General features: G+C 71.9%; 53 protein-coding genes (1 of these 53 running past the window's edge). 33 read left to right on the forward strand and 20 right to left on the reverse strand.

What is annotated here, in order from left to right:
* Positions 1 to 196 precede the first annotated feature (196 nt).
* The 8 genes from ACFY0I_RS19180 (at position 197) to ACFY0I_RS19215 (ending at position 6,923) form a co-directional block, all read left to right on the forward strand.
* Complete coding sequence (locus ACFY0I_RS19180) at positions 197 to 850, forward strand: HAD family hydrolase (protein ID WP_388896914.1); 654 nt, start codon at positions 197 to 199, stop codon at positions 848 to 850.
* A gap of 43 nt (positions 851 to 893) precedes the next feature.
* Positions 894 to 2,117: an MFS transporter gene (locus ACFY0I_RS19185; RefSeq protein ID WP_388896917.1), complete on the forward strand. Its 1,224-nt coding sequence runs from the start codon at positions 894 to 896 to the stop codon at positions 2,115 to 2,117.
* The gene (locus ACFY0I_RS19190; RefSeq protein WP_388897590.1) at positions 2,089 to 3,237 is read left to right on the forward strand and encodes an acetoin utilization protein AcuC; all 1,149 of its coding nucleotides are present in this window, start codon (positions 2,089 to 2,091) and stop codon (positions 3,235 to 3,237) included. Before ACFY0I_RS19185 ends, ACFY0I_RS19190 begins: the two co-directional genes overlap by 29 nt.
* A gap of 79 nt (positions 3,238 to 3,316) precedes the next feature.
* The gene (locus tag ACFY0I_RS19195; protein WP_388896920.1) at positions 3,317 to 4,147 is read left to right on the forward strand and encodes a phosphatase; all 831 of its coding nucleotides are present in this window, start codon (positions 3,317 to 3,319) and stop codon (positions 4,145 to 4,147) included.
* 114 nt (positions 4,148 to 4,261) lie between these two features.
* The gene (locus ACFY0I_RS19200) at positions 4,262 to 4,471 is read left to right on the forward strand and encodes a helix-turn-helix domain-containing protein (RefSeq protein WP_162688852.1); all 210 of its coding nucleotides are present in this window, start codon (positions 4,262 to 4,264) and stop codon (positions 4,469 to 4,471) included.
* A gap of 150 nt (positions 4,472 to 4,621) precedes the next feature.
* Positions 4,622 to 4,720: a 30S ribosomal protein bS22 gene (locus ACFY0I_RS19205; protein WP_003948845.1), complete on the forward strand. Its 99-nt coding sequence runs from the start codon at positions 4,622 to 4,624 to the stop codon at positions 4,718 to 4,720.
* Between the two features lie 95 nt (positions 4,721 to 4,815).
* On the forward strand, positions 4,816 to 5,895 hold the full coding sequence (locus ACFY0I_RS19210) for an NAD-dependent epimerase/dehydratase family protein (protein WP_388896923.1): 1,080 nt from the start codon (positions 4,816 to 4,818) through the stop codon (positions 5,893 to 5,895).
* Positions 5,895 to 6,923 (forward strand): 1-acyl-sn-glycerol-3-phosphate acyltransferase, encoded by a 1,029-nt coding sequence (locus ACFY0I_RS19215; RefSeq protein WP_388896927.1) that lies wholly within the window; start codon positions 5,895 to 5,897, stop codon positions 6,921 to 6,923. The genes ACFY0I_RS19210 and ACFY0I_RS19215 overlap by 1 nt, the downstream gene beginning before the upstream one ends.
* A 77-nt stretch (positions 6,924 to 7,000) precedes the next feature.
* On the opposite strand, the gene ACFY0I_RS19220 is transcribed toward ACFY0I_RS19215, so the two are convergent.
* From ACFY0I_RS19220 to ACFY0I_RS19230, 3 genes are all read right to left on the reverse strand, one after another.
* Entirely contained in the window at positions 7,001 to 8,233 is a 1,233-nt protein-coding gene (locus ACFY0I_RS19220) for a DUF5667 domain-containing protein (RefSeq protein WP_388896930.1), read from the reverse strand.
* A 340-nt stretch (positions 8,234 to 8,573) separates the two neighbouring features.
* Entirely contained in the window at positions 8,574 to 9,383 is an 810-nt protein-coding gene (locus ACFY0I_RS19225; protein WP_388896933.1) for an ECF subfamily RNA polymerase sigma factor, BldN family, read from the reverse strand.
* 340 nt (positions 9,384 to 9,723) lie between these two features.
* Complete coding sequence (locus tag ACFY0I_RS19230; protein ID WP_388896936.1) at positions 9,724 to 10,677, reverse strand: HAD family hydrolase; 954 nt, start codon at positions 10,675 to 10,677, stop codon at positions 9,724 to 9,726.
* Between the two features lie 98 nt (positions 10,678 to 10,775).
* On the opposite strand from ACFY0I_RS19230, the gene ACFY0I_RS19235 reads away from it, so the two are divergent.
* The 8 genes from ACFY0I_RS19235 (at position 10,776) to proP (ending at position 20,831) form a co-directional block, all read left to right on the forward strand.
* Positions 10,776 to 11,054: a glutaredoxin family protein gene (locus tag ACFY0I_RS19235; RefSeq protein WP_388896938.1), complete on the forward strand. Its 279-nt coding sequence runs from the start codon at positions 10,776 to 10,778 to the stop codon at positions 11,052 to 11,054.
* A 273-nt stretch (positions 11,055 to 11,327) separates the two neighbouring features.
* Entirely contained in the window at positions 11,328 to 12,146 is an 819-nt protein-coding gene (locus ACFY0I_RS19240) for a redox-sensing transcriptional repressor Rex (protein ID WP_384002084.1), read from the forward strand.
* On the forward strand, positions 12,143 to 13,858 hold the full coding sequence (locus ACFY0I_RS19245) for a glutamyl-tRNA reductase (protein WP_388896941.1): 1,716 nt from the start codon (positions 12,143 to 12,145) through the stop codon (positions 13,856 to 13,858). Before ACFY0I_RS19240 ends, ACFY0I_RS19245 begins: the two co-directional genes overlap by 4 nt.
* Positions 13,855 to 14,823 carry a hydroxymethylbilane synthase gene (gene hemC, locus ACFY0I_RS19250; protein ID WP_388896944.1) on the forward strand — a complete coding sequence of 323 codons (969 nt, stop codon included), beginning with the start codon at positions 13,855 to 13,857 and terminating at the stop codon, positions 14,821 to 14,823. Before ACFY0I_RS19245 ends, hemC begins: the two co-directional genes overlap by 4 nt.
* Complete coding sequence (locus tag ACFY0I_RS19255; RefSeq protein WP_319197562.1) at positions 14,820 to 16,487, forward strand: uroporphyrinogen-III synthase; 1,668 nt, start codon at positions 14,820 to 14,822, stop codon at positions 16,485 to 16,487. Before hemC ends, ACFY0I_RS19255 begins: the two co-directional genes overlap by 4 nt.
* 188 nt (positions 16,488 to 16,675) lie before the next feature.
* Positions 16,676 to 17,761 (forward strand): hypothetical protein, encoded by a 1,086-nt coding sequence (locus ACFY0I_RS19260; protein ID WP_388896947.1) that lies wholly within the window; start codon positions 16,676 to 16,678, stop codon positions 17,759 to 17,761.
* Between the two features lie 113 nt (positions 17,762 to 17,874).
* The gene (locus ACFY0I_RS19265; RefSeq protein WP_388896949.1) at positions 17,875 to 19,209 is read left to right on the forward strand and encodes an ankyrin repeat domain-containing protein; all 1,335 of its coding nucleotides are present in this window, start codon (positions 17,875 to 17,877) and stop codon (positions 19,207 to 19,209) included.
* Positions 19,210 to 19,331: 122 nt separating this feature from the next.
* Positions 19,332 to 20,831: a glycine betaine/L-proline transporter ProP gene (proP, locus tag ACFY0I_RS19270; RefSeq protein ID WP_281206113.1), complete on the forward strand. Its 1,500-nt coding sequence runs from the start codon at positions 19,332 to 19,334 to the stop codon at positions 20,829 to 20,831.
* Positions 20,832 to 20,858: 27 nt separating this feature from the next.
* On the opposite strand, the gene ACFY0I_RS19275 is transcribed toward proP, so the two are convergent.
* Positions 20,859 to 21,164: a DUF397 domain-containing protein gene (locus ACFY0I_RS19275; protein ID WP_388896952.1), complete on the reverse strand. Its 306-nt coding sequence runs from the start codon at positions 21,162 to 21,164 to the stop codon at positions 20,859 to 20,861.
* Entirely contained in the window at positions 21,161 to 21,985 is an 825-nt protein-coding gene (locus ACFY0I_RS19280; RefSeq protein ID WP_388896955.1) for a helix-turn-helix transcriptional regulator, read from the reverse strand. The genes ACFY0I_RS19275 and ACFY0I_RS19280 overlap by 4 nt, the downstream gene beginning before the upstream one ends.
* A 52-nt stretch (positions 21,986 to 22,037) precedes the next feature.
* Here ACFY0I_RS19280 and ACFY0I_RS19285 point away from each other — a divergent pair, with 52 nt between their 5' ends.
* The 3 genes from ACFY0I_RS19285 to ACFY0I_RS19295 all read left to right on the forward strand — a co-directional run bounded on the left by ACFY0I_RS19285 (position 22,038) and on the right by ACFY0I_RS19295 (position 23,960).
* Positions 22,038 to 22,532, forward strand: coding sequence for an ATP-binding protein (locus ACFY0I_RS19285; protein ID WP_388896957.1), 495 nt, complete (start codon positions 22,038 to 22,040; stop codon positions 22,530 to 22,532).
* Between the two features lie 43 nt (positions 22,533 to 22,575).
* Positions 22,576 to 23,577 (forward strand): porphobilinogen synthase, encoded by a 1,002-nt coding sequence (gene hemB / locus ACFY0I_RS19290; RefSeq protein WP_388896960.1) that lies wholly within the window; start codon positions 22,576 to 22,578, stop codon positions 23,575 to 23,577.
* Positions 23,578 to 23,693: 116 nt separating this feature from the next.
* A complete protein-coding gene (locus tag ACFY0I_RS19295; RefSeq protein ID WP_362884015.1) occupies positions 23,694 to 23,960 on the forward strand; it encodes a DUF1876 domain-containing protein in 267 nt (88 codons plus the stop codon).
* A gap of 62 nt (positions 23,961 to 24,022) precedes the next feature.
* Here ACFY0I_RS19295 and ACFY0I_RS19300 read toward each other — a convergent pair whose 3' ends face one another.
* Entirely contained in the window at positions 24,023 to 24,787 is a 765-nt protein-coding gene (locus ACFY0I_RS19300) for an ABC transporter permease (protein WP_388896963.1), read from the reverse strand.
* Entirely contained in the window at positions 24,784 to 25,710 is a 927-nt protein-coding gene (locus tag ACFY0I_RS19305) for an ATP-binding cassette domain-containing protein (protein WP_388896966.1), read from the reverse strand. The genes ACFY0I_RS19300 and ACFY0I_RS19305 overlap by 4 nt, the downstream gene beginning before the upstream one ends.
* Positions 25,711 to 25,822: 112 nt before the next feature.
* Here ACFY0I_RS19305 and ACFY0I_RS19310 point away from each other — a divergent pair, with 112 nt between their 5' ends.
* A complete protein-coding gene (locus ACFY0I_RS19310; RefSeq protein WP_388896969.1) occupies positions 25,823 to 26,599 on the forward strand; it encodes a TetR/AcrR family transcriptional regulator in 777 nt (258 codons plus the stop codon).
* Between the two features lie 153 nt (positions 26,600 to 26,752).
* Here ACFY0I_RS19310 and ACFY0I_RS19315 read toward each other — a convergent pair whose 3' ends face one another.
* The 3 genes from ACFY0I_RS19315 to argS all read right to left on the reverse strand — a co-directional run bounded on the left by ACFY0I_RS19315 (position 26,753) and on the right by argS (position 31,952).
* On the reverse strand, positions 26,753 to 27,550 hold the full coding sequence (locus ACFY0I_RS19315; RefSeq protein WP_388897593.1) for a VOC family protein: 798 nt from the start codon (positions 27,548 to 27,550) through the stop codon (positions 26,753 to 26,755).
* Positions 27,551 to 28,016: 466 nt separating this feature from the next.
* Complete coding sequence (locus tag ACFY0I_RS19320; RefSeq protein ID WP_388896972.1) at positions 28,017 to 29,999, reverse strand: hypothetical protein; 1,983 nt, start codon at positions 29,997 to 29,999, stop codon at positions 28,017 to 28,019.
* Between the two features lie 180 nt (positions 30,000 to 30,179).
* Positions 30,180 to 31,952, reverse strand: a complete 1,773-nt coding sequence (gene argS / locus ACFY0I_RS19325) for an arginine--tRNA ligase (protein WP_388896975.1) — start codon at positions 31,950 to 31,952, stop codon at positions 30,180 to 30,182.
* 142 nt (positions 31,953 to 32,094) lie between these two features.
* Here argS and lysS point away from each other — a divergent pair, with 142 nt between their 5' ends.
* On the forward strand, positions 32,095 to 33,861 hold the full coding sequence (gene lysS / locus ACFY0I_RS19330) for a lysine--tRNA ligase (protein WP_388896978.1): 1,767 nt from the start codon (positions 32,095 to 32,097) through the stop codon (positions 33,859 to 33,861).
* 108 nt (positions 33,862 to 33,969) lie between these two features.
* On the opposite strand, the gene ACFY0I_RS19335 is transcribed toward lysS, so the two are convergent.
* The 3 genes from ACFY0I_RS19335 to ACFY0I_RS19345 form a co-directional block, all read right to left on the reverse strand.
* Positions 33,970 to 35,400 carry a DUF2637 domain-containing protein gene (locus tag ACFY0I_RS19335; protein WP_388897596.1) on the reverse strand — a complete coding sequence of 477 codons (1,431 nt, stop codon included), beginning with the start codon at positions 35,398 to 35,400 and terminating at the stop codon, positions 33,970 to 33,972.
* Between the two features lie 98 nt (positions 35,401 to 35,498).
* On the reverse strand, positions 35,499 to 36,314 hold the full coding sequence (locus ACFY0I_RS19340; RefSeq protein WP_388896981.1) for a DUF3558 family protein: 816 nt from the start codon (positions 36,312 to 36,314) through the stop codon (positions 35,499 to 35,501).
* A 136-nt stretch (positions 36,315 to 36,450) separates the two neighbouring features.
* Positions 36,451 to 37,392 carry a DUF3558 domain-containing protein gene (locus ACFY0I_RS19345; protein WP_388896984.1) on the reverse strand — a complete coding sequence of 314 codons (942 nt, stop codon included), beginning with the start codon at positions 37,390 to 37,392 and terminating at the stop codon, positions 36,451 to 36,453.
* A gap of 176 nt (positions 37,393 to 37,568) precedes the next feature.
* On the opposite strand from ACFY0I_RS19345, the gene ACFY0I_RS19350 reads away from it, so the two are divergent.
* The 3 genes from ACFY0I_RS19350 (at position 37,569) to ACFY0I_RS19360 (ending at position 40,757) form a co-directional block, all read left to right on the forward strand.
* Entirely contained in the window at positions 37,569 to 38,762 is a 1,194-nt protein-coding gene (locus tag ACFY0I_RS19350; protein WP_388896987.1) for an RtcB family protein, read from the forward strand.
* 160 nt (positions 38,763 to 38,922) lie between these two features.
* Complete coding sequence (locus ACFY0I_RS19355; RefSeq protein ID WP_388896990.1) at positions 38,923 to 40,035, forward strand: hypothetical protein; 1,113 nt, start codon at positions 38,923 to 38,925, stop codon at positions 40,033 to 40,035.
* 41 nt (positions 40,036 to 40,076) lie between these two features.
* Positions 40,077 to 40,757 carry a polysaccharide deacetylase family protein gene (locus ACFY0I_RS19360; RefSeq protein WP_388896992.1) on the forward strand — a complete coding sequence of 227 codons (681 nt, stop codon included), beginning with the start codon at positions 40,077 to 40,079 and terminating at the stop codon, positions 40,755 to 40,757.
* A gap of 20 nt (positions 40,758 to 40,777) precedes the next feature.
* On the opposite strand, the gene ACFY0I_RS19365 is transcribed toward ACFY0I_RS19360, so the two are convergent.
* Positions 40,778 to 41,548, reverse strand: coding sequence for an SDR family NAD(P)-dependent oxidoreductase (locus tag ACFY0I_RS19365; protein WP_388896995.1), 771 nt, complete (start codon positions 41,546 to 41,548; stop codon positions 40,778 to 40,780).
* Between the two features lie 110 nt (positions 41,549 to 41,658).
* A complete protein-coding gene (locus ACFY0I_RS19370) occupies positions 41,659 to 41,994 on the reverse strand; it encodes a YnfA family protein (protein ID WP_388896998.1) in 336 nt (111 codons plus the stop codon).
* Between the two features lie 174 nt (positions 41,995 to 42,168).
* Between ACFY0I_RS19370 and ACFY0I_RS19375 the strand changes: the two genes are divergently transcribed.
* The gene (locus ACFY0I_RS19375) at positions 42,169 to 42,636 is read left to right on the forward strand and encodes a hypothetical protein (RefSeq protein ID WP_388897000.1); all 468 of its coding nucleotides are present in this window, start codon (positions 42,169 to 42,171) and stop codon (positions 42,634 to 42,636) included.
* 63 nt (positions 42,637 to 42,699) lie between these two features.
* Here ACFY0I_RS19375 and ACFY0I_RS19380 read toward each other — a convergent pair whose 3' ends face one another.
* The 3 genes from ACFY0I_RS19380 to ACFY0I_RS19390 all read right to left on the reverse strand — a co-directional run bounded on the left by ACFY0I_RS19380 (position 42,700) and on the right by ACFY0I_RS19390 (position 44,840).
* Complete coding sequence (locus ACFY0I_RS19380; protein WP_388897003.1) at positions 42,700 to 43,434, reverse strand: Mut7-C RNAse domain-containing protein; 735 nt, start codon at positions 43,432 to 43,434, stop codon at positions 42,700 to 42,702.
* Positions 43,435 to 43,623: 189 nt separating this feature from the next.
* Entirely contained in the window at positions 43,624 to 44,145 is a 522-nt protein-coding gene (locus ACFY0I_RS19385) for a GNAT family N-acetyltransferase (RefSeq protein WP_388897006.1), read from the reverse strand.
* 77 nt (positions 44,146 to 44,222) lie between these two features.
* Positions 44,223 to 44,840, reverse strand: coding sequence for a hypothetical protein (locus ACFY0I_RS19390; protein ID WP_388897009.1), 618 nt, complete (start codon positions 44,838 to 44,840; stop codon positions 44,223 to 44,225).
* 133 nt (positions 44,841 to 44,973) lie between these two features.
* Here ACFY0I_RS19390 and hemL point away from each other — a divergent pair, with 133 nt between their 5' ends.
* The 7 genes from hemL (at position 44,974) to ccsB (ending at position 52,822) form a co-directional block, all read left to right on the forward strand.
* Complete coding sequence (gene hemL / locus ACFY0I_RS19395; RefSeq protein WP_388897012.1) at positions 44,974 to 46,308, forward strand: glutamate-1-semialdehyde 2,1-aminomutase; 1,335 nt, start codon at positions 44,974 to 44,976, stop codon at positions 46,306 to 46,308.
* Complete coding sequence (locus ACFY0I_RS19400) at positions 46,305 to 46,979, forward strand: histidine phosphatase family protein (protein WP_388897015.1); 675 nt, start codon at positions 46,305 to 46,307, stop codon at positions 46,977 to 46,979. The genes hemL and ACFY0I_RS19400 overlap by 4 nt, the downstream gene beginning before the upstream one ends.
* Before the next feature lie 295 nt (positions 46,980 to 47,274).
* Positions 47,275 to 48,507 (forward strand): hypothetical protein, encoded by a 1,233-nt coding sequence (locus ACFY0I_RS19405; RefSeq protein WP_388897017.1) that lies wholly within the window; start codon positions 47,275 to 47,277, stop codon positions 48,505 to 48,507.
* Between the two features lie 66 nt (positions 48,508 to 48,573).
* Positions 48,574 to 49,218, forward strand: coding sequence for a TlpA family protein disulfide reductase (locus ACFY0I_RS19410; protein WP_388897020.1), 645 nt, complete (start codon positions 48,574 to 48,576; stop codon positions 49,216 to 49,218).
* Positions 49,219 to 49,222: 4 nt separating this feature from the next.
* A complete protein-coding gene (locus tag ACFY0I_RS19415) occupies positions 49,223 to 49,996 on the forward strand; it encodes a cytochrome c biogenesis CcdA family protein (protein WP_388897022.1) in 774 nt (257 codons plus the stop codon).
* A gap of 13 nt (positions 49,997 to 50,009) precedes the next feature.
* Complete coding sequence (locus tag ACFY0I_RS19420; protein WP_388897025.1) at positions 50,010 to 51,746, forward strand: cytochrome c biogenesis protein ResB; 1,737 nt, start codon at positions 50,010 to 50,012, stop codon at positions 51,744 to 51,746.
* A complete protein-coding gene (gene ccsB, locus ACFY0I_RS19425; RefSeq protein ID WP_388897028.1) occupies positions 51,743 to 52,822 on the forward strand; it encodes a c-type cytochrome biogenesis protein CcsB in 1,080 nt (359 codons plus the stop codon). The genes ACFY0I_RS19420 and ccsB overlap by 4 nt, the downstream gene beginning before the upstream one ends.
* A 90-nt stretch (positions 52,823 to 52,912) precedes the next feature.
* On the opposite strand, the gene ACFY0I_RS19430 is transcribed toward ccsB, so the two are convergent.
* Both ACFY0I_RS19430 and ACFY0I_RS19435 read right to left on the reverse strand, forming a co-directional pair.
* Positions 52,913 to 53,449 (reverse strand): hypothetical protein, encoded by a 537-nt coding sequence (locus ACFY0I_RS19430; protein ID WP_388897031.1) that lies wholly within the window; start codon positions 53,447 to 53,449, stop codon positions 52,913 to 52,915.
* A gap of 139 nt (positions 53,450 to 53,588) precedes the next feature.
* Positions 53,589 to 54,014 (reverse strand): PLD nuclease N-terminal domain-containing protein, encoded by a 426-nt coding sequence (locus ACFY0I_RS19435; RefSeq protein WP_388897034.1) that lies wholly within the window; start codon positions 54,012 to 54,014, stop codon positions 53,589 to 53,591.
* Positions 54,015 to 54,104: 90 nt separating this feature from the next.
* On the opposite strand from ACFY0I_RS19435, the gene ACFY0I_RS19440 reads away from it, so the two are divergent.
* Positions 54,105 to 55,001, forward strand: the 5' portion of a protein-coding gene (locus ACFY0I_RS19440) for a menaquinone biosynthesis decarboxylase (protein WP_388897037.1). The gene runs 561 nt beyond the window's last position; only the first 897 of its 1,458 coding nucleotides appear in the window; its start codon is at positions 54,105 to 54,107; its stop codon lies beyond the right edge, outside the window.

Consider the following 55,001-nt stretch of genomic DNA (forward strand, 5'->3'; position numbering starts at 1 on the left):
ACCCTGTGGGAGAGTAGGACGCCGCCGAACAATCATTGTGGGAAAGCCCCGCACCAGGTAACTGGTGCGGGGCTTTTCTGCGTTTACGGCCAGGTTGTTTACGACCGGGCCGCCGGCCCGGCCGCGGGGCAGAGTTCCTCCGTTTACCAGCACCGGCCTGCCGGGAACCCGGACCGAACGCTCGTACTGTGGGTGGATGGGCTATGAGCTGGTCATCTTCGACAACGACGGCGTCCTCGTGGACAGCGAGCCGCTCTCGAACACCATCCTCTCCGCGTACCTGACGGAGGTCGGGCACCCGACGACCTACGAGGAGTCCCTGCGCGACTACATGGGCGGCGCGGTGCACCGGGTGCACGACCTGGTCCTGGAACGGACCGGGCAGCGGCTGCCCGAGGACTTCGACCGGGTCCTCCACGACCGGATCTTCGCCGCGTTCGAACAGGACCTGCGGCCCGTTCCCGGCGTGACCGAGGTACTGGCGGAGCTTTCCGCGCAGGGAGTGCCGTACTGCGTCGCCTCCTCCGGGAGCCACGAACGGATCCGGGTCGGGCACCGCAGTGCCGCGCTCGGCGAGTGGTTCGAAGAGGAGTGGATCTTCAGCGTGGAGGACGTCGGTCGGGGCAAGCCGGCGCCCGACCTGTTCCTGCACGCCGCCGACATGATGGGGGTCGCGCCGGCGCGGTGCGTCGTCGTCGAGGACAGTCGGCTCGGGATCGAGGCCGCCCGCGCCGCGGGGATGGACGTACTCGGGTTCACGTCGATGACTCCCGCCGAGGGGCTCCCCGGTGCCAACGCCTACTTCGGGGAGATGAAGGAGCTGTACGGGCTGCTCGGATTGGGTGTGTGATCGCTCTACCCACCGGTAGCCCCTGGGCCTACGCTCAGCCGCCATGACAGTTGATGTGCGGCTGCGGCGTGGGCGCCGGGCCCTGGGGTTCAGCTTCTTCGCGCAGGGGGTGGCCTTCGCCCTCCTGGTGACCCGCATCCCGGCGATCCAGGACCGGTACGGGATATCCGACGGGCTGTTGCCGGCCTTCCTCGCCGCCGTACCCGTCCTGGCGGGGGTGTCGAGCGTCGCCACCGAGCACCTGGTGAAGCGGATCGCGCCCAGCGCCGTACTGCGGTGGGCCCAACCGGTCGTGCTGCTGTCGCTCCTGGGGGTGGGGGCCGGCAGTGCGATGTGGCAGGTGGCCGTGGCCCTCGGGGTGTTCGGGCTGGCGGTGGGCGCGTTGGACGCCTCGATGAACATGCTCGGGGTCAGCCTGCAGCGGGCGTACGGGCGCAGCATCATGCTGGGGTTCCACGCCTCGTACAGCCTGGGCGGGATCCTCGGCGCGTCCGCCGCGTGGGCGGGGGCGCACTGGCACCTGGAGCTGTTCACCGGGTACCTGCCGGCCGTGATCGTGGTGCTTCCGTTGGCGTTGTCGGCGAGCCGGTACTACGTCGACGCGGCGGCCGGGTCGAAGGACGGGACGCAGGGCTGGCCGGCCGGGGGTGGGAAGCTGCTGCTGCCGCTGTGCCTGGTGATGGCGTGCGCGTACATCGGGGACTCGACCGTCGCGAACTGGAGTGCCAAGTACCTCCAGGACGTCCTGGGGAGTTCGGAGCAGCTCGCGACGGTTCCGTACAACGTGTACATGGTGACGACGCTGATCGGGCGGGCCGTGGGGGACCTCGGGGTGCGCCGGTTCGGGGCGGTGGCCGTGGTGCGGGGCGGGACGGTGGTGGCCGCGGGCGGGTTCGCGGTGGTGGCGGCCGCGCCGGGGGCCTGGTGGGGGATGCTCGGGTTCACGTTGTTGGGGATCGGGCTGTGCGTGATCGTGCCGCAGACGTTCGCGGCGGCGGGGAGGCTGTTCCCGGGGGCGTCCGACACGGCCGTCGCGCGGCTGAACATCTTCAACTACGTGGGGTTCCTGATCGGGTCGCCGTTGGTCGGCGGGGTGGGGGACGTGTGGAGCTACCGGGGCGCGATGCTGATCCCGATGGTGTTGGTGTTGGTTCCGCTGTTCAGTACCCGCTCGTTCGGTTCCGGTGCGGCCCGATACGGTGTCGGGCATGAGCGGCGAGCCGGTGACCGGGTTGTTGATGTGGGACGAGGCGGTAACGAAGTATGACTTCGGGCCGAGCCATCCGATGGATCCGGTGCGTCTGGCACTGACCATGGGCCTGGTACGGGCCTTCGGGCTCGATCGGGAGGTCGAGGTGCGGGCGGCCCGCGCGGCCGGGGATTCGACGCTGCGGTTGGTCCACCGCGAGGAGTACGTGGCGGCGGTGCGGGCGGTGTCGGCCGATCCGGCGTCGGCGGACGGCTCGTACGGGATCGGGACCATGGACGATCCGGCGTTCCGCGGGATGCACGAGGCGTCGGCGCTGATCGCGGGCCAGTCGGTGGCGGCGGCGGAGGCGATCTGGCGGGGTGGGGCGACGCACGCCGTGAACTTCGCCGGTGGGCTGCACCACGCGATGCCGGGCGCGGCGGCCGGGTTCTGCGTGTACAACGACGCGGCGCTGGCGGTGGCCCGGCTGCTGGAGCTGGGCGCGGAGCGGGTCGCGTACGTGGACGTGGACGTCCACCACGGCGACGGGGTCCAGGCGGCGTTCTGGGACGACCCGCGCGTGCTGACGATCTCCCTGCACGAACATCCCCGCACCCTGTTCCCGCAGACCGGGTGGCCCGAGGAGACCGGTGGCGACGGGGCGCAGGGGAGCGCCGTGAACGTCGCGTTGCCGGCGGGGACGGGTGACGAGGGGTGGCTGCGGGCGTTCCACGCGACGGTGCCCGAGCTGCTGGCGGACTTCCGGCCGCAGGTGCTGGTGAGCCAGCACGGCGCCGACACGCACTTCGAGGATCCGCTGGCCCACCTGGCGGTGTCGCTGGACGCGCAGCGGTCGGTGCAGGAGGCCTGTCACCGGCTGGCGCACGAGCACAGTGAGGGGCGCTGGCTGGCGTTGGGCGGCGGCGGGTACGCGGTGGTGGACGTCGTACCTCGGTCGTGGACGCACCTGGTGGGGATCGCCGCGCACCGGCCGGTGGACCCGGCGGCGGAGGTTCCGCAGGTGTGGCGGGACGAGGTGTACGCGCGGACGCGGCAGCCCGCGCCGGTGCGGATGACGGACGGCCGGACGGTCGGGTGGCGGGAGTGGGAGGCCGGCTACGATCCGGCGGACCGTACGGATCAGGCCGTTCTGGCGACGCGGCGGGCGGTGTTCCCGCTGCGCGGGATGCTGACCTGACGAAGCATGTGTTACGCCAACTGTGGGTCTGTTCGCCGGAATTGATGACCCGCCAGGTGGGGTGCGACAGCATCGGAGCGTGTTGAGCACCGGCGCGCTGCGTGCGCATCTGCTGGCCGCCCGGTTGGCCGGGCCCGTCGCCACGACGCGGGAGGAGAGCCTGCGCAGTTACCGTCTGTTCGCGGCGCGCGATCCGCGGGTGCTGCTGGGGCTCGACCCGGAGCGGGTGTGGGGCGAGGACGAGTTGTTGGGGCTGATGGCGGCCAAGTGCGGGGTCTCGGCGGATCCCGCGCACGTCAGCGGGCCGGACGTGATCGATCCGGAGCGGACGGTGGCCGCTCTGGGGGCTTTCGCGGAGCGGTTGGGGGCGGTGGCGGGGGCGAGGGCGCCCGTGCTGTTCGGGACGGGTCACCCGCATCGCCTCCTGGAGTTCTACGCCTGTTTGGCGGCGGCCCTGTCGGCGGCGGGATGTGATGTCCTCACTCCGGCGCAGGGGGTGCGTGTCGACATGGCGACCCGGTTCGGCGTACGTCCGCACCGCATCGACTACGTACGGGGAGTCGCGTTGGTGCGGGAACCCGGCGTGCGGCCGCCGGGCAGTGCGACCGGCGTGCACTCCCATTCGCCGCTGCCGGTTCGGATCGCGCTGGGGGCGCTGGCGGAGGCCGGCGAGCCGCTGCCGGAGTTGGTGGTGGGGGACCACGGTTGGGTCTGCGGTGCAGGTCAGCTCGGTGTCGAGGCGATCGGGCTCGGCGATACGGATGATCCCGCGGTGTTCGTCGGGGAGGCCGAGGGGCGGCTGGCGGTGGCCGTTCCGCTTGATGACGGGGTGCGCCCGGACTACTACCGACCGCTTACGCGATACGTGCTGCACCGCGCAAGACTGCCGGGCCGTCAGGAGTGGCCGTAGCTCCTCTTCCCCACTCGTATCACCCGCCCCTACTCTGGGGAGTGAGCGTGCGACGACGAGGAGTAACCGGAGGGGAAGCCGGTGCCCGTCATGCGCGGAAGGTCAAGGTGTGTCATGGCTGCTGGCGAGAGGCCTCTCAGTGAGGTTCAGTTCCTGACCGTGGCGGAGGTCGCCTCGGTGATGCGAGTGTCGAAGATGACCGTGTACCGCTTGGTGCACAACGGTCATCTGCCCGCAATCCGGGTGGGCCGGTCCTTCCGGGTCCCCGAGAACGCGGTTCACGAGTACCTCCGGGAGTCGTTCGTGGGGGTGGAATCAGCCTGAGGAGGGGCTCCGGATCATCGGCGGAGGCCGCGGATTACAAGCTCTGAGCTCGGGCGGGTAGGCTAGGCCGACGTAGGTCGTGTGGGCCCAGACGCCCCGCACCGTTCTCCGCCAACGCGGGGATGTTCCGAGAAGTGAGCGAGGGTAGTCGTGGGCTCTGTTATCAAGAAGCGGCGTAAGCGGATGGCCAAGAAGAAGCACCGCAAGCTGCTCAAGCGCACCCGCGTCCAGCGCCGTAACAAGAAGTAAACGGCAGCTGTACGTGTTCTCCGCAGCCCCTCCACCATCCTTGGTGGAGGGGCTGCGGTGCAGCCGGGGACTTCTTCGAGGGAGGCGCTGAGCTCGTGGGGAAGGTCGTGCTCGTCACCGGGGCAGCCCGGCAGCTGGGGGGCCGCTTCGTGCGGCGGATCCAGCGCGACCCGGAGGTGGAACGGGTCATCGCGGTCGACGCGGTGAGGCCGCCGCACCGGCTCGGCTCGGCCGAGTTCGTGCAGGCGGACATCAGACAGTCCGGGATCGCCCGCGTGCTCGCCGAGCACGCCGTGGACACCGTGGTGCACCTCGCGGTGACCGGTGGCGGCCCGGGAGCGGCCGGCGCGCGCAGCACGGTCAAGGAAACCAACGTCATCGGGACGATGCAGCTCCTCGGGGCCTGCCAGAAGTCGCCGACCGTGCGCCGGCTCGTGGTGAAGTCGAGCACCAGCGTGTACGGGGGCACCTCCCGCGATCCGGCCGTCTTCACCGAGACGACGCAGCCCAAGTCGCTGCCGGCGGGCGGTTTCGCCAAGGAGGCCGCCGAGGTCGAGGGCTACGTACGCGGCTTCGCGCGCAGGCGCCCGGACGTGGCGGTGTGCGTGCTGCGGTTCGCGAACATCCTGGGGCCCTACGCGGATTCGGCGCTCGCCGAGTACTTCTCCATGCCGGTCATGCCGACGGTCCTCGGCTACGACCCCCGACTGCAGTTCGTCCACGAGGACGACGTGGTGGACGTGCTGCGCCTGGCGGCGCGGGAGCCGCGGCGCGGGACCCTCAACAGCGGGACGTTCAACATCGCCGGTGACGGGGTGCTGTTGCTGTCCCAGTGTTCGCGGCGACTCGGGCGGCCGACGGTGCCGTTGCTGCTGCCCGCGGTGACGTGGGTGGGGTCGGCGCTGCGCGCGGTGGGGGTGACGGATTTCTCGCCCGAGCAGATCCGGCTGTTGACGCACGGCCGGGTCGTGGAGACCACGCAGATGCGGGAAACCCTGGGGTTCCGGCCCCAGTACACGACCGCCGAGACGTTCGCGGACTTCGCGAGCAGTCGCGGGAGCGGGCTGCTGCCGGCGGATCGGGTGGAGCGGGTCGTGGAGCGGGTGGCGGGATTGCTGAAGGTGGATGCGGGCGCGGGTGCGGGCGCCGGTGTGATCGAGGGAGCGAAGCGATAGTGGCGGACGCCAAGGTCATCCCGTTCGACGAGGAGCGGCCGCGCCGGCGGGGCGGGCCCCGCACGGTGCGGGCGGTCCCGACGCCGGCGCCCGATCCGGTGGCGGCGCGGCCGGTGGAGGAGCCGGCGGCCGAGCCGGTCGCGGAACCGCCGGCGGAGCCCGCCGCCGGGTCGTCGGCGTCGTCGGGTGAGGGCTGGGACCGGCGGATCGCGGGCGGGCTGGCGTTCCTGCGGCGCCGGATCACCGGGGACTACGAGGTCGACGACTTCGGCTACGACGAGGAGCTGACGGACCAGGTCCTGATGACCCTGCTGCGGCCGCTGTACGACAAGTACTTCCGGGTCGAGGTCAAGGGCATCGAGAACATCCCGAAGGAGGGCGGCGCGCTGATCGTCGCCAATCATTCGGGGACGTTGCCGCTGGACGGGCTGATGCTCCAGGTCGCCGTGCACGACCAGCACCCCGCGCAGCGGCACCTCCGGCTGCTGGCGGCCGATCTGGTGTTCATGCTGCCGGTGGTGAACGAGCTGGCGCGCAAGGCCGGTCACACCCTGGCGTGCGCGGAGGACGCGCAGCGGCTGTTGGAGGCCGGGGAGCTGGTCGGCGTGATGCCGGAGGGCTTCAAGGGGATAGGGAAGCCGTTCGGGGAGCGGTACAAGCTCCAGCGCTTCGGGCGGGGCGGGTTCGTGTCGACGGCGCTGCGCGCGGGTACGCCGATCGTGCCCTGCTCGATCGTGGGGGCCGAGGAGATCTACCCGATGGTCGGCAACGCGAAGACGTTGGCGCGGCTGTTGGGGGTGCCGTACTTCCCGATCACGCCGACGTTCCCTTGGCTGGGGCCGTTGGGGGCGGTGCCGCTGCCGACGAAGTGGACGATCCAGTTCGGGGAGCCGATTCCGACGGACGGGTACGCGGCGGAGGCAGCGGAGGATCCGATGCTGATGTTCAACCTGACGGATCAGGTGCGGGAGCAGATCCAGCACACGCTGTACAAGCTGCTGGTGCAGCGGCGGTCCGTGTTCTTCTGAGTTCTCGGATCGTGTCGGATCGTGGTTGAGGAGCAGGGGGGAGGGGGGCCGCGCGGTGCGCGGCCCCCCTCTCTTCCTTACTGTTCCGCGTCCTCGGCGTTGAGGCCCAGGCCCGGGAGGAGGCCTGGGAGGAGGGGCGGGAGGGTGATGTCCGGCTGGGGGAGCTCGGGGGTCCCCGGGGCGGACGTGCCGGGAGGGGCCTGCCCACCTGCGGGCGGGTGCAGCAGGTCGCCCGTGCCGCCGAGGAGGCCGCCTCCGGAGGGTTCCGGGGTACGGCTGCCGGTGGACGGCGTCGGGGTGGCCGCGGGTGCCGATGAGGGCGTACTCGAAGCCGACGGGGTGGCCTGCTGTTTGCCGGTCGCCGGGGTGCTCGGCGTGGCCGAGCCGGTCGACGGCCGGCCGCCGCGGGTCTGCTCCGGGGGCTTGGGCAGCAGGCCCTGGAGCGGGGCGACGTCAGCGTCTATGGCCTGGAAGACCGATTCGACCTCGCCCCCGACGTCGGTGAGCTGCGCCGGGAGCTTCTCCCGGAGCTTGCCCCAGGCGTCGCGGTGGGAGCGGGAGAACGAGGACAGGGTCTGGATCGGGCCGAGCGAGCCATCCCGTTCGTACGCGGCCTGGAGCAGCCGGTGGCCCTGTTCCGCGTCGTGCTTCATGCCCGCGAGGGCGCGGCGGATGTCGCCCAGGGACTCGTGGTCGAGTACTCCCGTCCGACCCCTCTCCATCAGGCGGCGGGCCTCGGACAGGCGGTTCGAGGCCCGGTCGAGGTAGAGCTCACCCCGGTCCGCGTCCTCGTCGGCCATGCCCAGCTTGAGATCCTCCATGCCCCGTTTGATCGGGTACAGGGAGTCACCGGGCAGGGCGTCCGTGCTGGCAGCGGCCACTCCGCTGAAGGCCCCTGCGGCCACACCCACGGTGAGGCCTCCCGCTGCGATGCCCTTGGACCAGCGGGAGCGGGGCCGCAATTTCCGGAGCGACGTCGCCCGGTGGGCGCCGCGGCCGGTCCGCTGTTCGGGCACCAGAGGGTCCGCGGCGGCACCGCCCCCGGCCCTCTCCTCCATCACCATGGCCTCCATGGCGGCGACGAGCTGTGCTCGTTGCACCACTTTGACCTCGGGATCCAGCACCGGGCGCGGCATTCTTTCGCCGAGTGCGTTCGCCAGGGCCAACAGCCGGTCGTGGTCGGCAGGTTCGGCAGGTGCCTCGGACTGCTCGGCCGCCGGGTCCGGTTCTGAAAGATCGGATGGCTTCCGATCCTCCAGGGCCTGGGCGAAGGCGTTCGCCCGCCGGTGCGGAGTCACGTTCGCGATCACTGGCGGCACCTCCTCTCGTCATGACGATCGACTCCCCAAGGTGTCCGGAAGGTTGCCTGCCTTGAGCACATCCACACTTTCGGGTGAGTGGCTTCGGGCAGGGCGTGTCCACAGGGAGCCTGCATTCCGCACAACGAGCGGCGCGGCACTTGGGTTACGGACGAAGGATGATCGGACCACAGCGTCATCGAGGGGTCACCGGGTGTGAGGTCGTGTCGTCGTTGAGCGTTGTCTTGTGGAGCGTGGTCGTACGCGGTGGACGTACGGGTCGGGTCGGGCGTGTGGGACGGGTGGGGCGTGCGCGGCGCACGGGTCGCACGGCGCGCACGGGGCGGGTGCGTCAGCGGGCGTCTTCCGGGAGCAGGCGGGCCAGGGTGCGGACCGCCCGGTACTGGAGCGTTTTGATGGCGCCCTCGTTCTTCCCCATGACCCGGGCCGTTTCGGCGACCGAGAGGCCCTGGAGGAAGCGCAGGGTGACGCACTCCTGCTGCTGGGGGTTGAGTTTGCGCACGGCTTCCAGCAGGGCCGCGTTGGAGAGGGACTCCAGGACGGAGTCCTCGGGGCTGCGCTCCACCTCGTTGGCGTCGAGCATCTCGCCGGTGGTGACCTCCAGGCGGAAGCGGCTGGACTTGAAGTGGTCCGCCACCAGGTTCCGCGCGATGGTCACCAGCCAGGCGCCGAAGTCTCGGCCCTGCCAGGTGAAGGTGGAGATGCGGCGCAGCGCGCGCAGGAAGGTCTCGCTGGTGAGATCCTCCGCGGTCGCCTTGCCGCCGACGCGGTAGTAGATGTAGCGGTACACCGTGTCGCTGTACTGGTCGTAGAGCCGGCCGAAGGCGTCGGCCTCGCCGGCCTGGGCGCGTTCGACCAGGTCCATCATGCGGGCCTGGTCGCTGTCCGCGGTGGGGCGGCGGTGGGCGGGCGCGGTCGTGCCGGTGGAGCCGGCCGATCCGGAGCCCGCGCGACCGCGTCTGCCCACCGTCGCTCCGCCGTCGGTCAGGGCGTAGCAAGGACCGGCCGGGCCGAGGCCGGCGGGTACGGCGGCGAAGGCGGGGACGGCGTACGCGGTGGGGACGAAGCCACGCAGGTGGTCGAGGACCGTTGCGCGCAGCGTAGCCAGGCCCGAGGCGTCAACCCCGACAGGTGGGTACACGGGACTCCCAGAGGCAGAGCTTCCATCACGTGCAGTGCGGGACCGTTCACCCGTCGTGGCGACAGATGGGCGGTGGCATGCGTTTGAGGAGAATAACGCTTCGTACAGGCAGCGCTACACCCAGTTGTCTAAATCACCGGTTCCGACGCTTCTGTTGCGTGTCCAGGGCATATTCAGGCCTGATTGGTGATCGATTCCTGATCGCTTGGGTGCGCGGAATGGACGCTTCCGCAGAGGCTCGCGACCGAGTGGGGCAGGTCGGAGTGCCGCGCCGGGGGCGCGGGTAGAGGTGAGCGAATGAACGCCGGGCGGGCCGGAACCGGCCCCCGGCCCGGCGTTGCTACTTGCGGCGGCGGTGGAGGGCGATGGCGGCGGCCGTGCCGCCCGCGATCGCGCCGACCCCGGCGGCTGCCGGGACGCCGACCTTCACGGCCTTGCGGCCGGTCCGATAGTCGCGCAGCCGCCAGTCGTTGGTCCGGGCATGCTTGCGCAGTTTCGTATCGGGATTGATCGCATACGGATGTCCGACCAGCGACAGCATCGGGATGTCGTTGTGCGAATCGCTGTACGCCGCGCAGCGGGCGAGGTCGAGGTCCTCGGCGGCGGCGAGGGCGCGCACCGCCTCCGCCTTGGCGGGGCCGTGCAGGGGTTCGCCGACCAGGCGGCCGGTGTAGATGCCGTCCACGGACTCGGCGACGGTGCCCAGGGCTCCGGTCAGGCCGAGCCGGCGGGCGATGATCGTGGCGGTCTCGACGGGGGCGGCGGTGACGAGCCACACCTTCTGGCCGGCGTCGAGGTGGGCCTGGGCCAGGGCGCGGGTGCCCGGCCAGATCCGCTCCGCCATGTACTCGTCGTAGATCTCCTCGCCGATCGACATGAGTTCGGAGACCTTGTGGCCCTTGACGATGGACAGGGCGCTGTCGCGGGCGTCCTGCATGTGCTCGGGGTCCTCGACGCCGGCGAGCCGGAACCAGGCCTGCTGCCAGGCGAAGCGGGCCAGTTCGCGGCGGCGGAAGAACTCGCGCTTGTAGAGGCCGCGGCCGAAGTGGAAGATCGCGGCGCCCTGCATGACGGTGTTGTCGAGGTCGAAGAAGGCGGCGGCGAGGTCGTCGCCGGGGACCGGGAACTCGGGCTCGGCGGTTTCCGCTTCCGGTTCCGGTTCGGCGGTCGTGGGGAAAGGTGGCGCTTCCGCCTGTGCGGTCTTGCGGGCGGCCTCGGCCGAGGCCTCGCCTGCCAGCACGCTCCGCGCGGTGGCGGAGCGCCTACGGGGGGTGAGCCATCCCAGAGCGGCCATGACGCGAGCATAGCCATTGTGTTCGGGACTTCCCGAACCGCCGGGATACGGGGTGGTTAACACTTCGGGGCCCCGCCCCGGCGCGGGACAATGAGGACATGAGTCCTCTGCTGCGCCGTAAGGAAAAGAAGCGTCCCGCCGAGCGGATGGTCACGCTCATCGGGAAGCCGGGTTGCCACCTTTGTGACGACGCCCAGGAGGTGATCGAGAAGGTCTGTGCCGAGACCGGGGCGCAGTGGGAGAAGAAGGACATCTCGCAGGACGAGGAGCTGTACCGGTTGCACTGGGAACAGATTCCGGTCGTGCTCGTCGACGGCGAGCAGCACACCTTCTGGAGGGTGAACCCGGACCGGCTGCGGCGGGCATTGGGGGCCTGACCCCGCCGGCCGTTACCATCGTGGGCGATTTATGGGGACACGGGGGCGTATTGATGAGGAGTGTGCACGGTTTTGCCCCCTTCTGGATTTGAACGGGTTCGGCCCGTTCTCGGTTCCCGTCCCGGTCGTCCGGCGCGCGTGACCCCGGTCACTTTGGCCGGACAAAGCGGACACAATCTTTGTGCACGCGTTCACAAAGACATAGCCTGCATTCGACGGGGCGGTCCTGGGACAAGAGGCCGCCTGCAGCCCCGCTCATCCCGCAGGAGCATCGTGGCAACTGGCCGAACTCACCGACCGGCGACCCGCAGCCGAGGTATTCCCGAGGCCACTGTCGCCCGGCTTCCGCTGTACTTGCGTGCCCTCACCGCGCTCTCCGAGCGATCGGTGCCCACGGTGTCCTCCGAGGAGCTCGCGACCGCCGCCGGAGTCAACTCGGCGAAGCTGCGCAAGGACTTCTCGTACCTCGGTTCCTACGGTACCCGGGGCGTCGGCTACGACGTCGAGTACCTCGTCTACCAGATCTCCCGCGAGCTCGGCCTGACCCAGGACTGGCCGGTCGTCATCGTCGGCATCGGTAACCTCGGCGCCGCCCTGGCCAACTACGGCGGTTTCGCCTCCCGCGGGTTCCGCGTGGCGGCGCTGATCGACGCCGATCCCGCCATGGCCGGGAAGATGGTCGCCGGCATGCCCGTGCGGCACACCGACGAGCTGGAACAGATCATCGAGGACAACGGCGTCTCGATCGGGGTCATCGCGACGCCCGCCGGCGCCGCGCAGCAGGTGAGCGAGCGGCTGATCGCCGCCGGCGTCACCTCCATCCTGAACTTCGCGCCGACGGTGCTGTCCGTGCCCGAGGGCGTCGACGTGCGCAAGGTCGACCTGTCGATCGAGCTGCAGATCCTCGCGTTCCACGAGCAGCGCAAGGCCGGCGAGGGCGCGGCGGCGGCCGCCGCCGAGGAGCTCGCGGGCCCGGCGACCGGTACGGGGGCCGCGCCGGCCGCCGCCGTCGTGCCGCCGGCCGGTCGGGCCGCCGCGGCCGCGCGCAAGGGCGGTCCCGAGGGTGACGTCCCGGCGGTGATGCCGGCATGAGTCTGCTCGTCGTCGGCCTGAGCCATCGCAGCGCGCCGGTGAGCGTGCTGGAGCGGGCCTCGTTGTCCGCCGATGCCAAGGTCAAGCTGCTGCACGACACGCTGGCCGCGGAGCCGGCCGCCGAGGCGACCGTCCTGGCCACCTGCAACCGCATCGAGCTGTACGCGGACGTGGACAAGTTCCACGCGGGCGTCGCCGAACTGTCGACGCTGCTGGCCCAACACAGCGGGGTCGCTCTGGAGGAGCTCACCCCCTACCTCTACGTCCACTACGAGGACCGGGCGGTGCACCACCTGTTCTCGGTGGCGTGCGGACTGGACTCCATGGTCGTCGGCGAGGGGCAGATCCTCGGCCAGATCAAGGACGCGCTGGCGCTGGGGCAGGAGCTCCACACCGCCGGCCGGCTGGTCAACGACCTGTTCCAGCAGGCGCTGCGGGTCGGCAAGCGGGCGCACTCGGAGACCGGGATCGACCGGGCCGGACAGTCGCTGGTCACCTTCGGGCTGGAGCAGCTCGCCGTGCACGAGCCGGTCGGGCAGTGGGCCGCGGGCAAGCGGGCGCTGGTGATCGGCGCCGGCTCGATGTCCTCGCTGGCCGCCGCCACGCTGGCCCGGGTGGGCGTCGCCGACATCGCGGTGGCGAACCGGACCGCGGAGCGGGCGCAGCGTCTCGCCGAGATTCTGGTTGCCTCGGGCACCGGTGTGACGGCGCGGGCCGTGACCATGGGCGCGGTCGCCGAGGAACTGACACGTGTTGACGTCGTCGTGTCCTGTACGGGCGCGACGGGCCTGGTGCTGAGCGCGGACGACGTGCTCGCCGCGGTGTCCGGCGACCCGACGGCGGAGCTCCTCCCGGTCGGCGCCGTCGCGCAGACCGCCGGGGCGCAGACCGCCGGGGCGCGGGTCGCCGTCGCGCGGGTCGCGGAGCCGGCCGGTGGCGACGTACTGGCCCGGCTGGTCGCGGTCGCGGAGGCCGGGCGGCGCATCGCCGACGCCGGCGCCGTACGGACCATCCCGGCCGCCGAGCCCGACGGCTGCCCGCTGGGGCTGGACGCGCCCGCCGGTGACGGCCGGGCCGCGCTGACCGGCGTCGACGCGGGCTCGCTCGAACTGCACGGAACCTGGGCCGACCAGGGCGAGGCCGCCGCCCAGCGGCAGCCCCGCCGGGCGGCGCGCAGCCGGGCGGACGGCGCGCCCGTACGCCTGGCGCTGCTGGACCTGGCCATGCCGCGGGACATCGACGCCGCCGTGCACCGGATTCCCGGGGTCCGGCTGGTCGACATCGAGTCGCTGGCGGAGACCTCCGCCGACGCCCCGATGGCGGCCGACGTGGACGCCGTACGTGGGATAGTCACGGAGGAAGTGGCCGCGTTCGGGGCCGCCCAGCGGGCCGCGCACATCACGCCCACCGTCGTCGCCCTGCGGGCGATGGCCGCCGAGGTCGTCGCCATGGAGGTGGCGCGGCTCGACGGACGGGTACCCGATCTCGACGAACGGCAGCGGGCCGAGGTCACCCAGACCGTGCGCCGCGTCGTCGACAAGCTCCTCCACGCGCCGACCGTGCGCGTCAAGCAGCTCGCGAGCGAGCCCGGCGGCGCCGGGTACGCGGAGGCGCTGCGCGAACTCTTCGACCTCGACCCTCAGACGGTGGCTTCCGTCAGCCGGGCGGACGCGGCCGATCCGAAGAACGACGACCCAGGACGGGCATCATGAACACACGTCCCGACCGGCCCCTCAGGCTCGGAACGCGGCGGAGCAAGCTGGCCATGTCCCAGTCCGGGCACGTCGCCGAGGCGGTCCGGGCGGTCACCGGCCGAGCCGTGGAACTCGTGGAGATCACGACCTACGGTGACGTGTCCCGGGAGCACCTCTCGCAGATCGGCGGCACCGGCGTGTTCGTCACCGCGCTGCGCGAGGCGCTGGTGCGCGGCGAGGTCGACTTCGCCGTGCACTCGCTGAAGGACCTGCCGACGGCGCAGCCCGACGACCTGGTCATCGCGGCCATGCCGAAGCGTGAGGACGCGCGCGACGCGCTCGTCGCCCGCGACGGCCTGACCTTCGAGCAGCTGCCCGACGGCGCGCGGATCGGCACCGGTTCGCCGCGGCGCACCTCGCAGCTCCACGCGTACGCCAACAGCCTGGGCAAGCGGATCGAGACCGTCGCCATCCGCGGCAACGTCGACACCCGGATCGGGTTCGTCCGCTCCGGTGAGCTCGACGCGGTCGTGCTGGCCGCCGCCGGTCTGAACCGGATCGGCCGCGGCGACGAGGCGACCGACCTGCTCGCCGTCGACAACGTGCTGCCCGCTCCCGGTCAGGGAGCCCTGGCCGTGGAGTGCCTGGCCTCCGACACGGCCCTCATCGCCGCGCTCGGCGAACTCGACGACCCGCACACCCGGGCCGCCGTGACCGCGGAGCGTTCCCTGCTCGCCGCCCTGGAGGCCGGCTGCAGCGCACCCGTGGGCGCGCTCGCCGACCTGTTGGCCGACGGGCAGATTGTCAATGAAATGCGCCTGCGCGGCGTCGTCGGCACCCTCGACGGCTCGACGCTGGTGCAGCTGTCCACCACCGGACCCGTGCCCCAGTCGTATGACGAGGCCATGGCGCTCGGCCGCGAACTCGCGGACGAGATGCTGGCCAAGGGCGCGGCCGGTCTTATGGGGGAGCGATCGCTTTGAACCCCTCACGTCCGACCACCTCCGCTTTTCCGGTCGTCGCCGCCCACGGACTCGTCACCTTCCTCGGTGCCGGCCCCGGCGACCCGGGTCTGCTGACGCTGCGCGCCGTGGAGGCGCTCGCCGCCGCGGACGTACTGATCGCCGAGCCCGAGGTGCTCGACGTCGTACGGACCCATGCGCGGGCGGGCATCGACACGCCGCAGCTGACGGTTGCTGACGAGCTGTCAGCCGCCGCCGGGGTCCCGGTGATCCGCGACGCCGCCAATCTTGTCATGGAGGCCGCGCGGTCCGGCAGGCGGGTCGTCCGAGCCGTCACCGGCGACCCCGGGCTCGACGGGAACGCGTCCGGCGAGATGCTGGCCTGCGCCGCTGAGGGGATCCCCTTCGAGGTGGTGCCCGGTGTCGCGACGGCCGTCGGCGTCCCCGCGTACGCGGGTGTCCCGCTGCGCGGTGAGCAGGGCGCGGACGTCCGCTTCGTGGACGCGCGGCACGCGTCGGCGCAGTGCTGGAGCGAGGCGGGCGCCAGCGGTGGCCGCCTCGTGGTCACGGCGACGCTGGAGACGGTGTCGGCCGCGGCCGCCGAGCTGGTGGCCGCGGGCCGCAAGCCGGAGACCCCGCTGACGGTGACCGTCGGCGGTACGACGACCCGGCAGCGCACCTGGAGCGCGACCCTCGGCACGATCGCCCAGGTGTTCAAGCAGGGCAAGGTGCTCCCGTCGCCCGAGGGCGCGCGCCCGGTGATAGCCGTGGTCGGTGAGCAGGGCGCCGCCGCGCGGCGCGAGGAGATGGCCTGGTTCGAGTCGAAGCCGCTGTTCGGCTGGCGGGTCCTCGTACCGCGTACGAAGGAGCAGGCCGCTTCGCTCTCCGACCAGCTGCGTTCGTACGGCGCGGTGCCGCACGAGGTGCCGACGATCGCCGTGGAGCCGCCGCGCACCCCGCAGCAGATGGAGCGGGCCGTCAAGGGGCTCGTCACGGGCCGCTACGAGTGGATCGCCTTCACCTCCGTCAACGCGGTGAAGGCGGTGCGGGAGAAGTTCGAGGAGTACGGGCTCGACGCGCGCGCGTTCGCGGGCATCAAGGTCGCCGCGGTGGGCGAGCAGACGGCGGCCTCGCTGGTCGAGTTCGGTGTGAAGCCGGACCTGGTGCCGAGCGGTGAGCAGTCGGCGGCGGGTCTGCTGGAGGACTGGCCGCCCTACGATCCGGTCTTCGACCCGATCGACCGGGTGTTCCTGCCGCGTGCGGACATCGCGACGGAGACGCTCGTGGCCGGGTTGATAGAGCTGGGCTGGGAGGTCGACGACGTCACCGCCTATCGGACGGTGCGGGCGTCGCCGCCGCCGGCCGATACGCGGGAGGCGATCAAGGGGGGCGGGTTCGACGCCGTGCTCTTCACTTCGTCGAGCACCGTGCGGAACCTGGTCGGGATCGCGGGCAAGCCGCACAACGTGACCGTCATCGCGTGTATCGGGCCGGCGACGGCCAAGACCGCGGAGGAGCACGGGCTGCGTGTGGACGTGCTGTCGCCGGAGCCGTCGGTGTCGAAGCTGGCGGAGGCGCTGGCCGCTTACGGGGAGGCCCGTCGGGAGGCCGCGAAGCAGGCCGGCGAGTCGGTGTCGCGGCCGAGCGAGCGGCGGCCGGGGGCGCGGCGGCGTCGTACGACGTGAGCGCCTTAGACGGGCCGGCCCGCGGCCGGGTACGGGTGGTGCGGAGGGGTTCGGGCGCGGGATGCGCTCGGGCCCCTTTCCGTTGCCGGGGGTGCCCCGTTCGGACGGGCGCCCACCGCCCGAAAGGCCCCTGAGCAGCTGGGATACGTTGTGCGTTTCATCGAGGCGGCAACGACGGGGAAAACCGAATGACGCAGAATCCAGGGTGGGGATCCGGACATCACGGCGGTTGGGGCGGATATCCGCCGCCCCCGACCGCCAAGCCCGGAGTGATCCCGCTGCGGCCGCTGGGTGCGGGCGACATCATCAGCGGGTCGTTCTCGACCCTCGGCCGCTACTGGAAGCAACTGGGCGGCGTCTTCCTGGCCGTCCACGGCATCTGGTTGCTGATCGTCGTCGCGGCCGTGGGCATCGCCTTCGCCGCGGTGCACGAGCACGTCGCCCCCGTTTTCGACGTGACCGACGGCCGGGCGCCGGATCGCGAACATCTGACGCCGATCCTCATCGCGGGCGCCACGCTCCTGGTCCTGCTGGTCGTTCTCGGAATCACGTCGCTGGCGCTCTCGGTCTCGCTCCATCAGACCGTCCTGCGGAACGCGGTCCTCGGCCGTCCCGTCGCCTTCCGCGCGCTGTGGCGGGCGACCTGGCGGCGGGCACCCGCGGTGGCCGGCACGGTCGTTCTCTCCGGACTGATCGCCGCCGCCCCGATGCTCGTCGTCATGGCGGTCTGGCTGCCCATGACCATCGCCGGCGCGGCGGACGATTCCCCACCCGGGACGGTCGTACTGCTGCCGTTCCTCCTGATCCTCACCATGCCACTGATGGTCTGGCTCACCACGCTGTTCGGCCTGGCGCCGGCCGCCGCAGTGATGGAGCCGGCCGGGCCCGTCACCGCGCTGCGCCGCTCGGCGCGCCTGGTCAAGGGCGACTGGTGGCGCGTCTTCGGCGTCACCCTGCTCGCCGGCCTCATCGCGGGGCTGTTCGCGTGGCTGATCCAGCTGCCGTTCCACCTCGTCGCCCTGTTCACGCTGATTCCGGCGGTGTCCGACATACCCGAGGGCGGGGTTCCCCCGGTCGGCGCGCTCTTCCTCTCCGTCCTGCTCGTGCTGGTCGGCGGGATCGCCGGCCAGCTGGTCCAGACCGGCTTCGTGCAGTTGGTCAGCGGTCTGTTGTACGTCGACCTGCGGATCCGGCGCGAGGGCCTGGCCGCGGAACTCCTCCGCGCGGTCCAGGCCGGTCCGGCCGCTCCCGTGCCGTCGTCGCCGGTCGGCTGACCCGACGCACACGGCCGACACCGCGCCCCCGGTCACCCCGGGGGACGGGGCCGGCCTTCCGGCGGGGCCGGGCGACGGCGATCATCGGCGCAAGGATCGGCGGAGGGGGACTCGTGGACGAGTTGGATGCTCGGCTGGTGGGCGCGGTGGGCGCGGGGGACGCGGATGCCGTGCGGGAGTTGCTGGAGGCGGGCGCGGACCCTGACGCGGTGGGCGGGGACGGGCTGCCGGTGTTGTGCGCGGCGGTGAGCGCGTACGCGGTGGAGACCGTACGGGCGTTGGTCGAGGGCGGTGCGCGGCCGGACCGGGTGCCGGCGGACGGTACGACCCCGCTGCTGCGGGCCGTCGAGGGTGGTTCTCCGGCCGTGTGGGACGCGTTCCTGTCGGCGGACGTGAGGGAGCGGCTGTCGGAGGGGGAGCGGGTACGGCTGCTGGGGGCGGCCCGGCGGTGGTACGAGGCCGGCGCCGAGGCGGAGTTGCGGCGGCTGACGGGGGCGGAGGGGCCGGCGCGGGTGGAGGTGGTCGCGGAGGGCGAGTTCGCCCGGGTCGAGGAGATCACCCTCGGCGGGCGGACCGTGCGGGGTGGTCACGGGGCCGTTCTGACCCGCATGGAGTGGGAGTTCCGGATCCTGGCGCCGGTGGACGAGTTGATGGGCCGGGCGGTGCGGTTCGAGGACGAGGACCACGTCGACCGGTCGGCGGTGGACTGGATTCTTCTGGTGCGGGAGAGCGCGGAGACCTGGTTGCAGGTGGTGGAGCACCACCGGCACCCCTTGCCCGCGCATCGGGCGTTCGTCGCCGACTTCCTGAGCATGGGCGACATGGGGTGGGTGGTCGCGCACCCCCGCTGGTACGAGAAGCAGCGGTTCGCGCTGCTCCCCGGGTGGGCGGAGGTGGAGCCGGACGGAGGGGTGCTGGCGCTCGTGCTGGGCCTGCTCTGCGCCGACGAGCATCCACGGGCGCGGGAGTTCGGGCTGCGGTACGCCGGGCATCCGGACCCGAGGGTGCGGCGGCGGGTGCCGCCGCTGTTCCTCCGGCCGCTCGACCACGAGACGGCGCGGGTGGTGCAGGACCTCGGGCGGGACGTCGACGCCGGGGTGCGGGCGGCCGCGGCGGAGGCGCTGGCGTGGGAGCCGCTGAGACAGTCGGAGCGGGAGGTGCTGTTCGCCCTGCTTCGGGACGAGGATCCGCAGGTCAGGGAGCGGGCCGTGTACGCGGCCGGTCACGGGTCCGACCGCTCGCCGGCCATCGCCGAGGCGTTGATGGAGCTGCTCGACGTCGGGGACCAGGACGCCCGGCTCGGGGTCGCCTACGCCCTGTCCCTGCGCGACGACCCGCACACGCGGGAGGCGTACGCGCGGGTGGGACCGCTCGGCCCGGAGCTGGTGGGTGACCACCGGGCGGACGGCCTGTGGCGGTGGGAGCACAGGAACGCGGGCGGGGGGTGAGGGCGGGATCGGGGTGGGGCCGTTTGGTGTGATCCACGTCCCATCGGGGCCTGCGGCCCGTTTGCCGGCGCTGTGATCGCGCAGGCGGGAGGGCTGGAACACTCCCGAGGAAAGGACCGTCCATGGCGGCTCCCCGCCCCCCGAAGACGGCCGACCCCGAAGCCGTGAAGCGTCACCCCGGGCTTTTTCGTGCGATCCGGCAGCGCCAGAACCCCCGGCTGCGCCGGACGGACATCACCGTCACGGACGACCGCGCGGTCAAGCGGGCCGTGAAGGCGGCCTCGCTCGGCAACGCCATGGAGTGGTTCGACTTCGGGATCTACTCCTACCTGGCCGTCACCCTGGGGCAGGTCTTCTTCCCGTCGGGGAGCGGGACCACGCAGCTGTTGTCCTCGTTCGCGACGTTCGCGGTGGCGTTCCTGGTGCGGCCGCTGGGCGGGATGTTCTTCGGTCCGCTGGGGGACCGGTGGGGGCGAAAGCGGGTGCTGGCCCTCACCATGATCCTGATGGCGGTGGGCACGTTCGCCATCGGCCTGATCCCCTCGCACGACGCGATCGGCCTGTGGGCCCCGGCCCTGCTGATCCTGTTCCGGATGGTCCAGGGCTTCTCGACCGGCGGGGAGTACGGCGGCGCCTCGACCTTCATCGCCGAGTACGCGCCCGACCGGCGCCGGGGGTTCTTCGGGAGCTTCCTCGAATTCGGCACCCTGGCCGGGTACGTGGGCGCGGCCGGGCTCGTGACCACGCTGTACGCGCTGCTCGACGACGGGCAGATGCTGTCCTGGGGCTGGCGCGTGCCGTTCCTCATCGCCGGACCCCTCGGTCTGGTGGGCCTGTACCTGCGGATGCGGTTGGACGAGACGCCGGCCTTCCAGAAGCTGGAGGGCGGCGCGGCCGTGCGGGCGAGCGAGGCCGCCGACGGCGTGGAGACGATCGGCAAGGGTGACCTCGCGCGGATCTTCCGCGAGCAGTGGCGGGCGCTGATCCTGTGCAGCTGCCTGGTCGGGGCGTACGGCATCACCGACTACATGGTGCTGTCGTACATGCCGACCTATCTGTCGGACGAGCTGGGTTACAGCGAGACGCACGGCCTGCTGATCCTGATCGCGGTCATGCTCTTCCTGATGCTGCTGATCAGCCGGGTCGGCGCGCTCTCCGACCGCTTCGGCCGCAAGCCGGTGCTGATGGCGGGCATGGCCGGGTTCCTCGTGCTGTCCCTGCCGGCGTTCCTGCTGATCGGCCAGGGCAGCATTCCCGCCGTCACCGCGGGGATGCTGATGCTGGGCCTGTCGCTGCTGTGCATGCTCGGCACGATGTCCGCCGCCCTGCCGGCGCTCTTCCCCACCCGGGTCCGTTACGGCTCGCTGTCCGTGGGCTACAACCTGGCGACGTCGGTCTTCGGCGGTACGACCCCGCTGGTGATCACCGCGCTGATCGGCTGGACCGGCTCCAACCTGATGCCGGCCTACTACGCGATGGGCGCGGCCCTGGTCGGCCTCATCGCGGTGGCGTGCATGAAGGAGACCGCCGGCCAACCCCTGGACGGGTCGCCGCCGGCCGTCGAGACGGACGAGGAGGCGGCCGAGCTGTGCGCGGCCCAGTCCCCGACACCGAGGTTCTGAGCCCGGCCGCCCCCCTGCCGCTGGGACCTAGACGCGCACCCAGCGGGTGAGGTCGGCCCAGGCGGCGGGGGTGAGGGCGAGCGTCGGCCCGTCGCTGACCTTGGAGTCCCGGACGTGGACCGTGTCGGCGCAGGTGCAGATGGCGACCTCGACGCAGGCGTCACTGGCCTCGTTGCTGTGGGAGGACTTGTGCCAGGTGACGGCGATCTCTACGCAGTCGCCGCCCTCGCTGGCGCTGTAGGAGGACTTTCGCCAGGAGACAGCGACTTCGAGACACTGGCCGCCCTCGCTGCCGCTGTAGCTGGACTTGAACCACTTGAGTGGGGTGCTCATGACTCTCCTAGCAGCCGGTCCAACAGGTCCTTCGTCTCTGCAAAGTTGAGGGCCTGTGACCGGAGCATCGCATACTTCTGAGTGAGGATGCTGACCTCGTTCGGGTCGCGCACGAGGAAGCTTCCGCGCTGGGTTTCCGAGTAGGCGAGGTGCTGGAACTCGGGAGTCTCCAGGAGGGTGAACGGGCCGTCGAGGCCTGCGTGTGCGGTGATGCCGAGAGGGAGTACCTGCATCGAGGTGGTTGGCAGGTCGGCGCAGGCCCGCAGGTGGCCCAGCTGCTCCCGGTACACCTCGTCGCCGCCGATCCGGTCGCGCAGGGCGGGTTCCCAGATGATGAAGCTGAGGGTCGGCGGGACCGGCCGGGTGAGGATTTTCTGGCGATGGATGCGGCGGGCGGTCTGGCGCTCGATCTTCTCCGTGCCGAAGAAGGGCACGCGGCAGCCGAGCACCGCGCGGGCGTAGTTCTCGGTCTGGAGCAGACCCGGCACGGTCAGCGTGTCGTACCAGGACAGGGCGAGGGCCTCGGCCTCCCGTTCCATGTACTCCTCCGCCCACGCCGGGACCGTGTCGACCTCCGGCATCCGGTTCGCCGCGACCGTCAGGAGTCCGGGGAGGCCCAGGACGCGGTCCATCTTCTCGGCGACGTTGGGCATGAGGGTGCGCCTGCCCTGTTCGATCGAGGCGACGGTCTCCATGTCGATGTGCAGCGCCTCGGCGAAGGCGCGTTGGGTCAGTCCTGCGGCGACTCGTGCGGCGGCGACCAGGGCGCCGACCATCTTCATCGCGGTCTCGTTGGGCCGTGGCCTCTTGCGTGGTGGCATGCCTGTGAACTCCCCGCGTACGCATGCGAGATACCGGTACGGACCCGTACTCATGAAGGAGTACGGGTTGCTCGCCTCCCTCACGCTAGTCACGCACGGCGACCATCGACCCGTGAACGTGGAAATCCATCCGGCCCTGCTGCGCGAGCGGTTCTACCCCCGCAGCCGCCAAACCGTCCGCTCTGCCAGGGAGTTCGCGGGGGTGACACTGCATGCGTGGGGTGTCACATGCCGTCGGGATGACGTGTTGCTCTGCGTGAGCGAGCTGGCGACCAACGCCCTGCTGCACGGCGTCCCGGCCGGGCGGGGCTACCGGTTGCGGATGCTGCGGTTCGGGGGCGTCGTGCGGGTCGAGGTGCACGACAGCGGGGGTGGTCGGCCGCGCGTCGAGGAGCGGGATGCGGGGGCCGAGGGCGGGCGGGGGCTGGTGCTCGTGGCGGGGGTCGCGGATCGGTGGGGGGTCGGGGCGCGGGTGCCGGGCAAGGTGGTGTGGTGCGAGTTCGGGGTCGGGGCGTCCGGCGCGGGGCGGGCCGGTGGCAGCGCCTAGGCTGGGTTCCGACTGCTGTCGATGCTCGAAGAGGCGACTGAGAATGAGCGCGTACGGATCCTTTCCCGGCTCGCGGCCCCGCCGGCTGCGCACCACCCCGGCCATGCGGCGCATGGTCGCGGAGACGCGGCTGCACCCCTCGGACCTGATCCTGCCCGCGTTCGTGCGCGAGGGGATCTCCGAGCCGCTGGCCATTTCCGCGATGCCGGGCGTCGTCCAGCACACCCGGGACACGCTGCGGAAGGCCGCCGCGGAGGCCGTCGAGGCGGGCGTCGCGGGCATCATGCTCTTCGGCGTGCCGGCCGATGAGAACAAGGACGCGCGCGGCACCGCCGGCACCGAGCCGGACGGGATCCTCCAGCTCGCGATCCGTGACGTGAAGGCGGAGGTCGGGGACGATCTCGTGATCATGTCCGACCTGTGTCTGGACGAGTACACCGACCACGGGCACTGTGGCGTCCTGGACGAGCACGGGCGGGTCGACAACGACGCCACGCTGGAGCGGTACGCGGAGATGGCGCAGGTCCAGGCCGACGCGGGCGTCCACGTCGTGGGGCCGAGCGGGATGATGGACGGCCAGGTCGGCGTCGTCCGTGACGCGCTGGACGAGACGGGCCACGAGGACGTGTCGATCCTCGCCTACACGGCGAAGTACTCGTCGGCGTTCTACGGGCCGTTCCGCGAGGCCGTCGCGTCGAGCCTCCAGGGCGACCGCAAGAGCTACCAGCAGGACCCGGCCAACGCCCGCGAGTCGCTGCGGGAGCTGGCGCTGGACCTGGAGGAGGGCGCCGACATGGTCATGGTCAAGCCCGCCGGGCCGTACCTGGACATCCTGTACCGGGTCGCGCAGGCGGTCGACGTACCGGTGGCGGCGTACCAGATCAGCGGCGAGTTCGCGATGATCGAGGCCGCCGCGGAGAAGGGCTGGATCGAGCGCGACCGGGCCATCCTGGAGACCCTGCTCGGCATCAAGCGGGCGGGCGCGGACACGATCCTGACGTACTGGGCGACCGAGGTCGCCGGTTGGCTGCGCCAGGAGCGCTGAGTCAGGTGTGCGCGGAAGGCCCCCGGATCCGGTCCGGGGGCCTTCCGCGTGTCGTTGCGGGGTCGTGCGGGCGGGCGCACCCTGGAGGGAGAGGCCGACTGTGGAGGTGGTCCGCGATGCCCACGCTCGTCGGATGGCATGTCGAGATGGAGTTCTCCGAGGAGGGCCACCGCACCGGCGCGGCGGCGATGCTCCGGCTCGCTGACGGCTCCGAAATGAGGGCGCGCGGCTACGCCATGCGCCACCCGTCCGATCCGGAACAGTTGCGGGTCGGCGAGGAGATCGCGGGTGCGCGTGCGCTCATGGATCTCGCGTCCCAGATGTTGCAGAAGGCGCACACCGAGATCGACGAGGCCACGGGCCGGCATTCCCACCCGCTGTAGCGGCGCCGAGCCGACGGGCCCCTGCCGGACCTCGGGGTTCGGCAGGGGCCCGTCCGTGCGGGTCAGCGGGTGCGGCGTTCGAACAGCGTCGCCGACAGGACGACGGCCAGGGCGAGGATGCCGGCGCACCAGATCAGCGCCACCCAGGGGGAGTTGCCCGCCGGCTGGTCCAGCAGGAGGGCGCGCAGGGACTCGATGACCGGGGTCAGCGGCTGGTGGTCGGCGAAGCCGTGGAGCCAGCCGGGCATCGTGTCGATGGGGACGAACGCGCTGGACGGGTAGGGCAGGAACATCATCAGGAAGGTGAAGCCCCCGGCCGCCTCCGGGGTTTTGGCCAGCAGGCCGAGCGCCGCCGCGAGCCAGGAGATGGCCGTGATGTACGCGAGCAGCAGCCCGGCCGCCGCGAGGAAGCCGAGGGGGCCCGCCTGCGGCCGGAAGCCGATGGCGAGGGCCACGGCGAGGACGAGGGCGGTGGAGATCAGGTTGCGGGCCACGGAGGCCGCGACGTGTCCGGCCAGGATCGGGACGCCGCCGACGTCCAGGGAGCGGAGCCGGTCCACGACGCCGTTGCGCATGTCGTCGGCGACGGCGACGGCGGTGCTCGCCGCGCCGAAGCCGGCGCACAGCAGCATGGCGCCGGGGACCACGTACGTGACGTACGCGGTGCCGGTGTCGATGGCGCCGCCGAAGAAGTAGACGAAGATCAACATCAGCATGACGGGCAGCATCAGGGCGGTGATCAGGGCGTCCGGCTGTCGGCTGCTGATGCGCAGGCTGCGGCCGGTCAGGGCGACGGCGGTGGGGGCGAAGGCGGTGGGGGTCGTCACGGAGTTGCTCCCGTCAGGGTGAGGAACACGTCGTCGAGGGTGGCCGTGCGCAGGGCGAAGCGGTCGATGCCGGTGCGGTCGGGGTCGACCTCGTCGAGCAGCGCCCGGACGTGGGCGGCGGTGCCGTCGGTGGGCAGGCCGAGGACGAGCTCGTCCGGTACGAGGTGCACCGCGCGCGGGGCCAGCGCGTCGTAGGCGCTCCGGTCGGTCAGGGTGAGGTCGAGGCGGTGTCCGGCGACGCGGGACTTGAGTTCCGCCGGGGTGCCCTCGGCCGCGATCCGCCCGTCGGCGAGCAGCGCGACGCGGTCGGCGAGCCGGTCGGCCTCCTCCAGGTACTGGGTGGTGAGCAGCACGGTCGTGCCGTCGGCGCGCAGTTCGCGTACGAGGTCCCAGAGGTCCTGGCGGCTGTGCGGGTCCAGGCCGTTGGTCGGCTCGTCGAGGAAGAGCACCTCGGGGCGGGAGACGAGGCTCGCGGCGAGGTCGAGGCGGCGGCGCATGCCGCCCGAGTACGTCTTCGCGGTGCGGTCGGCGGCTTCGGTGAGTCCGAAGCGTTCGAGGAGTTCGGTGGCCCGGGCGCGGGCGCGGGGGGCGCTCAGGCCGCTGAGGCGGCCCATCATGCGCAGGGTCTCGGCGCCGGTGCGGAGCTCGTCGACGGCGGCGAACTGGCCCGCGAGGCTGATGCGTTCGCGGACGCGGGCCCGTTCGGTGGTGACGTCGTACCCGGCGACGCGGGCGGTGCCCGAGTCGGGGGTGGTGAGGGTGGCCAGGAGGCGGACGGTGGTGGTCTTGCCGGCGCCGTTGGGGCCGAGGAGTGCCAGGACGCTGCCGCGCGGGACGGCGAGGTCGATGCCGTCGAGGACGCGGAGGGCGCCGTAGGACTTGGTGAGGGTGGTGGCCCGGATACCGAGGGCGGTCGTGGTCATGGGGGACCGCGCTCCCTTCTTCGCTTCTTCTGCGTATGGGTTACGCGCTTCTGTGTAAGTAATACACAGAACTAGGATGTGGGTCAACGATCCGGGAAGGAGGGTGGGCGACATGACGCGGGAACCTGCGGACGATCCGGCGCGGGACACCGGCCTTCCGGCGAGCCTGGAGGTGGCCTGGGGACTGCGCGAGCGCCCCGCCAAGGGCCCCCGGCCCACCCTCACCCTCACGAAGATCGTGGACGCCGCCGTCGCGCTCGCCGCCGCCGAGGGAACCGACGCCGTGTCCATGGGCCGCGTCGCCAAGGAACTCGGCGTCTCCACGATGTCCCTCTACCGGTACGTCACGGCCAAGGAGGAGCTCTACATCCTCATGTCCGACGCCGGAGTCGGCACCCCGCCCGAGCCCGCCGGGGAACCCGGCGAGGGCTGGCGCGCGCTGGTGTCGCAGTGGGCGTACGCGCAGCGCGCCGTGCTGATGGCCAACCCCTGGATCCTGCGGATCCCGCTCACCGGAGCGCCCGTCAGCCCCAACCAGCTGGCCTGGATGGAACGCGGGCTCGCCGCGCTGGCCGACACCGGACTCGACGAGGGCGAGAAGATCTCGGCGATCATCCTGATCGGCGGGCTGGTGCGCAACGAGGCCACCATGGCCGCCGACATGATGGACGCCATCATGAAATCCGGGGTCGCCCCCGACCAGGTGATGGCCCGCTACCTGCGCACGCTGCGTCTGATGACCGGCCCCGACACGCATCCGGCGGTGACGCGCCTGCTGGACTCCGACGCGTTCTCCGGCTCCGACGAGCCTGACTTCCAGTTCGCCTTCGGCCTCGGCCGCGTACTGGACGGCCTCGCCGCGCTGATCGGTGAGCGGTCCGCGCGGTAGGCGGGCGGCGGGAGGGCTTCGGGGCGGGCCGGTCGGGCGGGCGCGGCGCGCCGTGCGCCGTGTGCCGTGGTCGGCACGGCGGTGGGGGCGGGGCCTCCGGGGAGCGGCGGTACCGGAGGCCCCGTCACGATGCCGCTGGGGGTGGGGCGCCGGTCAGGCCGGCTGCTCCGGGGCGCTCGCCGTGATCACCGCGAACGGGCCGCCCTGCGGGTCGGTGAGGACCGCCATGCGGCCCACCGGCATGTCGAAGGCCGGGGCGAGGACGTTGCCCCCGGCGCGGGTCGTGGCCGCCTGGATCTCGTCGACGCTGTCGACCTGGAAGTACGGCAGCCAGTTGGGCGGCGTACCGGGCGGCAGGTTGTCGAGGTTCATCATCCCGGCGACCGCGCGCCCGCCGACCTTGAACTCCGTGTACCCCTCGGTGCCCGGCATCTCGGACGCGGCGGTGGTGACGGGCAGGACCGACGCGTAGAACGCGGAGGCGGCGGCGATGTCACCGGTGGTCAACTCGTTCCAGATGAGGGCGCCGTGCTCGTTGACGATGCCCGCGCCGTCGAACGTGCCGGGCTCCCACAGACCGAAGACGGCGCCGGTCGGATCGGCGACGACGGCCATCCGTCCGAGGTCCATGACGCCCATCGGGCCCATCATGACGGTGCCGCCGGCGTCGGTGACGGACTTGAGGGTCGAGTCGATGGCGTCGGTGGACAGGTACGTCGTCCACACGGTCGGCGGCAGCGGGTCGGGGACGGTGCCGTCCGGGTTCAACGCCTTCATGATCCCGGCCACGGGCTTGCCCTTGAGGGTGCAGACGGAGTAGCCGCCCTGCTCGGCCGGGCCGACCTCGCCCTGCCAGCCGAAGAGGTCGCAGTAGAAGTCGAGGGCCGCCTGCTGGTCGGGGACGAACAGGTCGATCCAGCAGGGAGTGCCGGGCTTGTAGGGGCCGTTCATGTCGGGCACGGATGCCTCCGGATGGCGCGGGGGGCGGCCGAGCCGCCCTTCGGGGGAGGGACGGCCCGTCCCCTACCCGGACGATGGGGGACGAACCGGGCCGTACGGGTGACGGGCGCCTGGCCGGCGGGTGGTGAGGGGCCGCCTGCCGCCTGGCGGCGGTGGGTACGGGGTGCTCGCGCGTGGTGCCGCGCGTGGTGCCGCGTTGCGTCGTGCTTGGCGGTGGCGGCGTGGGTGGTGCGGGCCCGCCGGGCGGCCGGGGTGGTGCCGGATTGCCTGGCGTCGGCTGGTGGGAGTGCCGGGCCGGGCGGTCGCCCGTGGGTGGTGCCGTCCGGGGGTGGTGTGTGTGTCGGGTGATGCCGGGTTCGGCGCATGGCCGTCGGGTGGTGAGGGGCGGCGGCCCCCGGGTGGTGTCGGAGTGGCTGGGGGCCGCCGTGGGGTGGTGCCGGGTGACCGGCGGTGGGCGTCAGGTGGTGGTGCGGCGGCGGTGGCGGCCCGTGCCGGCCGCGAGTGCCGCTCCGAGGGCCAGGGTGAGGCCGGCGCCGTTCAGGGCCCAGCCCGTGGCGCTGCCGGTGGCGGCGAGTTCGCCCGACGGCGGGTCGCCGATCGGCTGGAGGCCGCCGTTGGGCACCGGGGCGTTCCCCGAGCCGCCGGTGCCGGGGATGCTGCCGCCCGTGCCGCCCGTGCTGCCTGTGCCGCCCGTGCTGCCTGTGCCGGGGGTGCCGCCCGGTGTGCCACCGGCGTTGCCGCCCGGGACCCCGCCGGGAGTGCCGCCGGGCGTACCACCAGGGTCGCCGCCAGGAGTGCCGCCGGGCGTACCGCCGGGATCGCCGCCCGGGGTCCCGCCGGGGTTCCCACCCGGCGTACCGCCGGGAGTGCCGCCGGGGTCGCCGCCCGGAGTCCCGCCGGGCGTACCACCCGGGTCGCCGCCGGGAGTGCCGCCGGGGTCGCCGCCGGGGGTCCCGCCGGGTGTACCACCCGGGTCGCCGCCGGGAGTGCCGCCGGGGTCGCCGCCGGGGGTCCCGCCGGGTGTACCACCCGGGTCACCGCCGGGGGTCCCGCCGGGATCTCCACCCGGGGTGCCCCCCGGCGTCCCGCCCGGGTTCCCGCCCGGCGTGCCGCCCGGGTCGCCGCCCGGGGTGGGGGTCGGGGTGAGGAGGGTGGTCAGGTGGCGGGGGGAGCGGGAGCCGGCCCACGGGGGTGGGGTTTCCGCGTCCACCTGGGACGTGCCCCAGGAGAAGAAGGACACCGAGCCGGTCGGGGTGTCGGCGGCGAAGCGAACGCGGACCGGGACGTCGAAGGTCTCGCCGGCCGCGATCGGGCCCTGGGTGAGACCGGCCGCGTAGAAGAAGCCGCCCTCCTCGGAGAGGACCTCGACGGGCTGCCAGGTCACCGCGCCGTCGGTGCCGGTGCGTTGGACCTCGACCGTGATCTGCGAGGCCTGCATGGCGACGAAGTCCGGCCGGGCCATGACCAGTCCCAGGTTGAACGCGGCCAGCGCGCCCTTCCCGCCGTTGTCCACACGCACCGAGAGGTTCGTCCAGTCGCCGCCCGCCCGCACGCTCTCCGGTACGCCGCTCACCGTCAGCGCGGGGCCGGTGACGTAGACCGGGTCCTCGTCGCCGCCGGTCGCGCCGGTGATCCTGGTCGGGTACGCGGACGTGGGGGAGGTGCCGGTGGAGTTGCCGACCCGGCTCTTCCCGTCCGACGTCAGGTCGAACAGCACCACCGGGGTGTCCGCCGCGAAGCTGATCCGTACGTCGATCGTGCGGACCTGCCCGGCCGGCACGGACGCCGAGGTGCCCAGGGCGTAGCCCAGGGCGGGCGCCGCGCCCGGGTCGTCCACGGGCGCGGCCGGCTGCCAGACGCCGTCGGCCGTCCGGTACTCGACCTTGACGTGGGCGGACGTGAACGCCCCCGCGGCCTGCGCCACGCCCAGCTCCGGCGTGTACCCGGGCACGGCGACGTGCCCCGAGTTGTCGACGGTCACCGTGAGCGGCGTCCAACTGCCGTCGGCCGGGAAGCCGCCCTGCGGGATGCCCTGGACGGTGACCTCGGGCCCCATCAGGATCCGGGCCGACGTCTCCTCGGCCGTCTCGGACGGCTCCGAGGCTTCCGCCGTTTCCGCCGTTTCCGGCGCCTCCGCGGTTGCCGACGGTACGGACGAGGAGGCCGCGGGCTGGGCCGGCACGGCCGCTGCCGCCACCGGGACCGGGACCGGGACCGGCGCGGGCGCCACCGCCTCGGCCGGAGCTTCCGCGGCCGGAGCTTCCGCCGCCGGAGCCGGAGCCTCCGCCGCCCCCTCCGGCTTCGGCGTTCCGTCCTCCGCCGGCAAGGCGTCCGGCACGGTCACCGATGGTTGGTCTTCGGCCATCGCCGGCGCCGCCATCAGCAGTGTTTGACCCGCCACCGCCGCGGCGGCCGCCACGGCCATGCGCTTGAGCTGCATGTTCTTTCCTCCCCGGGCTCCGAACGCACGCCCGGACCCACCCCAAACCCCTTGGAACGCGCCCAGGTTAGTGAGACGGAAGGAGCCGGCGGGGAGATATGGAAATCAGAAATGCGTACGGCCCCGGCAGCGGGTGCCGGGGCCGTACGCATTCACCCGGCCGTGTGCGCCGGGCCGTTGTCAGAGCTTCTCGGGGGTGCGGATCCCGAGGAGTGACATGCCCTTGTTGAGGGTGCGGGCGGTCAGCTCGCACAGGAACAGCCGGTTCTCACCGACGACGAGCTCCGGCTGCGGCTTCACGACCGGGCACTCCGTGTAGAACGTCGTGAACAGCGACGCCAACTGGTACAGGTACGCGGCCACCTTGTGCGGCGCGTACTCCGCGGCCGCCTCCTCCACGAGCGCCCCGAACGCGTCCAGGTGCAGACCCAGCGCCCGCTCCGCCGGGGCCAGTTCCAGCTCCGGGTGGGCCACCGGCGAACGGTCGCCCGCGTTGCGCAGGATGGACCGGATGCGGGCGTACGCGTACTGGAGGTACACGGACGTGTCACCGGTCAGCGAGACCATCTGGTCCAGGTCGAACTTGTAGTCCCGCGCGGCTGAGGTGGACAGGTCCGCGTACTTGACCGCGCCGATCCCGACCTGGAGACCGTTCTCGACGATCTCCTCCTCGGTGAGCAGACCGCGCTCCGCGTCCTTGTCGCGGACCACGGTGGTCGCCCGCTCCACGGCCTCGTCGAGCAGGTCCACGAGCCGTACGGTCTCGCCCTCACGGGTCTTGAACGGCTTGCCGTCCTTGCCGAGGACGGTGCCGAAGGCCAGCTGGACGGCCTTGACCTCGTCGTTCAGCCAACCGGCGCGGCGGGCCGTCTCGAAGACCATCTTGAAGTGCAGGGACTGACGGGCGTCGACGACGTACAGCAGCGTCGAGGCCTTCAGGTTGCCGACGCGGTCACGGATCGCGGACAGGTCGGTCGCCGCGTAGCCGAAACCACCGTCGGACTTCTGGACGATCAGCGGGGTCGGGTTGCCGTCCTGGCCCTTGTACTCGTCGAAGAACACGCACAGCGCGCCGTTGGAGCGGACGGCGACGCCCGAGTCCTCCAGCAGCTTGCAGGTCTCCACCAGCATGTCGTTGTAGCCGGACTCGCCGACGACGTCCGCGTCCTGGATGTCCATGTCCAGCTTGTTGAAGACGGAGTAGAAGTAGATCTTCGACTCGTCCACGAACCGCTGCCACAGGGCGAGCGTCTCCGGGTCGCCGGCCTGGAGGCCGACCACGCGGGCCCGGGCCCGGGTCTTGAACTCCTCGTCGGAGTCGAAGACCGCGCGCGAGGCCTTGTACAGCCGGTTCAGGTTGGACATGGCCTCCTCGCCGGAGACCTCCTCGTCCGACTTGTGGTCCAGCTCGTGCGGGTGCTCCAGCAGGTACTGGATCAGCATGCCGAACTGGGTGCCCCAGTCGCCGATGTGGTGGCGACGCACCACGGTCTCGCCCGTGAACTCCAGGATCTCCACCATCGCGGCGCCGATCACGGCGGAACGCAGGTGGCCGACGTGCATCTCCTTCGCGACGTTCGGCTGGGCGTAGTCGATGACCGTCGTGCCCGGGTTCTCCGCGAGCGCGACACCGAGGCGGTCGTCCGCGGCGCGCGCCGCGAGGGTCTCGATGATCGCCCGGTCGGTGATCGTGATGTTGAGGAAGCCGGGGCCGGAGACCTCGATCTCGCGGATCAGGTCACCGGTCGCGATGGCCTCGACCACGGTCGTCGCCAGCTCGCGCGGGTTGGCCTTGGCCTTCTTCGCGAGCGCGAGGATCCCGTTGGCCTGGAAGTCGGCCCGGTCGCTACGTCGCAGCAGCGGGTCGGTCGCACCGGCCTCCGGCAGGGCGGAGGCGAGGGCGTCCGCGACGCGCTGATCGACGGAAGAAGCGAGGGAAGGGACCGAGGCCATGAGCTGCCGTTCCTGTGAGGTTGCACGTGAGGACGCACTTGGGTGTTCCGACAAGTGCCGAGTATCCCACGCGGGGGCCATCGGCCTCGCGGGATATCAGGGGGTGGAAGCAACCCCGGAGCGCTCCCCTCCGTCTGGGAGAATGGCTGAAGCCAGCATTCGAGTAGAAGGACGTGTCGTGGCTCAGAGCAGCACCGAGACCGACTGGGTCTCCCGTTTCGCGGACGAGGTCATCGCCGAGGCGGAGCGCCGAGCACCCGGCAAACCTGTCGTCGTCGCGTCCGGTATCTCGCCCTCCGGTCCGATCCACCTGGGCAACCTGCGCGAGGTCATGACCCCGCACCTGGTCGCGGACGAGATCCGCCGCCGGGGCATCGAAGTCAGGCACTTGATCTCCTGGGACGACTACGACCGCTACCGCAAGGTGCCCCAGGGCATCCCGGGCGTGGACGAGGAGACCTACGGCCAGTACATCGGGCGCCCGCTGACCTCCGTCCCCGCCCCGGCCGGATCCCCGTACGCCAGCTGGGCCGAGCACTTCAAGGCCGCCCTGATCGGCGCCCTGGACGAGCTGGGCGTCGAGTACGACCCGATCAGCCAGACCGAGCAGTACACCTCCGGCGTGTACCGCGAGCAGGTGCTGCACGCCATGAAGCACCGCGGCGACATCGACGCCGTCCTCGACCAGTACCGCACCAAGCAGAAGCCGGGCGGCAAGAAGCCCCAGCAGAAGCAGGCCGACGAGGCCGAGCTGGAGGCCGCCGAGGGCTCCGGCGCCGCCGCCGAGGACGACGGCAGCACCGGCGAGGGCGGCTACTTCCCGTACAAGCCGTACTGCGGCGAGTGCGGCAAGGACTTCACCAAGGTCACCTCGTACGACGACGAGTCCACCGAGCTGACCTACGTCTGCGCCGAGGACGCGTTCACCGAGACGGTCAAGCTCAGCGAGTTCAACCGCGGCAAGCTGGTCTGGAAGGTCGACTGGCCGATGCGCTGGGCCTTCGAGGGCGTGATCTTCGAGCCCTCCGGCGTCGACCACTCCTCGCCCGGCTCGTCCTTCCAGGTCGGCGGCCAGATCGTGCACATCTTCGGCGGCGAGCAGCCGATCGGACCGATGTACGCGTTCGTCGGCATCAGCGGCATGGCGAAGATGTCCTCCAGCAAGGGCGGGGTCCCGACCCCGGCCGACGCGCTGAAGATCATGGAGCCGCAGCTGCTGCGCTGGCTGTACGCGCGCCGCCGCCCCAACCAGTCCTTCAAGATCGCCTTCGACCAGGAGATCCAGCGGCTCTACGACGAGTGGGACAAGCTGGAGGCCAAGGTCGCCGACGGCTCCGTGCTGCCCGCCGACGCCGCCGCGCACACCCGAGCCGTGCGCACCGCCGCCGCCGAGCTGCCGCGCACCCCGCGCCCGCTCCCGTACCGGACGCTCGCCTCCGTCGTCGACGTCACCGCCGGCCACGACGAGCAGACCCTGCGCATCCTGACGGACCTCGACCCGACCCAGCCGCTCGCCTCCCTCGACGAGGTACGGCCGCGCCTGGACCGCGCCGAGAACTGGATCACCACCCAGGTCCCCGCCGACCAGCGCACCCTCGTCCGCGAGGAGCCCGACGCCGAGCTGCTGTCCTCGCTCGACGAGGAGGCCCGGCAGTCGCTGCGGATGCTCGTGGCGGGCCTCGACACCCACTGGTCCCTCGACGGGCTGACCACGCTCGTCTACGGCGTGCCGAAGGTCATGGCCGGGCTGGAGCCCGACGCCAAGCCGACGCCGGAGCTCAAGGTCGCCCAGCGCACCTTCTTCGCGCTGCTCTACCGGCTGCTGGTGACCCGGGAGACCGGCCCGCGCCTGCCCACGCTGCTCCTCGCGGTGGGGGCGGACCGGGTGCGCAAGCTGCTGGCGGTCTGAGCCGGCGGTACGGATGAACGCGGAAGGGCCCGCACCCCGGCGGTTTTCCAGGGGTGCGGGCCCTTCCGCATGCGGCGGGTGCTGCCGCGCGCGATCGGCGGCGGGGCCTCAGGAGGACAGGAAGTCGTTCTCCAGGGCGCGCTGGTAGTGCTGCTTCAACCTCGGCATCATCGCCTCGATGATCGAGACGCTGTCCGGGTGGATCGGCCCGTACCGCTCGGTGAGGGCCTGGTCCACCTGATGGGCGCTCGGGTGGCGGCCGTGCGCCTCCACGTGGGCGTGGAACGCCTCGTAGGCGGCGTCCTCGAACTTCTCCTGGTCCTGCTCCGCGACCACCTCGTCGCGGGGCGCGGGGGCGGGGGACTGCTCGGCCGGGTCCGGCTGGTCCGGCTGGTCCGGCTGGTCGGGCTGGTCCGCCTGGGGCGCCGGGGCCGGGCCTTCGGCGTACTGGGGGTCGTAGTCGCCCTTGTACTCCGTCGCGTCCGGGGCCAAGGTACCGGCGAACCAGGCGCTGTTGTGGGGTGCGGGCATGGCGGTCGGGTCCACCGCGAAGGCCGGCGGGGCGTGCGCGGCGGCGGGCTGGGGCTGGGCCGCGGGCTGGAGCACCGGCTGGGGCCGGGGCTGGGCCTGCGGCTGGTCCGGGGCCTGCTTCTGGAGCGGGATCGCGGGTCCGGCAGCCGCTTCCGGCCCGGGCCGTACGGGGGCGGCGCCGGCCGTCCCCCGCGCCGTGGCCGCTTCCTGCGCCACGGCCGTCTCCTGCGCCGTGGCCGCCGGCAGGGCCGGGGCGGTCGGGGCGGCCTGACCGACCTGGGCGGTCGCGGTCGGGGCGGCCGTTGCCGTCGCCGGGGGCAGCAGGACCGGGTCGATGCCCGCCGCCGCCAGGCCCTCCGGGGCCGTCTGCGACAGCGGGACGCCGATCCGGGCCAGCCGGAGCGGCATCAGCGCCTCCACCGGCGCCTTGCGGCGCCAGGCCCGCCCGTACCGGGCCTGGAGCCGCGCCTGGTAGATCAGCCGGTCCTGCTCCATGGTGACGGCCTGCTCGTAGGAGCGCAGCTCCCACAGCTTCATCCGGCGCCACAGCTTGAACGTGGGGATGGGGGAGAGCAGCCAGCGCGTGATGCGCACGCCCTCCATGTGCCGGTCCGCGGTGATGTCCGCGATCCGGCCCACGGCGTGCCGGGCGGCCTCGACCGTGACCACGAACAGGATCGGGATCACGGCGTGCATGCCGACACCGAGCGGATCCGGCCAGGCCGCCGCGCCGTTGAACGCGATCGTCGCCGCGGTCAGCAGCCAGGCGGTCTGGCGGAGCAGGGGGAACGGGATCCGCATCCAGGTCAGCAGCAGGTCCAGCGCCAGCAGGACGCAGATGCCCGCGTCGATGCCGATCGGGAACACCAGCGAGAAGCTGCCGAAGCCTTTCTGCAGGGCCAGGGCGCGCACCGCGGAGTACGAACCCGCGAAACCGATGCCCGCGATGACCAGGGCTCCGGCGACCACGACACCGATGAGTATCCGATGCGTACGTGTCAGCTGCATCGCGGCCACACGCGATCCCCTCCCCTGTTCGAGCTACGGCAGGCACAGCGTACGGGTGACTGGATGTCAGTGGTCCCGTAGGTCCCCCCAGCGGCGTGCTACTGGGCCGGAGCCGATGCGGACGAGGAAGCGGAACCCGACGGTGCGGCGGACGGCGAACCCTCGCCGGCGGGCTGCGAGGGCGCCGCCTCCTGGTTCGCGGTGGCGATGGACGCCACGCTCTCCTTGGCCGCCGCGATGGCGTTCTCCAGCAGCTTCTTCTTGTCCGGGGCGCCGGCGCCCTCGTAGGCGGCACCGTTGTAGTCGACCGTGATCACGACGTTCTGGGTGCGGGTCACGATGGTCGTGTTCGCGAAGTCGACGTCCTTCTTGACCGCGTACACGACGGACGAGGCCTGGTCGCCGATCCCGCCGGCCTGCTCGACCTTGACGTCGTTCGCGCCCTCGGTGGTCTTCGACGCCTCGATCTGCTTGTTGTACTGCTCCTCGGCGCGCTTGTTGCCGCTGCCGAGCGAGGCGTGCGAGTCGTAGCGCACGAGGGAGATGGAGAGCCAGCGGTACTGCGAGCCCTTCAGGCCGTCCGTGTCGAGGCCGTTCCAGGAGCAGCTGGCGCGGCTGGCGAGGTCGTTCGACTTGGTCGCCGTGCCGTTCTTGTCCTTCGCCTCGGGGACGAGGGATTCGATGGACTTCCCCGAGACGGTCTTGCAGGGGTCGGGCAGCTTCGCGAACGCCACCTTCTCCAGCACGGGCGCCGCCTTCGCGCTCGGCTTGGACGACGCGGTGGATTCGGACTTCTTGCCGGAGTCCTTCGCCGAGTCCTTGCCCGAGTCGGAGGAGCACCCGGCGACGGTGAGTATCACCGGGACGGCTGCGCAGGCGAGGACGCGGGTGAGGCGCGAGGCTGATCGGTGCATGGTTCCTTCAGACGTTGAGGGTCTACTTTCGGACCCGTTGCGGGCGCGGGACCCGTGCAACGGTAGCCCGACCGGGCGTCCGCCTGCTGTGCGCGCCGTCACGCGGGCCGCGCGCAACCCCGGGCGGGCGGGGCTGTCATTCGTTGAACCGCTCCACCAGAGCCTCCGCCAACAGGAGGGCCCGGTCCTGGGTTTCCGTACTCGGGGGCACGGTGCCCGGGCCGGCCGGCTGCACGCTGTACTCGACGGTGACGATCACGTTCGAGGTGCGGAACACGATCCGTACGGTGCGTGCCTGAGCGGCGGTGGCGCCGGCCGCGCTCAGCTTGTCGTCGAGGAAGGCCTCGTTGCCGAGCCCCTCCAGGACCCGGGAGCCGAGCTCCGGCGGGGCGCTGGGGGAGGGCGAACCGGAAGGAGAACCGGAGGCAGAAGCGGACGGAGCGGCGGGGCCGTTCGAAGGGGGCGCGGAGGGAGCCGTCGAAGGAGCCGTCGAGGGTGCGGCGGACGGGGTGGCGGTCGGCGGGTTCTGGGCGGGGTTCGCGCCCGGGGGCGTGCCGGGGTTCGCGCCCGGGGTTCCGCCGGGCGTTCCGCCGGGGGTCGTGGCCGGGCCGGGGAACGGCAGCTGGGCCGCCGTCAGCCGGTTGACGTAGACCTCGTGCGCCTTCTCGTCGTCGCTCGTGGTGGCGCGGTCGTACGAGACCACCCGCTCGAAGTTCACCGACAGCAGCAGGGTCCCCTCGGGGACCTGCGAGTTCCAGCGGCAGCCGACGTGCCGGTCGCCGTCGTACGAGGCGTCCGCGATCCCCTCGTAGAGCCGTTCGCGGGCTTCGGTGGTGAGGGAGTCGGCGGCGGGGAGCATCGCCTTGAGCGGCTTGCCGTCGGCGGCCTTGCACGGTTGGGGCAGGCTGCGGTACTTGCCGGGCTGGGCCGGCGCGGCGGTGCTGCCGCCGTTCTTCGGGTCGCTCGTACCGCCGTCGTTGCCGTCGGTGCAGCCGCTGAGGCCCGTCACGGCGGCCGCGATCGCGGTGAGCATCGCGATGCCCGGGAGGACCCGCCGACGTACCGTCTTGCGCTCCACGTCCACTGGCTCCCTGGCTCCCTGGGGAAAATGCGTTGCCGCGACTTGGGCGCGGATGGACACAATGTCTATCGCACACGCCGGTGCCGGCGCCGGTCCCCTGACCGTTTTGGGGTGATGAGCGCGGCTTTTTGCGTATTCCTACTTTTCTTTGTATTTCGGGGGGTTGACGCCGTATGTCGTACGTAGAGGTTTCGGGAGGGAAAGTCCCGATCCGCATGTGGACGGATCCGGCGTCGGTGGAGGGCAGCGCCATGCGCCAACTCCACAACACCGCCGGCCTCCCGTGGATCAAGGGGCTGGCCGTCATGCCGGACGTCCACTACGGCAAGGGCGCCACGGTCGGCTCGGTCATCGCCATGAAGGACGCGGTCTGTCCGGCCGCGGTGGGCGTCGACATCGGCTGCGGCATGTCCGCGGTGAAGACCTCCCTGACGGCGAACGACCTGCCGGGCGACCTGTCGAAGCTGCGGTCACGCATCGAGCAGGTGATTCCGGTGGGCACGGGCCTGCACAAGGAGGCGGTCGATCCCGAGAGGCTCTACGACTTCTCGGTCGCCGGCTACGAGGACCTGTGGAAGCGGTTCGACTACCTCGCCGATGCGGTCAAATTCCGCCAGGACCGAGCCATGAAGCAGATCGGAACGCTTGGTGGCGGAAATCATTTCGTCGAGTTCTGTCTCGATCAGTCGGATTCGGTCTGGCTGATGCTGCACTCCGGTTCCCGGAACATCGGCAACGAGCTGGCCGCGCACCACATCGGGGTCGCGCGGGGCCTGGATCACAACCAGGGACTCGTGGACCTGGACCTCGCGGTCTTCCTGGCGGCCACACCGGAGATGGATGCCTACCGGCAGGACCTCTTCTGGGCGCAGGAGTACGCGAAGTACAACCGGGCGGCCATGATGAGCCTGTTCAAGGAGGTCATCCGGAAGGAGTTCCGGAAGGCCAAGGTCTCCTTCGACCACGAGATCAGCTGCCACCACAACTACGTGGCGGAGGAGCGGTACGACGGCATGGACCTGCTCGTCACGCGGAAGGGCGCGATCCGCGCCGGCAGCGGTGAGTACGGGATCATCCCGGGTTCGATGGGGACGGGCTCGTACATCGTGAAGGGCCTCGGCAACGAGAAGTCCTTCAACTCCGCCTCGCACGGGGCGGGTCGTCGGATGAGCCGCACGGCGGCGAAGAAGCGGTTCTCGGCGCGCGACCTGGTGGAGCAGACGCAGGGCGTGGAGTGCCGCAAGGACTCCGGGGTCGTGGACGAGATCCCGGCCGCCTACAAGTCGATCGACCAGGTCATCGAGCAGCAGACCGACCTGGTCCAGGTCGTCGCGAAACTGAAGCAGGTCATCTGCGTCAAGGGCTGACGCCCGGAAGTGCCGTCGGGGGAGCACAGGGGCCCGGACCGTCACGGTCCGGGCCCCTGCGCGCGTGCGGTCCGGATCGTGATCCGGGCGCGGCCCGGATGTGGCCGGGGGCGTGTTTTCATGCGCTGTTCCGGTCGGTCGGGTGGGGGAGTGGGCTGTCGTGGCCGTTTCGTGGCGGGTGCGGGGGGTGGTGGCCGGGCTGGTCGCGGGCTGCGTGCTGGGGGCCGCCGGGTGTGCGGGCGGGAGTGCGGACGGCAAGGCCCCGGCCGGCGCGCGGCCTTCGGTCGAGCCCGTGGCGACGGTCATCGGGGAGTGGCAGGCGCAGCAGGTCTTCGACCGGTACGTCGCCGCGCGGAAGGCGGCCGTCGAGGGGCTGGACGGTGACGGCTTCGCCCGGGTGGAGACCGGGCCGCTGCTGGCGGAGAGCCTGGCCGTGGTCGAGGCGCGGCGCAAACGGAAGGACGACTGGCCGGCGGGGGTGTTCCGGCGGCCGGAGTTCTTGCTTCCGGCGGAGCGGGACCAGCCCGGGTATCCGCGTACGTTCGTCGCGCTGAGCCGGGGCGATTCGCCCATCGACAACCAGCGGGCGCGCGCCGTGCACTACTTCGTCCAGGAGGCGGCGGGGGCCGAGTGGAAGGCGGCCGTCCTGTCCTGGGTGTACGACGCCCCCCGCAAGTCGGGGGTGTTCGACGACAATGCCCCCTCGCTCCACGGCTACGACGTGCGGCCCCGGGAGGTCGCGGCGTTCGCGCGGGGCGCGGGGGGCGAGGCGGCGCTGTCGCCGAGGGTCGGCGCGGACCGGGAGGTGTGCGGGCGGTACGCGCGTTGGATGAGCTTCACCGCGCCGGAGGGCGACCCGGAGAGCGCGGACTTCGCGCCGGGTGCGTTGACGGGTGGGTTGGTCGACGCGTTCAACGCGGCCCCTTCGGGGTGGGGGAGGGTGACCCGGGAGCAGGCCTTCGAGGTGACGGGCGGCGGTGCGGAGCTGCCGGTGGTGCGGCTGGCCGACGGGAGGGCGCTGGTGACGTGCGCGTTCACGCGGACCGACCGGTGGACGGGTCGTTCGGTGGTGTTCCAGCACGGGGGCGGGGTCTCCCACGCCGACGTGGACGCGCTGCTGGGCGGCGGGGAGGAGCCGGGCTGGTGGCGGCGTACGACGGTGCGGTGGAGCGTGACGGTGACGTTCGAGGTCCCGGAGCGGGGGCCGGCCGAGGTGGTGGCGTGCAACTGCAAGCGTCCGCATCCGCTTTCGGCGGAGGGAATCCCCAAGTAGGGCCTTGACGACCGGAGTTGGTCTAGACCAAGGTGTGCGGCATGTGGAGATCCCGTGTGCTTGTCGCCGCGCTCGCGTCGTTGTCCCTCACGCTCGGAGCCGCCGGGCAGTCCCAGGCCGCCGTGGGGCTGCCGCCCGTCGTGTCGCACGTCCCGACCCAGGAGAAGGTCGTCTTCATCACCATCGACGACGGCTGGAACCACGATCCTGAGGCCGCCCGGATCCTGTTGGACCAGCGCGTCCCGGTCTCGCTGTTCCTGCTGCCGGGCGCCACCTCGTACGACACCGGCTACTTCACCGCGCTGACCGCGTCGGCCGGGCAGGGGCGGGCGACCGTGGAGAACCACACGGTCAACCACCCCGACCTGACCACCTTCGACGCCGCCGGCAAGGACGCCGAGGTGTGCGGGGCAGGGGAGCAGGTGGAGGCGACCTTCGGCAGGGCGCCGAAGCTGCTGCGCCCGCCGTACGGGGCGGTGAACGACGACGTGCGGCTCGCGGCGAAGGCGTGCGGGGTGAAGGCGCTGGTGACGTGGACCCACGACTTCACGACCTGGGGCCCGACGCCGCCGACGCCGCAGCTGAAGGCGGGGGACATCGTGCTGCTGCACTTCACGCCGACGCTGGCGGCCGATCTGCGGCGTGCCCTGGGCGCGGCGAAGGCCGCCGGGCTGAAGCCGGCGGCCCTCATGCCGCACCTGAAGTCGGCCGGGTTGGTCTGACCGGGCCGGTGTGACCGGGGTTACAGCTCGCGGTGGACCTTCGTGTTGGAGGCCTGGGCGCGGGGGCGGACCACCAGGAGGTCGATGTTGACGTGGCTGGGACGGGTCACCGCCCAGGTGATGGTGTCGGCCACGTCGTCGGCGGACAGCGGCTCGGCCACGCCCGCGTAGACCTTGGCGGCCTTCTCGGTGTCGCCGCGGAAGCGGGTGGTGGCGAACTCGTCGGTCTTGACCATGCCGGGGGCGATCTCGATGACGCGGACCGGCTGGCCGACGATCTCCAGGCGCAGGGTCTCGGCGATGACGCGGGCGCCGTTCTTGGCGGCGACGTAGCCCGCGCCGCCTTCGTAGGTCGAGTGTCCCGCGGTGGAGGAGAGCACGACGACCGTGCCGTCGCCCGAGGCGGTGAGGGCCGGGAGCAGGGCCTGGGTCACGTGGAGCGTGCCGATGACGTTGACCTCGTACATCGTGCGCCAGTCCGCGGGGTCGCCGGTGGCGACGGGTTCGGCGCCGAGGGCGCCGCCCGCGTTGTTGACGAGGACGTCGACGGAGGGGAAGCGCTCCAGGGACGCGGCGAAGGCGTCGACGGCGCCCCGGTCGGTGACGTCGAGGGCGTGGGCGGTGGCCTCGTGGCCCGCGGCGGTGAGCTCGGCGGCGAGGGCCTCGATGCGGTCCTTGCGGCGGGCGGTGAGGACGACGTGGTAGCCGGCTGCGGCGAGCCGGCGGGCGGTGGCCGCGCCGATTCCGCTGCTCGCGCCGGTGATGACGGCGGTGCGGGTGGCCGTGCTCATGGGCGGGGCTCCTCGTTCGTTTCGTGGTCGGTCCGGTTCGCCCGTGGTTCGTTCGTACGGGCGATTTCCGTCAGCATAGGCCGGGCCGGGGGCGCCGGGTGGCCGCCCGCTCAATGGCTGCGTGGCGTGTACATGATGATGGCCATGCCGGCGAGGCAGACGAGGGCGCCCGTGACGTCCCAGCGGTCGGGCCGGTAGCCGTCGGCGACCATGCCCCAGGCCAGGGATCCCGCGACGAAGACCCCGCCGTAGGCGGCCAGGACGCGGGCGAAGTCGCCGTCGGGCTGGAGGGTGGCGACGAACCCGTACAGGCCGAGGGCGATGACGCCGGCGCCGATCCAGGCCCAGCCCCGGTGCTCGCGCACGCCCTGCCAGACGAGCCAGGCGCCGCCGATCTCCAGGACGGCGGCGAGGACGAAGAGGAGCGCGGAGCGGGCGATCGGCATGGCGGGAAGCCTACGCAGGCGAAGCGGGAAGCCCACGCGGGCGAAGAGGGGGGCCCGCCCCGCGAAGGCCGGATGGCTCGCCCCGCGAATGGGGGAGGGCTCGCCCTCGTTCGTGTGATGGTCCGACCGGGGGGCGTGCGGGCCGGCTAGCGTCCGCGCGAGGAGGTGGTCGCGGTGCGTCGTGGTGCCGTACGGAGTGTGGTGTTGGCGGGCCTGCTGGTGCTGGGCGGGGCCGGGCAGGCCGGGGCCTGGGCGGGACCGGAGGCCGATCTGGCCTACCACGGGCGGGTGTCCCTCACACAGGGGCATCTGCGCGTGTGGATGGTTCCGGAGAACGAGGGCCCCTCGGCGCTGGCGAACGCGACCCTGCGGGTCCGCCTGTCGGTGGACCTGGCCGACGTGCAGCACCTCGCCGGGGGCTGCGCGCGGGCCGGGCTGCGCGAGGTGGTCTGCGAGACGGGCCCGCTCCCGGAGCACGGCCGGGGCCGGCACATCGGGCTGGCGCTGGACCTGCGGGAGCGGCCGTCGGAGGTGGTGGTGCGGATCGACACCTGGTGGAACGGCGGCGCGACCGACCGCAACCGCACCAACGACGACCACGTGGTGCTGGCCCTGGACACGGGCGACGACTACGCGTTCTGAGCGCAGGCGCGACCGATCGGGCGGGGGCGTCGGCGAGCGCACCCCCGCCCGCCCCGCCGCCGGCTACCCCGCCCCGCCGCCGAACTCCGCCACCGCGTCGACGACGATGCGTTCCAGGCGGGCGTGGTGGGCCCCGCGCCAGTAGACGCGTGCGCAGGCCGTGCACTCGGCGAAGACGTCGTACGAGCGCTGCGTGCCGTGCTCCAGCCGGTCGCCGACGCTGTCCTTGTCGGCCGCGCTCAACGGGCCGTTGCAGGCGGTGCAGCGGGTCCAGGGGGCGAGCACGGGGGCGAAGCGGCCCAGGACGTCGCGCAGTTGCTCGTCGGGGTTGTCGCTGTAGACGTACGCGCCCGCGAACAGCTCGCGGCGGCGCAGCAGTCCGCGGTCCCGGGAGAGCAGGACGCGCTGCTCGGCCGCGGAGCGGGTGGCGAGGGCGGGGTCGCCGATGTCCTCGTTCTCGTACGCGGCGTCGACGCCGAGCAGCCGCAGCCGGCGGGCGAGCGTGCCGAGGTGGACGTCGAGCAGGAAGCGCAGCGGGGCGCCGGTGACCTGCTGGGGCCGGTCCACGGCGAGCACCTCGACGGACTCCCCCTCGCGGGGGACGTACGAGAGGGGTACCTCGTGCCCGTCGACGAGCAACCGGCCGACCTCGGTCAGGGGGACGCCGGCCGACTCGACGACGTGGCCGATGCTGGACGCGCCGTCGGTGGTGGTCGGTACGCGTTCCGCGCGCCGGTTCGGCGGGGCGAAGAGGCGCAGTTCGGGGGCGAGGGTGAGCTGAATGTCGGGACCGTTCACGGGGTCAGCATGCCACCGGGGTCCCGGCCCGCGCCGCCGGATTACGGCGGCCGCGCCCACCGCCGCAGCGGCCGGAACCGGGCGGATCGAAAGGGGCGGGAGGGAGCCGCCGACACCGGCCTCCGACGGCCGACATGAGCCGGCGCCGACACCGGCCTCCGGCCGCCGGCGGGGGGCTCGCCCGTCGGTTCAGGAGGAGGCCGGGGTCAGTTCCAGGCGCCAGTCGTTGCTGGGGTGGGGGACGCCGGCCGGGTACTCGAAGTCGACCTCTCCCCGGCAGGTGAACCCACCGCGCCGGCAGACCGCGTTGGACGCCGGGTGGTCGACGCCCGGGAAGGCGTGCAGGGCGCGGCGGTCGCCGTGGGCGTTGGCGTGCCGGACGAGTTCCGCCAGGGCGGCGACCGCCAGGCCCCGGCCCTGGAACTCGGGGAGGACGGCCCAGCCGGTTTCGTACACCGGCTCGTCGCGCCAGTCCCGTTCCCAGTAGCCGATCGAGCCGACGGTCTCGTCCGTGTCCTCGATCACCACCCGGAACATCCGCCCGGCGGTCGGCTCGAGGGCGCCGAGCGCCTGGTAGCGGCGGTGCCGGTCGGCGAGCTTCTCCGGGGACTCGGGTCCGCCGAGGTGCTCGGTCATGACGGGCTCGTTCTTGCGCTCCAGCAGCCAGAAGTCCCCGGCGGCCCAAGGCTCCAGCCGTACTCGTGTCTCCATGACCCCACGCTACGCACCCCGGTGCCCGGCCGGGCGGCGCGGGTCGGGCCGGGTCGGCCCCGCGCAGGTCGGCTCGGTCAGGGCCAGACCAGGCAGTACGGCTGGTGGCCCGCCTCGTGGAGGCGGTGGGAGAAGTCCTGCCACTCGTGGAGGAGCTGGTAGACGTTGAACGCGTCCCGCGGGCCCCCGCGGTCGGGGACGGTGGACCAGATGAAGGCGGCAGCGCCGACGGATTCCTCACCCACGCCGCGCAGCGGGTCGACGACCGTCATGGGGAGCTTGACCACCGCGTAGTCGGGGTGGAGGACGACCAGCTCCAGCGGCGGAACCTTGTGCAGGGGTATGCCCTCGATGCCGGTCAGGACCATGGCGGCGACCGTCTCCGGCTTGATCTTGGTGAACATGCCGCCCATGCCGAGCTCGTCGCCGCCCAGCTCCTCCGGCCGCATCGTGACGGGGACGCGGGCGGCGGTCGCGCCGTCGGGGGCGCCGAAGTACTTGTAGGTCACTCCCATGCCGCGGCCCCGGGGGAGGCCGTCCGTACAGCCGGCGTCGTCAGGATCGCGGGTGGGCCCCGGTACGGGCTCGGCGGCTTCCGCTCCGCGGCGCCGGTGCTTGCCTCGGCGGCGGGCATCGCGGGCGCGCTGCGGGTCCAGGCCGTCCGTGCCCTCGCCCGGTCCACCACCGCGTTGCATATCTCCACCCGACTGGTATTGCCTGCCCCGGCCCCGCGGCCCCCGCCACGCAGCCTGATCATCATGGCAGTGACCTCCCCCGCGGCGGCGCGGTGAAACGCCCGTCCGCAAGTCTGTCGCGGCCTCTGAGACCATGGCTGGTGTGAGCTACCCGTACCCGTATGAAGCCCCAGTTTCGCAGACGCTCTTCGAGCGCGCGTCCCTCGTGACCCCCGGCGGCGTGAACTCTCCGGTCCGCGCCTTCCGTGCCGTGGGCGGTACGCCCCGGTTCATGGTGTCCGGTACCGGTCCCTACCTGACCGATGCCGACGGGCGTGAGTACGTCGACCTGGTCTGCTCGTGGGGACCGATGATTCTCGGCCACTCCCACCCCCAGGTGATCGAGGCCGTCCAGGCCGCCGTGGCCCGCGGCACGTCCTTCGGTACGCCCGGTGAGGGCGAGGTCGCCCTCGGCGAGGAGATCGTCGCCCGCATCGAGCCCGTCGAGCAGGTGCGCCTGGTGTCCTCCGGCACCGAGGCGACCATGTCGGCGATCCGGCTGGCCCGTGGGTTCACCGGCCGGGCCAAGATCGTCAAGTTCGCCGGTTGCTATCACGGACACGTCGACGCCCTGCTGGCCGCCGCCGGTTCCGGGCTCGCGACCTTCGCGCTGCCGGACACCCCGGGCGTGACGGGCGCGCAGGCCGGGGACACGATCGTGCTGCCCTACAACGACCTGGAGGCCGTCCGGGCCGCGTTCGCCGCGCACCCGGGCGAGATCGCCTGTGTGATCACCGAGGCGGCGCCCGGCAACATGGGCGTCGTGACCCCGGGCGAGGGCTTCAACCAGGGCCTGGCCGACCTGTGTCGGGAGAACGGCGCCCTGTACATCTCCGACGAGGTGATGACGGGTTTCCGTACCTCCCGCGCCGGCTGGTACGGCGTCGACGGGGTCAAGCCCGACCTGATGACCTTCGGCAAGGTCATGGGCGGCGGCTTCCCGGCGGCGGCCTTCGGCGGGCGTGCCGACGTGATGGGCCACCTGGCCCCGGCCGGCCCGGTCTACCAGGCGGGCACGCTGTCCGGTAACCCGATCGCCACCGCCGCCGGTCTCGCGCAGCTGCGGCTGCTGGACGACGCGGCGTACGAGAAGGTCGACGCGGTCTCCCGGGAGATCCAGGGCCTGGTGACGGACGCGCTGACCAAGGAGGGCGTCGCGCACCGGTTGCAGACGGCCTCCAACATGTTCTCCGTGTTCTTCACGGCGGACGAGGTCCGCAACTACGACGACGCGAAGAAGCAGGAGAGCTTCCGCTTCAACGGGTTCTTCCACTCGATGCTGTCGCAGGGCGTCTACCTGCCGCCGTCGGCGTTCGAGTCCTGGTTCGTGTCCACGGCGCACGACGAGCGGGCGGTCGAGCGCATCGCCGCCGCCCTGCCGGCCGCGGCCCGTGCGGCCGCCGAGGCGAACCCGGAGGCGGGCGCATGAGCGACATCACCGTGGTCCACCTGATGCGGCACGGCGAGGTGCACAACCCGGACGGCGTCCTCTACGGCCGTCGGGCCGGCTACCACCTCTCCGAGCTCGGCCGGGAGATGGCCGACCGGGTCGCCGAGCACCTCCAGGACCGGGACATCAGCCACGTGGTGGCGTCCCCGCTGGAGCGGGCGCAGGAGACGGCCATGCCGATCGCGAAGACGCACGGCCTGGACCTGGCCACCGACGGGCGACTGTTGGAGGCGGGCAACGTCTTCGAGGGCAAGACCTTCGGCGTCGGCGACGGCGCGCTGCGCAAGCCGGGCAACTGGAAGCACCTGACGAACCCGTTCAAGCCGTCCTGGGGCGAGCCGTACGTCGAGCAGGTCGTGCGGATGATGAGTGCGATCGAGGCCGCGCGGGACGCCGCGCGCGGGCACGAGGCCGTGGCGGTCAGTCACCAGCTGCCGATCTGGATCGTGCGCAGCTTCGCGGAGAAGCGGCGGCTGTGGCACGACCCGCGGCGGCGGCAGTGCACGTTGGCCTCGCTGACGTCGTTCACGTACCAGGGCGAGCGGCTGGTGTCGGTGGGCTACAGCGAGCCGGCGCGGGACCTGGTTCCGGCGCACCTGCTGGCCGGGGCGAAGCCGGTCAAGGGCAAGTCGAAGGCCTTCGGGGCCTGATTCCCGCTCGGCCGGGGGCCACGCGACGCCCCCGGCCCGGGCCGCCCCGCCCCGTCGCCCCGGGCGGCCCTGCCGCCCCGCCCCGGCCCTGCCGTCGGGTCCGGCCGGCCCTGTCGTCGCGCTCCCCGGCCCGGCCTCCGTTACCCCGAACCCGGCCCGTTCGCGTCGTCCGCGACCCGGTTCCGGCGTGAAGGTCAAAAGGACGCCATGGTTCGGGATGCGTTCGATCAAGTTCCGTGCGCTCGGGCGGGGCGGGGTGTCGGCGCCCTTGGATTGTCCGTTTATATGACATTTCATGAGCGACGTACGAGACTTCAGTCGAAGGACACTGCTCGGACTCGGCGCTGCCGCCGCCGCGATGGGCGTAGCGGGCTGTGGCGGCGGAGGCGGCGGATCCGAACAGGGCGGCGCGGGGCCGGACTCCACCGCGAGCCCCGCGAAACCCGACGCCAAACCGATCGGGGACGGCTCCACCGCCGACACCGGAGGGCAACCCCGGCAGCCGGCGGCCCCCGTGCCGCTCCAGCCGGGCGAGACGCCGCCGCAGTTCGTCGTCTTCAGCTGGGACGGGGCCGGCGAGGTCGGCAACGGCCTGTTCCCGCGCTTCCTCAAGCTCGCCCGCGACCACGACGCGACCATGACCTTCTTCCTCTCCGGCCTCTACCTGCTGCCCGAGTCGAAGAAGCACCTCTACAAGCCGCCGCGCAACCCCGTCGGGGCGTCGGACATCGGCTACCTCAAGGACGAGAACATCCGCGCCACCCTCGGCCACGTCCGCCAGGCCTGGCTCGACGGGCATGAGATCGGCACCCACTTCAACGGCCACTTCTGCGCCGGCTCCGGCTCCGTGGCCCGCTGGACCTCCGAGGACTGGCGCACCGAGATCGACCAAGCCGTGTCGTTCGTCACCGGCTGGCGGACCAACACCGGCTTCGCCGACCTGGAACCGCTGCCCTTCGACTACCGCAAGGAACTGGTGGGCGGCCGCACCCCCTGCCTGCTGGGCCGGGACACCCTGCTGCCCGTCGCCCGCGAGCTCGGTTGGCGCTACGACGCCAGCTCGCCCGGTGGCCTGCAGACCTGGCCGGTGAAGAAGGAGGGGGTCTGGGACCTGCCGCTCCAGTCGTTGCCCTTCCCCGGGCATTCCTTCGACGTGCTGTCGATGGACTACAACATCCTCGCCAACCAGTCGAAGAACTCGACGAAGGGCGTCCCCGCCAACTACCCGGGCTGGCGCTCCCAGGCCACCGCCACCTACCTCGGTGGTTTCCGACGGGCCTACGAGACCAACCGCGCGCCCCTCTTCATAGGCAACCACTTCGAGGAGTGGAACGGCGGGATCTACATGGACGCCGTCGAGGAGGCCCTCAAGTCCATCGCGGACAAAAAGGATGTACGGCTCATATCCTTCCGGCAGTTCACCGACTGGCTGGACGTCCAGGACCCCGCCGTACTGGCCAAATTGCACGCCCTCGGACCGGGCAAGCAGCCGGACGGTGGCTGGTCCACGTACCTCTCCCGTACCTGACCAGCGCATTGACTTCGCGTCGGGGGGCGCGGAAGATCCGCAAATCGCTCATGCGAAACTTTTCACATGAGCCTTAGCCGCGCCCTTCGCCGCCGAAGTAGCCGCCGCTCGACCAGCGGCCGCACCGTCCTGCTGACCGCGGTGGCCCTCGCGAGCGCCATGACCCTGACGGCGTGCGGCGACGGGGACGGCGGCGGCAAGCCCTCCGGGTCCGCCGGCGGCAACTACGTGGCGGGTCCCACCGGCATCGCCACCGTCGCCGCGGCCGACCGCAAGGAAGCGCCCAAGCTCGACGGCGAGACGGTCGCCGGCCAGACGCTCGACACCACCGCCCTCAAGGGCAAGGTCGTCGTCCTCAACGTCTGGGGCTCCTGGTGCCCGCCGTGCCGCGCCGAGGCCCCGTACTTCGCGAAGGTCTCGAAGGAGATGGCCGACGGCGGCAAGGACGTCGCCTTCGTCGGCCTCAACACCCGCGACAACAGCAAGCAGAACGCGGCCTCCTTCGAGGAGACCTACGGGATCACCTACCCCAGCCTCTACGACCCGGACGGCAAGCTGATGCTGCGCTTCCCCAAGGGCACGCTGAACCCGCAGGCCATCCCCTCCACGATCGTGCTCGACAAGGAGGGCCGGATCGCGGCCCGTGCCCTCGTCGCGCTCAACGAGGAGCAGCTGCGCTCGATGATCGACCCGCTCCTCGCGGAGAAGTGACCTCGTGGTCGAGTACCTCCTGGCCGCCGAGCCGATCGGCGTCAACACCACGGTCCTGAACGGCGGCCTGCTGGCCGCCCTGCCGATCGCCCTGTTCGGCGGTCTGGTGTCCTTCTTCTCGCCCTGCGTGCTGCCGCTGGTCCCCGGCTACCTGTCGTACGTCACCGGCGTCGGCGGGGTCGACCTCGCCGACGCGCGGCGCGGCCGGATGGTCGCCGGGGCCACCCTCTTCGTCCTCGGCTTCACCGCCGTCTTCGTCTCGACCGGCGCGCTCTTCGGGTACTTCGGCCAGAGCCTCCAGGCCCACCAGGACGTGATCTCCCGGGTGCTCGGCGCCCTGGTGATCGTCCTCGGCCTGTTCTTCATGGGACTCATCCCCGGCCTGACGATGCGCGAGTTCCGCTTCCACAAGAAGCCGGCCGCGGGACTGCTCGGCGCTCCCGTGCTCGGCGTCCTGTTCGGCGTCGGTTGGACGCCCTGCATGGGCCCGACCTTCGCCGCCGTCAACAGCCTGGCCTTCGAGCAGGCCAGCGCCGGCCGGGGCGCGCTGCTGACCACCGTCTTCTGCCTCGGACTCGGCGTACCGTTCATCCTCGCCGCCGTCGCCTTCCGCAAGGCGCTCGGTGCGTTCGGCTGGGTGAAGAAGCACTACGCGTGGGTGATGCGCATCGGCGGCGGCATGCTGGTCGCCACCGGCATCCTGCTCGTCACAGGATGGTGGGGCAGCATCGTCATGGAGATGCAGAGCTGGAGCGAGAGCTTCACGGTCGGGATCTGAGGACTACACGGACATGAGTACGACCGACAGGGCGCCCGGCGAGGCGCCGCACGACTCCGCCCCCGCGGACCCCGCCGAAGCCGTCGACCCCGCCGCGGACGCCACCGACGCCGCGGCCGGCGCGCAGCTGTCCACGGCCCCGCTGGAGGACGCGCCGTCCGCCCCCGTCGGCATCGGCGTGATCGGCTGGGCCCGCTGGTTCTGGCGTCAGCTCACCTCCATGCGGGTGGCGCTGATCCTGCTCTTCCTGCTGTCCCTCGGCTCCATCCCCGGCTCGCTCGTCCCGCAGACGCAGGTCGACGCGATGAAGGTCGCCCAGTGGAAGGACACGCACGAGTTCTGGGTGCCGATCGCCGAGAAGCTCCAGCTGTTCGACGTCTACAGCTCGGTGTGGTTCTCCGCGATCTACATCCTGCTGTTCGTGTCGCTCATCGGCTGCATCGTGCCCCGCACCTGGCAGTTCATCGGCCAGCTCAGCGGCCGTCCGCCCGGCGCCCCCCGGCGCCTGGACCGGCTGCCGGCGTACGCGACGTGGCGCACGGAGAAGTCCCCCGAGGAGGTGCTCGCCTCGGCGAAGACCCTCCTGGGCGGCCGGCGCTTCCGTACGGAGGCGTCCGGGACGGCCGTCGCCGCCGAGAAGGGCTACCTCCGCGAGGCCGGGAACCTGGCCTTCCACATCGCCCTGATCTTCATGCTGGTGGCCTTCGCCGTCGGGCAGCTCTACAAGTCCGAGGGCGGCAAGCTCGTCCTGCGCGGCAAGGGCTTCTCGAACACGCTGACCCAGTACGACGACTTCAAGTACGGCGGCCTCTTCTCGCCCGACAGCCTGCCGCCGTTCTCGTTCACCCTGGACAAGTTCGACGCGACGTACGAGACGAGCGGCCCGCAGAAGGGCACCCCGCGCGACTTCAAGGCGTACGTCACCTTCAGCGAGGGCGCGCACGGCAAGCCGGTCAAGACCGAGATCGAGGTCAACAAGCCGCTGGAGGTCGACGGCTCCAAGGTCTTCCTCCTCGGCCACGGCTACGCGCCGGTCATCTCGGTGACCGGGGCCGACGGCAAGGTGATCTACAAGGACGCCGTGCCGATGCTGCCCTTCGACTCCAACCTCAGCTCCTCGGGCGCCGTCAAGGTCACCGACGGCTACAAGGACAAGGACGGCAAGCAGGAGCAGCTCGGCTTCAACGCCATGTTCGTGCCGACCTTCGCGGGCGAGGGCAAGGGCACGATGCTCTCGCAGTTCCCCGCGCTGGACTTCCCCGTCCTCGCGCTGAGCGCCTACCACGGCAGTCTCGGCGTGGACTCGGGCCTGCCGCAGAACGTGTACCAGCTGAACACCTCGAAGATGAAGGAGTTCAAGGACGAGCAGGGCGAGCTCTTCAAGAAGCGGTTGCTGCCCGGCGAGACGATGACCCTGCCGGACGGCGCGGGCACCGTGAAGTTCGAGGGCATCGAGCGCTGGGCGACCTTCTCGGTCACCCAGCAGCCCGCCAACGGCCTCGCCCTCGCGGGCGCCGTCGTCGCCATCGGCGGTCTGGCCGCCTCACTGTTCATCCAGCGCCGCCGGATCTGGGTCCGGGCGGTGACCGGCAAGGACGGCGTCACCGTCGTCGAGATGGCGGGCCTCGGCCGCAGCGAGTCCGCCAGGCTCCCGGAGGAACTCGCGGTGCTGTCCGCCGCCCTCCACCAGCAGGCGCCCTCGGCGCCCGGACAACCTGTCAAGGAAAACGTTGAAGGGGAGCGCGGATGACGCCGCTCGCAGTCGCAGCCAATGAGAACCTGGCGCAGGTCAGCAACTACCTGATCTATTCGTCGATGGCGGTCTACACGCTCGCCTTCCTCGCGCACATCCTCGAGTGGACCTTCGGCAGCCGCAGCAAGGTGGCCCGCACGGCCGCCGCGCTGACCGCGCCGCGGGCCGCCGGGGCGCCCGCCGTGCAGGTGCGCGGCAAGGGCGGCACCGCCGTCCTCGACAGGCCCGAGGTCGTCACCCGCTCGGCCACCGGCTCGCGCGACGTGCCGGACGGCCCGGGCGCCGCCGGCGGCGACGAGCAGGGCGACCTGTACGGGCGGGTCGCGGTCTCCCTGACCGCGCTGGGCTTCCTGATCGAGGCGGCCGGCGTGGTCGCCCGCGCGATGTCGGTGCAGCGGGCCCCCTGGGGCAACATGTACGAGTTCTCGATCACCTTCTCGACGGTGGCCGTCGGCGCGTACCTGCTGCTGCTCGCGCTGAAGAAGAACGTCCGCTGGCTCGGTCTGATCCTGGTCACCACCGTCCTGCTCGACCTCGGCATCGCCGTCAAGGTGCTGTACACCGACAGCGACCAGCTGGTGCCGGCCCTGGACTCGTACTGGCTGTGGATCCACGTCTCCACCGCGATCTTCTGCGGCGCCGTCTTCTACATCGGCGCGGCCGGCGCGGTGCTCTACCTGTTCCGGGACAGCTACGAGAGCCACCTGGAGGCGGGCCGCACACCGGGTCGTTTCCGCACCTCGGTGATGGAGCGGCTGCCCTCCGCGGCCTCGCTCGACAAGTTCTCGTACCGCATCAACGCGGCGGTCTTCCCGCTGTGGACGTTCACCATCGTCGCGGGCGCGATCTGGGCGGGCGACGCCTGGGGCCGCTACTGGGGCTGGGACCCCAAGGAGGTCTGGTCGTTCGTGACGTGGGTCGCGTACGCCTGCTACCTGCACGCGCGCGCCACGGCGGGCTGGAAGGGCCGCAAGGCCGCGTACCTGGCGCTGTTCGCGTTCGCCTGCTGGATCTGGAACTACTACGGCGTGAACATCCTGCTGAGCGGCAAGCACTCGTACGCGGGCGTCTGACGCCCGCCGGCGGCTTCGAGGGCCCCGCCGTCCGTCCCGACGACCTCGGGCGGGCGGCGGGGCCTTTTCGTGGGCGCGGGCCGGCTTCGCTCAGGCGTCCTTCTCCAGGACGTAGGCGCCGTTGCCCTGCGCGGGGCCGAGGAAGAAGTAGAGCTCCAGGGTCCGGCGTTCGTCGCGGCGGAGCTCGAAGGTCCAGGAGTAGCGGCCGGGCGTCCGCGTGACCGTGTTGCTGCGGGTCGCGGTGCCGGTGGCGGCGGGCAGGTCCAGACGCAGGTGCTGGCCGAGGTTGCGGCCGGCGGGCTGGTCGTCGGTGAGCGTCCAGGTGGCCGGGCCGGACAGTCGCCAGCCCGCGGCGTAGTCGCGTTCCTGACCGTCGAGGAGGGTGACGGAGGCGGCGCCGCCGGGGTGGAAGACCACCACGGTGCCGTCGACGCAGCGCCAGGTGCCGACGATCTCGGAGAGGCGGGCGTCGTAGACGGCGGGGACGGGGCCGGGGGAGGCGCGCTGCGGGTTCCAGCCGGTCATGGCGAGCAGGGCGGCGACGAGCACGCCGTACGCGAGGAGGTTGCGCAGGGCCGTGTCGATGATCCGCGGCCCGCCGTGCTGCGGGGCCCGTGGCAGTGGCATGGGGCCATTCTGTCAGCCGACTTGAACGCGTTCAATCATCTTTCGCGTCACATGGCGACCCACCTCCCCGTGAACGCGCCGACCCCGCGCGCGAGTTCCCGGTCGGGCGGGGTCATGCGGGGGGGAACGCCGCGGGGCGTCAGTCCTTGTCCTTGTCGCGATCGCGGTCGCGATCGCGGTCACCGTCGGGCTCGCGGTCGCCGCCCTCGTCCTTGCCCCGCGCCTCGCCGTCGGCTTCCCCGGCGGCCTCCTCGGCCTCCTTCGCCTGCTGGGCCTCGTCCTTCTTCTCCTGCTCGGCGCTCAGCGACTTCAGGAAGTCCGGGTTGTCGTCGGGAGCGACCCACTGGTTGCGGCGGGACCGACCGCCCCCCGCGCCACCGACCGCGGAACGCTTCTTGCCCGCGAAGAGCCAGACCAGCGGGCCGACGATCGAGAACAGCAGGATGATGATCACCCAGACCCCCTTGGGGAGGGCCTTGACCTCTTCCTCCGGGGTGTTCAGGCAGTCGACGAAGGCGTAGATGGTCAGTGCGAGGAGAAGCAGGAAGGGCACAAGGCGCAGCACGGTGTGGGACCGACTCCCGGGCAGTGGCGGCGGGACCGCGTCGGGCCCCGGTGACGCTTCCAGGGTAGAGGGTGACGGATACTGGGCCCCATGGCTTACGACGATCTCCGCTCGCTGCTCCGGGCTCTGGAGCGGGAGGGCGACCTCAAGCGCATCAAGGCCGAAGTCGACCCGTACCTGGAGGTAGGGGAGATCGTCGACAGAGTGAACAAGGCGGGGGGTCCCGCGCTGCTCTTCGAGAACGTCAAGGGCTCGGCGATGCCCCTCGCCATGAACGTCTTCGGTACGGACCGGCGGCTGCTGAAGGCGCTCGGCCTGAAGTCGTACGCGGAGATCAGCGAGAAGATCGGCGGGCTGCTCAAGCCCGAACTCCCGCAGGGCTTCATCGGTGTCCGCGAGGCCTTCGGCAAGCTCGGCTCGATGGTGCACGTCCCGCCGAAGAAGGTGAAGGGCGAGTCCGCTCCCGTCCAGGAGGTCGTCCTCACCGGCGACGACGTCGATCTCGACCAGCTCCCGGCGCTGTTCACCTGGCCCAAGGACGGCGGGGACTTCTTCAACCTCGGCCTGACGCACACCAAGCACCCCGAGACGGGCGTGCGCAACCTCGGCCTCTACCGCCTCCAGCGCCACGACAAGCGCACCATCGGCATGCACTGGCAGATCCACAAGGACAGCCGCAACCACTACGCCGTCGCCGCCGCGAAGGGTGAGCGGCTGCCCGTCGCGATCGCCTTCGGCTGCCCGCCTGCCGTCACCTACGCCTCCACGGCGCCGCTGCCGGGCGACATCGACGAGTACCTGTTCGCCGGCTTCGTCGCGGGCAAGCGGATCGAGATGGTCGACTGCAAGACGGTCCCGCTCCAGGTCCCGGCCAACGCCGAGGTCGTCATCGAGGGCTGGCTGGAGCCCGGGGAGATGCTCCCCGAGGGCCCGTTCGGCGACCACACCGGTTTCTACACCCCGCAGGAACCCTTCCCCGCGTTGAAG

This window comes from Streptomyces sp. NPDC001568 (assembly GCF_042893755.1).
Classification (GTDB): domain Bacteria; phylum Actinomycetota; class Actinomycetes; order Streptomycetales; family Streptomycetaceae; genus Streptomyces.

Bases quoted from the DNA above. Each gene is read 5' to 3' on its own strand.
- ACFY0I_RS19180 (WP_388896914.1), top strand. From the start codon at position 197: ATGGGCTATGAGCTGGTCATCTTCGACAACGACGGCGTCCTCGTGGAC.
- ACFY0I_RS19185 (WP_388896917.1), top strand. From the start codon at position 894: ATGACAGTTGATGTGCGGCTGCGGCGTGGGCGCCGGGCCCTGGGGTTC.
- ACFY0I_RS19190 (WP_388897590.1), top strand. From the start codon at position 2,089: ATGTGGGACGAGGCGGTAACGAAGTATGACTTCGGGCCGAGCCATCCG.
- ACFY0I_RS19200 (WP_162688852.1), top strand. From the start codon at position 4,262: ATGGCTGCTGGCGAGAGGCCTCTCAGTGAGGTTCAGTTCCTGACCGTG.
- ACFY0I_RS19230 (WP_388896936.1), bottom strand. From the start codon at position 10,677: ATGGCCGCTCTGGGATGGCTCACCCCCCGTAGGCGCTCCGCCACCGCG.
- ACFY0I_RS19235 (WP_388896938.1), top strand. From the start codon at position 10,776: ATGAGTCCTCTGCTGCGCCGTAAGGAAAAGAAGCGTCCCGCCGAGCGG.
- ACFY0I_RS19245 (WP_388896941.1), top strand. From the start codon at position 12,143: ATGAGTCTGCTCGTCGTCGGCCTGAGCCATCGCAGCGCGCCGGTGAGC.
- hemC (WP_388896944.1), top strand. From the start codon at position 13,855: ATGAACACACGTCCCGACCGGCCCCTCAGGCTCGGAACGCGGCGGAGC.
- ACFY0I_RS19260 (WP_388896947.1), top strand. From the start codon at position 16,676: ATGACGCAGAATCCAGGGTGGGGATCCGGACATCACGGCGGTTGGGGC.
- proP (WP_281206113.1), top strand. From the start codon at position 19,332: ATGGCGGCTCCCCGCCCCCCGAAGACGGCCGACCCCGAAGCCGTGAAG.
- ACFY0I_RS19275 (WP_388896952.1), bottom strand. From the start codon at position 21,164: ATGAGCACCCCACTCAAGTGGTTCAAGTCCAGCTACAGCGGCAGCGAG.
- ACFY0I_RS19280 (WP_388896955.1), bottom strand. From the start codon at position 21,985: ATGCCACCACGCAAGAGGCCACGGCCCAACGAGACCGCGATGAAGATG.
- ACFY0I_RS19285 (WP_388896957.1), top strand. From the start codon at position 22,038: ATGAAGGAGTACGGGTTGCTCGCCTCCCTCACGCTAGTCACGCACGGC.
- hemB (WP_388896960.1), top strand. From the start codon at position 22,576: ATGAGCGCGTACGGATCCTTTCCCGGCTCGCGGCCCCGCCGGCTGCGC.
- ACFY0I_RS19295 (WP_362884015.1), top strand. From the start codon at position 23,694: ATGCCCACGCTCGTCGGATGGCATGTCGAGATGGAGTTCTCCGAGGAG.
- ACFY0I_RS19305 (WP_388896966.1), bottom strand. From the start codon at position 25,710: ATGACCACGACCGCCCTCGGTATCCGGGCCACCACCCTCACCAAGTCC.
- ACFY0I_RS19310 (WP_388896969.1), top strand. From the start codon at position 25,823: ATGACGCGGGAACCTGCGGACGATCCGGCGCGGGACACCGGCCTTCCG.
- ACFY0I_RS19315 (WP_388897593.1), bottom strand. From the start codon at position 27,550: ATGAACGGCCCCTACAAGCCCGGCACTCCCTGCTGGATCGACCTGTTC.
- ACFY0I_RS19320 (WP_388896972.1), bottom strand. From the start codon at position 29,999: ATGCAGCTCAAGCGCATGGCCGTGGCGGCCGCCGCGGCGGTGGCGGGT.
- argS (WP_388896975.1), bottom strand. From the start codon at position 31,952: ATGGCCTCGGTCCCTTCCCTCGCTTCTTCCGTCGATCAGCGCGTCGCG.
- lysS (WP_388896978.1), top strand. From the start codon at position 32,095: ATGGCTGAAGCCAGCATTCGAGTAGAAGGACGTGTCGTGGCTCAGAGC.
- ACFY0I_RS19335 (WP_388897596.1), bottom strand. From the start codon at position 35,400: ATGCAGCTGACACGTACGCATCGGATACTCATCGGTGTCGTGGTCGCC.
- ACFY0I_RS19340 (WP_388896981.1), bottom strand. From the start codon at position 36,314: ATGCACCGATCAGCCTCGCGCCTCACCCGCGTCCTCGCCTGCGCAGCC.
- ACFY0I_RS19350 (WP_388896987.1), top strand. From the start codon at position 37,569: ATGTCGTACGTAGAGGTTTCGGGAGGGAAAGTCCCGATCCGCATGTGG.
- ACFY0I_RS19360 (WP_388896992.1), top strand. From the start codon at position 40,077: ATGTGGAGATCCCGTGTGCTTGTCGCCGCGCTCGCGTCGTTGTCCCTC.
- ACFY0I_RS19365 (WP_388896995.1), bottom strand. From the start codon at position 41,548: ATGAGCACGGCCACCCGCACCGCCGTCATCACCGGCGCGAGCAGCGGA.
- ACFY0I_RS19370 (WP_388896998.1), bottom strand. From the start codon at position 41,994: ATGCCGATCGCCCGCTCCGCGCTCCTCTTCGTCCTCGCCGCCGTCCTG.
- ACFY0I_RS19385 (WP_388897006.1), bottom strand. From the start codon at position 44,145: ATGGAGACACGAGTACGGCTGGAGCCTTGGGCCGCCGGGGACTTCTGG.
- ACFY0I_RS19390 (WP_388897009.1), bottom strand. From the start codon at position 44,840: ATGCAACGCGGTGGTGGACCGGGCGAGGGCACGGACGGCCTGGACCCG.
- hemL (WP_388897012.1), top strand. From the start codon at position 44,974: ATGGCTGGTGTGAGCTACCCGTACCCGTATGAAGCCCCAGTTTCGCAG.
- ACFY0I_RS19400 (WP_388897015.1), top strand. From the start codon at position 46,305: ATGAGCGACATCACCGTGGTCCACCTGATGCGGCACGGCGAGGTGCAC.
- ACFY0I_RS19405 (WP_388897017.1), top strand. From the start codon at position 47,275: ATGAGCGACGTACGAGACTTCAGTCGAAGGACACTGCTCGGACTCGGC.
- ACFY0I_RS19410 (WP_388897020.1), top strand. From the start codon at position 48,574: ATGAGCCTTAGCCGCGCCCTTCGCCGCCGAAGTAGCCGCCGCTCGACC.
- ACFY0I_RS19420 (WP_388897025.1), top strand. From the start codon at position 50,010: ATGAGTACGACCGACAGGGCGCCCGGCGAGGCGCCGCACGACTCCGCC.
- ccsB (WP_388897028.1), top strand. From the start codon at position 51,743: ATGACGCCGCTCGCAGTCGCAGCCAATGAGAACCTGGCGCAGGTCAGC.
- ACFY0I_RS19430 (WP_388897031.1), bottom strand. From the start codon at position 53,449: ATGCCACTGCCACGGGCCCCGCAGCACGGCGGGCCGCGGATCATCGAC.